This is a genomic window from Enterococcus sp. DIV0421, from assembly GCF_051713745.1.
Lineage (GTDB): Bacteria > Bacillota > Bacilli > Lactobacillales > Enterococcaceae > Enterococcus_D > Enterococcus_D casseliflavus.
In genome coordinates, this window is the sequence record NZ_JBIOQM010000001.1 from 288,358 (window position 1) to 346,028 (window position 57,671).

Consider the following 57,671-nt stretch of genomic DNA (forward strand, 5'->3'; position numbering starts at 1 on the left):
CATAAAGATTAAAAGGAGAGTCAACTTGAGTATCTTCATACGTGACTAGCTCTTTGTGCTCACCTAACGCGTATAGAATCGAAATATCCGATTGCAGCGGCATATCAATCGCTAAACGATTGAAGAATACCTGTGCGATATTTTTACGATCTTCTAGCTTACTGCCCTCTTTTTCAACAAGTGATGCCAAAGTAAGGACTTCTTGAACCGTCATTTCTTTTTGAGCGATTTGATCGAAATATTTTGACAAGACTGAATTTGATTTATCCACCATTTGGGTAACGACTTCTTCTAGGGTATTTCCCGTATAGTAGTCGTAAGTTGCTGGGAACAAGTATCCTTCTAGTCGGTAACGCACACCTTGCGCATCGCCGGCACTTGCTAAAAGCTCAGGATAGGTTTCTTTCATTTTTTCAAAGAACTCATCGCTTTCCATCAAAGCTAAGAAATCGTCTTTCGAGATATTCGTTGCTTCCGCTAGAGCATCACCGATTTGATCAACATCAAATCCTTCTGGAATCGTCACTTTTGCATCAGAGGTGACCGAGCCTTCGCCATTTTGCAGCATCTTTGAGATTTGATCCAATGTCATACTAGGAGAAAAATGATAATTTCCTGCTTGAAATCCAGTTAAATTATTGAATTTCGTATAATAGTTAAAAATCATCCCACTTTTAATGATATTGTCTTCTTCCAATATTTCTCCAATTGCTTTGTTGGATGATCCACTAGGAATCTCAACCGCCACCGTTTCGGTATCTTCTGGATTCAACGGCTGCAATCCTGATGCTACATAACGATACATTGAAAATCCTAAAACACCGCCGATGACGAGTAGAGCAAGAACTACGATCAAAACGATCCGATTGACAATCCGATCTTCTTTTTTGCGTTGCTGCTTGCGCAATTGCGTTTCCCCACCTTCAGCTATGGGCACTTCTTCTTCTGCTGCCCTACGACTTGTAGCAGCTTGCTTTGCTTGTTTATTTTTGGTCTTTCCACTTGCAGTTCGCGAACCCACCTCTTCTTGAGGTTGTTGAATAGGACGCTCGTTCAAACCATCGCTTTCTTGGGTTTGATCTGATTGAGGTTGCTTTAAAGCTCCTAATACTTCGTCTTTAAAGGACTTATCCTCTGGATGTTGTTTACTCAAAACAACTCCTCCTAACTTTCGTAATACTGGCTTGTACCATTATACACGAAAGTTAGGAGGAGTGGAATCAATTTTACCGTTGGATTTAATAAACTTTACGATATCACTGAATCTCTTTTCGATAAACAACTTATTCCCATTTGTGTTTGATCATTAATACCTTTTAAAATTTATTATTTCACTCAAATCACCATGAAACTTTGTAATTAAACACATTTTTTAAATGTTATATGAACCAAAAACGTTGTCTCCATCTTATGATCTATTTTGATTCAAGAAAGAAAACAATTACGATTGTTCGTTCTAAAGCTAGTAAAACTTATTCTTTATCCTCCGAAGAAAAGACTATACTACTCGAATCCATCATACTAGATTCTTCAGAGATACTTGGACTAGTTTCTGGTATTGCTTCTGATGAATCTTTTGTTTCTTTTACACTGTCTTTAGATGTAGTAGTTGTTTCCTCAGTCTGTGGCTGTTCACTTACAGATGGAACAGCTTTTAATCCAATGAAGTTTCGAATATCAGCCCATGCAGTCATACTACCATCTACTGTTTGGAATTGATAGTATTCACCACTTGCCGTCTTCGCATAGTTAATTAGCTTCACATCTTTATTCACATAGGCGCTCGTATTACCGATTCGTGTTGCTCCATACGTATTCCATGGGCCTGCATAAATACCATCATACTTGGTTGCTTGGACTTTACTATATTGATTCATTGCTTTTTGTTCGATGATCGTATCGTACATCTTGAAGTTTCGAATATCAGCCCATGCAGTCATACTACCATCTACTGTTTGGAATTGATAATATTCACCACTTGCCGTCTTCGCATAGTTAATTAGCTTCACATCTTTATTCACATAGGCGCTCGTATTACCGATTCGTATTGCTCCATACGTATTCCATGGGCCTGCATAAATACCATCATACTTGGTTGCTTGTACTTTACTATATTGATTCATTGCTTTTTGTTCGATGATCGTATCGTACATCTTGAAGTTTCGAATATCAGCCCATGCAGTCATACTACCATCTACTGTTTGGAATTGATAATATTCACCACTTGCCGTCTTCGCATAGTTAATTAGCTTCACATCTTTATTCACGTAGGCGCTCGTATTACCGATTCGTGTTGCTCCATACGTATTCCATGGGCCTGCATAAATACCATCATACTTGGTTGCTTGGACTTTGCTATATTGGTCCAAAGTCTTACTAGAAAGAATTTTGTCATATAAAGTAAGGGTTCTATAATCAACCCAGCCAACAATCGTCCCATTTGAGTCTTTAAATTTATAGTACTTATCTGTCGCAGTCGATGCTTCTTCAATCACTGTTAATTTTTGACCATTATAATTTGATAGATCGCCAATTTTTGTATAACCAGGCGTATTCCAAGGAACATTATAGATGCCCGAATATTTAAGATCTTTTATTGTAGCATCGCTATCTAATGTTTTACTCGATAATACTTTGCCATATAATTTTATATTCTTTTCAGCTACCCAGCCTAAATAATTAGATCCCTCTTTAACTAAATAATATTTACTGTTGCCTGGCATAGTAACTTCTCGAATTGCATTTAATTTTTTATTAGCATAATTGCTAATATTCCCAGTTATTTTAGAATCAATATTACCTTGAGGTTCAGAAAAAATGTACCCGGTACCAGTCACTAAAGCATCGTTATTTATATTTTCTATCTTCGTAGCAACAGACCCACCAATCTTGTTATATATATAAACAACTAATTCATAGAAATCATACATTGAATAATTATTTGCACTAAAGTATCCCACAGGATCAGTATGATCCGTTCCTCCTAAAAACCTAGTAACTGCATCGTGACTCCAAATAGTTCCTTTCCCATCACTATGAGCATTATCTGGAAACAAATTATATTTTTTTAACATATATGCTGTATAAAAAGCGTCGTTATATACAGATCGATCAAAATTTGAACTAGAAACTCGCACCAATTCTATTTGAATAAATTTGGGATTAGCTTGTCGACCGGCCCCCCAACTGTAATAGTCTGTAGGATGGATTTCAATAATATTATTATGATCAACAAAAGCATGCACAAAAGCATTTTGCCAATTTCTTTTCATATATGCAATCTCATTTTGGATTGTAGAGTTTGAATTTGCAGTTTCATGTATGACAACCCCAGTAGGCAAAGCATATCCATCTTGATAGTTCATCTTATCAAAATTACCAGAATAGTCTTTTTGAATTTTAAGAAATGGGTAGTTTTTACTAATAATCTGCGAGTTTCTCTGACTCCTTAATAATGCAGTGATTTCATCATTAAGAATATTTGAGTCAAATATATCATCCGCATGAGCATTAGTAGGGAGCATTAGTATAGCTACGAACATACATACTTTTAGTAATTTTATAAGTACTTTTTTCATAATACCTCCTTGAATAATTAAAACTAAATTTGATAATCCTATTAGATGCTTACTTTTTAAATTGTACCATAAAACAAATCAAGGCTATAGATTCTAAATAATTTATTTTATATAAATTCATCTGCAATCTATGACTGTCTGGGATTTTATTTCTAAATTCCTTTCAAATTGGTAATTTAATGAACACTCTTTCAAACAACTCTACATAAAAAAAACCTAAGACAGAAAAACTCTATTCTGTCTCAGGTTAAATTCAGTAGTTATACATACCATACTACTTAGTATATGCTGTTACATAGTTAGTTATACCAATCAGTGATTTATGAGTGTTATTCTATTCAATCAATGCATAGAAGCGATTTAATGCGTCTTGATTGTATTGATCCACATTTAATGATGAAGGAATTTTTTCTCCAGCCAAATAGCGATTCATACCGCCCACTAGCCCCTCAACACTATTGTCCACTATCATTCCATTTTGATCTTCCAAAACAGAAATATTTCCTGGAATATCCGTTGCAACAACTGGAATTTGAAGTGCTAGACATTCTAGCAAAGTCATTGGTTGTCCTTCGTGATTTGAAGGAAAGACGAATAAATCACACTTATCTAGTATCTCCATTGCATGTACGGTTTGCCCTACAAAAATAACATTTTTTTCTAAGCCCAATACATATGCTGTGGTCTTAAGTTTTTTCTCTTCTTTTCCAGAACCAATAATATAAAGCTGGTGCTGATCATTTGATTGCATCATAATTTCTTTAAAAGCAAACAATAGTTTTTCTTGATCTTTTTCAGGAGATAACCGACCAATTGTCACAAAGTTTTTGGCATTCTTAGTAGGAGCAGTCACTCCTACTAACATATTTCTTCCAAACTCACTAGCTTCTTCAATAATTAACTTTTCTTCCCCTAGAACCTCTTTGATTGATAGTTGGGGATTATTTCGATGATTGAAAAGGTATTCCTTATCCAATAAATTTGGAACATAAACAAATTTGTCATTTGAAACAAATTTCGAAAGATTTTTTTTGTTCTGTTCCATTGTAAGTTTACCAACGGATGCAATATAATCAAAGTATTTATAGAATTCGAAAATAGTGGTTAAATTTTTCTTATGAACGTATCGACCTTCTACAACTTTATCAAACTCTGCCTGCATGTCATTATGCTGATAAATAATTTTTCTTTTCGCTTTAGAAAATGCCATCATATATGACCAGAACGGAGCGTATCCGCCAAAATCAATAGCTCTATCAACTTGAGTATTCCCCAAAAGCCGTTTCCATTCTCTAGCTACAAATATCTGATGTGTTTTGATATCTTCTACAGAAGAACGGTTAAATAATCTATTATACTTAATCCACTCTGAATAAGTAAGACTTAACCCATTATTTCTATAGACAACATGTGCTTTCTCCGATAATCTACCAATATTTGCCTCAAATTCTTGGTTAACCTTGTTTTTATCAACAATGATTAGATTGTACTTATCATAATCAAAATTTTTGCTTAGATTAATTAAAGAAGAGGTAATCCCATTATTTAATAGCCCTCCGCCATATACAACAACATTCGGTTTGTGATTATCAAAAGAGCGAACATTAACAGCATTATTTCCGTTCATTATAAAGTTTATATACTTCTCTGTTACGTGACCGTCCTCGTGAGAAATATATTTTTCCTTAAAAATAGTTACATTCGGATTAGCATGAAATTTTTCATTATCTGCCGACAAAATAGAATCCACTAATTTTTTCGTTGTAGTACAAATTTCTCCAGGCATTTCATTTAAATCGAAATATAGACCTCTTGAGTGCTCATATTCTTCTTTATCATACATATAAAACAAAATTGGTTTATCTGTAACCAAGTAATCAAAGAAAATACTACTGTAATCAGTAATCAAAATATCTACAAAGTGAAGTAATTCATTGGCATCGATCCAATCTGGTACTAGAAAGATATCATCTAAGGGAATCTCTTTTATAAATTGATAAACTAAAGGATGTACTTTAACAATAAACTGTTTATTACTTCCAGAAATCCCCTGAGAGATCGCGTTCAATCGTTCAACCATATCCGTCGTTGTATCTTGTACTCGACCAGTAATTCCTCTCCAAGTCGGCGCATATAAAACTAACTCTTTATTTAGATCAATGTTATTTTTTTCTAGAAAATTTTTAACAACTTCACTGTTGCTGAAAATACTATCTATTCTGGGATACCCATTTTCTAACACTTTTCCTTTGTAAATGCCATCGATATCATAGGAGTAAACCATTTTTTCTGTAGTAAACGTATTTGGGGATAGTAAAAAATCACTTTGCAAAAAATTTCTTTGAACATTGTAGTTCTGAGCAACATTACCAGCCATTTCTTTTCCTAATGTTTTTAAGGGAGTTCCATGCCAAGTATTTACATATACTTGACCTTCGTTTTTGATGTAATAAGGAGGCAAAGTAACATTACTGTAGATATATTTTGCTACCGTTAAATAGTAATAGTAATCCTTCGTATAAGGTGTTACAAATTTGACATTTTTAAACTTACTGTAATATTTTACGTATTCATTATCTGTGACATCGTTCAAAGACCACACATGAATTAAATGATCATACTCATTACTATTTACTAAATATTTAAATATTGCAAATGGATTATCATTCATTGCTTTTCCATGAAAAGACTCATAAAAAACAATATTGCTTTTCACCTTGTTTCTATTGTAATTTTTAGTGAACTGAGTTCTTCTCGAGAATTCTTCATTTAGCATATTCCTACTGAAGTTTTTAAGTATGCCTTTAAAATCCATTTTTTTTCTCCTTTGTACCAAATACTTTTTCTTGAAGATGATGAAGTGGTGTAGAAAATAAATGCATCACCACATTTATTACAGGTAATAAAACGATATAGATGACAATTCCCGTAAGGAATATAAGTATAGAAATGAAAAATCCATACAACACAATATTTTTACCCGAATCAAATTGACTGCCTTTCACAAGTATAGGCCACAAATACTCAGTGCTAAACCATTGGCTACTCTGGATCAAATAAACTCCAAAAGAAGCTCTTGCGACAAATGAATATATCTTTCGTGGTCTAATTTGTAATTTTAGGAAAAATACAAAGATAAGCACTGCAAATATCAATAAATACGGGCTAGAATCACGTGTATAAAAAATTGTCTCATTCCATCCCAAAGCATTAAAAACATTTCCAAAAAAACTATCCTTGTTTGCAAAAATAATCTGCTAACTAATATTAATTCCAATCCCTATAAGCAACATCAAAATATTCATTGTAAATAAAGGAAACATTTTAATTTTCTTAATATTTTTCTCGTTCAATTTTATATAAGCACCGATGGCATATAAAAAAAGAAACCAGACTGGATGAGAGAAATTTAATCCTTTATTATAATAAATAAACGTATATGGACTAAAAATAATAAAAGAAAATATCAAAACTTGTTTTATTTTTTTTATATCCGTACTTACCATTAATTTGTTTATAGCGGGAATACAAAAATACATTAATGTATAAGAGGTAACAAACCAATACTTCCCAAAAACAACTGGGAATAGTCTGAAAATAAACTCTTTCCATTCAAAATGAAAGCCAATATCTGTATTAAAAACTAAAAAGAAATAGATAATTAGCGAAATCAACGTTGTTTCTACCCAAACTTGAAATAAGCTTCTAATTTTAGGAATGGAAGAAATTAGAAAATATCCAGTAATCATTACAAAAATATTTACTCCAAGTTTTCCTCCGATTAATAAGGTCTGAGCTGCTAATTTGTTCAACTGAAAACCCGAGGAAAAATTCCATCCTGACCACAACGCGTAGTGGTGGATTATGATAGCCAGAATTGCTAATATTTTCAACACATCAAAACTTCCTACACGTTGGCTAGTTTTCTGCATTTTCGGACACCCTTTCTGAGAATCGTCCCTTTACAGTAGCCAGCCCTAAAATCCCGATAAATAAATTAGGCAATGCATATCTAATATCTTGCGCAGGAATTGCAACAAAAATTGTACCCATTACTAATACATACGGCATAAAAGCAATTATTAGTTTTGTTTTATTTTGGATAATAAGCATAACCATTGAAAAGAGAAACAAAATAAAGTAAAGGGCAGGCATTAATAAAACATAAAGTCTGCTTTCTAAAATCCAATTTTGTATGGCTAGCAACTGATCCCTTACAACGTTGTCACTTCTAGTAAGTTCATCTAAATTCAAACCTTTGTAATCCGGATCAATTTCCTCTCTCTGTTCTCTAGTCATAAAGAAAAAGGGACCTTGTTGACCGCTTAACTGGTTTCTAAAGAGTGGGCGTAAATTATCCAGTTCTAATGAAAAGTTTGCGTGCCATAAAATTTCGGTTTGCTTCATATATGCTTCTAATGTTAAGCCAGGATTTCTAATTATGAGACCAAGAACTGTTTCTAAAAATTTTTTAGGATCATCCTTTATTACTTGCTTTTTAAATCGTTCTTTAAACTTTATATTATCAACATTATTCGGTTGGTATAGGTTCTTCCAATCCTCTTTTGGCATCAATGTTTCCAAATATGTCATTTCCTCTTTAGATATAGTCCCGTCATTCTTGATAATAGCAGCGGAAATTTGAACAAAAATTCCTAAAGATTCAGTTGAATCACTTCTAATAACGTTGAAGTGATTATAAATAGGACCCGTAATAACTTGATAGCTAAAAACAACTAATCCGATTACGACGAATAATTTAATAAATTTTTTTCTAAATAAAAACACTGCAAATACTAATGTAGATACAAGCAATGCCGGCCATCCATTATGTCTAAAAAAAACAAATCCTAATAAAGTAAAATACAGCAGGACTAGATTTGAGAATTTATTTAGCCATTTTCCTTGGCTTATAATGATTCTTACCAAGTATAAGGTAACTAATAAAAGTGTATAAGTAAATAGAGAGTCTTTAACTATATATATACTAGCTAACGGAAAGATCGGTATAGCTATAAAAAAGATACAAGATATCGTCGCAAATTTACTTCCTACAAACTCTCTAATAAAATCACAAAAATATGCCATAATCAAACTATAAATAACAATTTGGAATACTATAAATCCTATTGGATATTTTCCTAACGAAGTAGCCATAATAACAAATGTGTGCCCCACTGGATGCCAATCATTCCATGGTACATTACTTGTCTGGATTTGATCCCATTGATTGATAGAATCCGGGAAAAATATTCCTGGATAATATGCATATAAATAAATACTTGACATAAGAAAAAAAGCTAAAGTATATACCCAAAAGGATGTGACTTTTCTTTTAGAACTTTCTTGGGGAGGAATTAATAAATAATCTTGTAAAGCGGAAAAAAAGCAAAGAAAATAAGCAAATGTACCCAATAAATAGATTCCTTGCATACTAAATATTAGATTAAATGTTGTCAATATTTCTGAAGGTATTAAACTAATTCCCATGATCGTTGCAAATAGAAAAGATATAAAAAAATTGGTCAACCGACTATAGGGTCTTTTTTTTACACTGTCACTTAAAAAAAACAATAGAATAAAATTAATTACAGACATTCCGATTATTACTTTTATATCTTGGAAAAGCATCATGCTGAATAATACCGATGCTGTCAGCCAGAAGAAATATTTAATATAGGTACTGTTTAGCAATTATTTCCCTTCCCTCTTTAACTCAAATAACAGACGATAGACATCCATTTCGTATTGAGCTCTTGACTTTCTAGCCACTGTATCTAAGATTAGTCCACAAACAAATGCTAACATAGCCATTAAAACAAGTCCGACAGCTAGCACTGCAGATGGTAATTTATCGATTAACCCTGTTCTATAAAATTCACTTAAAACTGGAATTCCCGCAATTAAGCCAAAAATTAAGAAGATTAACGCCCACCAAGAAAAGAAAATTAATGGTTTATAGTCTTTAAATAGATTGAATATTGTTTTCAAAACCTTAAATCCATCAGTAAAAGTGTTTAGTTTGGATTCACTACCTTCTGGTCGATCACGATATTCAATAGGAACTTCTACTAAATTAAAACGTTTATCTAAAGAATGAATGCTTAACTCTGTTTCAATCTCAAAACCTGGGCTTAAAACAGGAAAGCTTTTAACAAATAACTTGTTGAATCCTCGATACCCTGTCATAATATCTTGATAGTTTGCTTTATACAATCCATTAATTAAACTTCTAACCAAGCTATTGCCTAACCCATGAAAAGCACGTTTATTTTCTTCTGCATAAGTCCCATTTGATAATCGGTCACCAATCGTCATATCTGCGCGCTTTTCTTGAAGTGGCGCTAATAGTTTAAAAACTTCTTCAGCTGGATAAGTATCGTCCCCATCTGCCATGATGTAATAATCTGCATCAATGTCTCGGAACATAGATCGGACTACATTCCCTTTTCCTTGCTTAAATTCTTTTCGAACAATTGCTCCTGCGGCTTTAGCTATTTCAAAAGTATTATCGCTTGAATTATTATCATAAACATAAATGTCAGCCTCTGGTAAAACATTTTTAAAGTCTTTAATAACTTTCTCAATGGTTTTTTCTTCATTGTAACATGGTAATAATATTGCTATTTTCTCTTTCATTAACTATTCCACCTTATCATCAATTGTTTTATTATATTTTTTTCGGTATCAATCGCATCCCACGAAAGTAGATTCTGAAGTATTTTCTGGTTATATAATTTTTCATTATGATTCTTTATTTCACAGGCAAGTTCCTCTTCTGTATATGATTGTCCTATTAAGCCCGTTAATTTTTCTAAATCAAAATACCAACCTATACTATTCTCATAATCTAAAGCATCTTCTTGTAAAATAATGATTTTTTTATCTACGTGAGCAAAATCAAACATAGCAGATGAATAATCTGTAATCAATATATCAGCTATTAAGTATAATTCCTGTATATCAGATATTTCATTAAAGAAACAATGAATACGTGGATCTAAATTATTGTAATAATTGATTAACTCTGATTCTAAAGGATGCAATTTTACAATTAGTTCATATTCATTTGGCAACTGATTCAAAACTTTTATAAAATCAAGTTGACTGATAGCATCTCTTTTTTGTTTTCTCCAAGTTGGACAATACAAAATATATTTTTTCCCTAACTCGAAATTATAATTAAAATACTTCCCTAACAGCTTATTTTTTAATGCCGTATTATCTTTATTTTTTATCAAAAAAGCATTTCTTGGTGCGCCACTTTTTAAAATTTTTAATTGTTTGTTTTTTTCTAATTGAAAAGCACTTTCAAATAATTTTAAATTCCGTGGAGAAGAAGTAATCAAGTAATTCCATTTTTTCATTCTTGGGATAAATGCGGATACTTCAGTTTCTCTTTGACGAAAATCAACTAAATCTGCAACCATTTTTTTTAGAGGAACACCATGCCAAGTTTCTAAAAAAATCTGGCCCTCTACTTTGCCTGCTTTATCCAACGAATTCCCATTCAATATCACTAACTTTGATTTTCTAAACTTTGTGACATATTGTTTTCCGCCTAGACGCACCGGTATCATTCCGTAAGAATATATTTCCATGTCAACTAATTCATTCACTGAGCTAACGTAAAACGTGTATTCAGGAAAATTTTTCTTTAACGCTATGGCAAGATATTTCGGATCACCTGCGAAAGATTTGCCATGAAAAGATTCTACAAAAACAAAATCATCCCTCAGATTTCCCTTTAACAGTATATCACTTGTAGGAGTTGCCTCTGTTTTTCTCATCAATCTCTTTAACATTTCTTTAGTTTTCACAGAAGAAACAATAGGTCCGATAACCCTCATCTCTTTTAATCTAAGATAAATCTTAAGAGCAAATGTATCTTTACTTAGATTATTCTGATCATAAATCATTTGATATAGATTATCTGCTTTACCTTCGAAACGTTGCTTATTTACTAGCGGCGCGGATAGAATTGTTTCTTCATATTTCTTGCCATAATCTTCCAAGGGGCTCAAGTCTTCAACCAAAGGGATGTCGTGTTTAAACAAATGCAGCTTTTCAGAGTAATTCTCGTTTACATAATGAATAATCTCTTGTGCATCTTTTATAATGTTCTTCTCTAACCAACAAAAACTTTTGAAGTCACGATAAATATCCTTTAGTGAATTGTCGTCTCCTTTATATAAAACGATTGGACGGCCATCTATAAATGCTTCAATAATAGAATAACCAAGAGTTTCATAACGAGCTGTTGACAAATAGATTCCATATTCAGGCACTTTATGATTCAAGAAAACATTCTCACTTAAATGATACAATTCAATTAAGTTTTTATATAAAATTTCACCGGTTCCAGTTCCATTAATATATAATTTATAATGATTTTTGCCTGCTCTGTGAACTAGATAATCCATTAACTTAATACTATAAGCTATATCTTTCTGTGATTCATCAAATCTTGAATATACTAAAAAATTGACTTCCGAATTTATTTTTTTCAAAGAAACATCTTTATTTTGTACCTTATTTGCCAAATGACGAATACTTACTGGAAAAACAACAATATTATTATCTTTAAATTTATCCTTTAATGTTTGTTTGATCTTTTCTGTTGCTACTCGATATGTATCAATAGCATCCGGTGCAAAATCGGTTTCTGGATCAATTAAACTCAGAGGTGTGTGGACTTCTCCAATCACTTTTACTTGAGGGAATTTTTCCTTAATTATTTTTGCAAAGACAAAAAGGCTTTCTCGAGTGATGATATACGTATCTGCTTCCTGACTCTCTGAGAAATCTTTTAACTGATAAAATTGAATTTTGTCTGGATTAATAAATAATTTTTTTATTTTTTTCACTTTCAGGCTAGAAAAAGGTAATAAATTGAAATAGATAATTTCTTTATTATCTGCTAAAAATTCATTGATTAGATTTGTATTACTTCGAGTTGTTCCTCCTGTACCAAATAAATCATAACCAACTATTCCTATTTTTCTTGTCATAACTTAATCGTCTCCTCTAACCTTCCACCACAAACTTTTCACCACAAAGATAGGCAACTGAATAATCCGACCAATCCGTTTCGGATTACTTAACGAACGATAAAGCCACTCTAAATGTAAGTTTATAATCATTTTTGGCGCTCGTTTTACTCGTCCGCTTAAAACATCGAAACTCCCTCCTACATCTTGTAGGACAGTAACATTTAAGCGAGATGTGTTACGAGCCAACCATTGCTCTTGACGTGGAAATCCCAATGCTACAAAGAGAAAGTCTGGCTTTGCTCTATTTATCATTTCAACTACTTCCACTTCTGATAAAGAAGTGTAACCATCTATTCCACCAGTAATTGTCAAGTTAGGATATAATTCACGAGTATTTTCTATGGCATCAAATAAAACTTCGGGTTTCGCTCCATAAAAAAAAACTCTTTTTTGATGATTATCAGCATATTCTAAAAATTTCACCATTAAATCAAATCCAGCTACGCGTTCTTTAATTTTACCACCAGTTAGTTGGGAAACTAGCACTATTCCTATTCCATCGGGAATACGATGTGTACTTTGTTTGATAAATTCTACTATGTCAGGATATTTTTTTGCGTCAACAGCTATTTGTGGATTTATGCTAATCGCCGTCATTTTCTTTCCATTCTCAAAATATAAAGGCAATTCTGCCAAAATAGTTTGATAAGTAACCTGATCAACAGGTAATCCCATGATTACTTCAGTATTCATATTGTGCGTTCACCCACTCTACTAGTTGTTCTATGGCATTCCCTTTAACATATGTGTTCCATTCTTGGTTGAATTGGTTTAAATCACTTGTTCCCTTTTGTATGATTCTGACAAGTTCATCTTGTGTTTTAGCTATGCTCTTTTGTTTTTTGAAACAATCTTGGATACCAACAGTTTTATCATATAAATCATAATCATAACAAAAATAGCAAATCATACCACTCGGGTTGCTTAAACTATACTCAAAAGGTATTGAAGAATAATCAGTCACTAAACAGTCGATTATCGGAAATAAATCTTGGATTTTGTAGCCTTCAAAATTCGTTATGATTCCTTCAATTTTTTTTAAATGTTGTAACTGCTCTAAATCATGGGGATGAAGTTGCACAAGAATGTTCCACTCAGGTAACTCTGTTAGTAATCTGTTAAAATCAATAAAAAAATCTCCTCGTTCTTCCCTGTAGGTTGGTGCGTAGAGGAGCAATTTTTTTCCTCCAAAAATTTTTTTCATTTCTTTTATTTTTTCATCATCACGTTTAAAATACTGATCCGTTGGTGGATAGCCAAAGGGTAAAAAAGTCAATTCACGTTGATAGCTTCTCTCAAAAATTGACGCCATCTTAGGTGAACTTACCACATAGTGGGTATATCGACGATAAACATCCTTATAACGTTTTTGATCGGCCTGGGTTGCTTTTTTAGCATAGTGAGCTTCTAAACCGAATTTTTTAATTGCTCCATTGGCATGCCATAGTTGAACTATTTTTGTTTTGGGTAAAAAGTCAATCCCACCTAATATAGCAAAATAGTTATCGCACAATATAACTCTTGCGCTTTTCAATAAAGGAACAATATGTCTAAATAAAATCAGTTGTGAATCGATACAGTAAATTGGACATCCTTTTTCTTGATAAGTTCTTGCTAAATCAGTTGCGTTCTTTGTATAACAAATTGTCAGTCGTTTTTGATATTTCTGAAACAACTTCTCAATTATATAATTGCTTGTACTAGGAAAACTAAGTAAATAAACAATTTGCTGATGCTGTTTCTTATTTTTTTTAGCAAATCGCTTAATTGTGAATAAATAACTTTGCTTAATTTTCGCAAGAAGCCATGATTTCATCACAGTGTCCCTTTCTTTTTTACGCTACCTTTCATTTTACCCGATATTCATCTAAAAGAAAATAATTGTAATAAAACCGTTATATTGTTACCAATAATGAAACATAAATGAAACTTCAAAATAAAAAAAATAACAGATGGTTGAATAGTTACCAACCATCTGCATTTCCCTAAGGATAAATCCGATTCAACAGCCGTGGAAACGGAATGGATTCTCTTACGTGCTCGATTCCTGATAACCAGGTAACGGTCCGTTCTAATCCAAGACCAAAGCCGGTGTGAGGAACTGAGCCGTACTTGCGTAGATCTAAATACCATGAATATTCATTTTCGTCCAAGCCGTGGGCGCGGATTTGTTCTAGCAGGTATTCATGATCGATGGCACGTTCAGAACCGCCTATGATCTCGCCATAGCCTTCTGGTGCGATCATATCGGCACAGATCACGACATCTTCTCTCGTTGGATGTGGCTTCATATAGAAAGGTTTGATGGCTTTTGGATAGTTTAAGATAAAGACGGGCTGATCGAATGAATTGGCAATAAAGGTCTCATGTGGTGAGCCAAAGTCATCGCCCCATTGAATATCATCAAAGCCGTTCTTTTGTAATAATGCCACTGCATCATCGTAAGAGATTCGTGGGAATGGTAATTTGGTGTATTTTTTCAAGACTTCACGGTCACGGCCTAAGACGTCTAATGCATAGTCACAGTTATCGAGCACATTTTGCACTAAGAATGCCACGTACTGCTCTTGGACTTCCAAGCTTTCTTCTTGGTGCATAAAGGCCATTTCTGGTTCAATCATCCAAAATTCAATCAAGTGACGACGTGTCTTTGATTTTTCGGCACGGAAAGTTGGTCCAAAAGAAAAGACTTTGCCAAACGCCATAGCGGCAGCTTCCATGTACAATTGACCAGACTGAGACAAATATGCTTTTTGATCGAAATAGTTGGTTTCAAATAAATCGGTCGTTCCTTCTGGTGCTGATCCAGTTAGGATCGGTGGATCGATTTTGATGAAGCCATTCTTGTTGAAAAATTCATACGTTGCCCGAATGATTTCGTTTCGGATTTGCATGATGGCGTGTTGTTTTGAGGAACGCAACCATAAATGACGATGGTCCATCAAGAAATCTGTTCCGTGTTCTTTTGGTGTGATTGGGTAATCATGGCTTTCCCCAACAACCTCTAAACCAGAGATACCAATTTCATAGCCGAATTTTGAGCGGCTGTCTTCTCTGATTTCCCCAGTGACCAGTACGGCAGTTTCCTGATTTAGATTTTTCGCTAATTGGAAAACTTCTTCCCCTACTTCACTTTTTACAACGATTCCTTGAAAATACGCTGTTCCGTCACGAAGTTGTAAAAAGGCGATCTTGCCGCTAGAACGTTTGTTAGCAACCCATGCTCCGATTTGAACGGTTTCGCCAACATGTTTTTTTGCATCTAAAATTTGAATAGATTCCACTTGATTCTCTCCTATCTAATTAATAAAGGCACCATAGAGCATTTTAAGCTTTTTGGCGTTTCTTTTCAACAAAATCATGGATTCGTTTGGTAGCTTCCGCTAACGTGTCCCAATCAGTTGCATAGCTGATGCGTAAATAATCTGGTGTACCAAAACCAGCACCAGTCACTACTGCCACGTGGGCTTCCATCAGCAAGGCCTCCACGAAGGCATCAATGGTTTGATAGCCGCACATCGTCATGGCTTCTTTGACATTTGGGAACAAGTAAAACGCGCCTTGGGGTTTCGTCACCTGAAAACCAGGAATAGCGGCAATTAGCGGATATAGTTTGTTCAAGCGCTCTTCGAAGGCCTGACGCATCACTTCGATCGATTCTTGATTCCCAGTCAGTGCCTCAACTGCTGCGTATTGGCTAGCAGCCGGCGGGTTGCTAGTAGCTTGGGAAGCGATATCGATCATCGCTTTGATGATTTTTGCATCGCCGACAGCAAATCCGATCCGCCACCCAGTCATAGAATAGGTTTTAGAAACGCCATTGATCACGATGGTTTGTTTGCGTATCTCTTCTGATAAGCTTGCGATAGATGTAAAGGTATTGCCGTTATAAACCAAACGGCCATAGATATCATCGGCAATGATCCAAATATTATTTTCCACTGCCCAGTTGCCGATTGCCGTTAACGCTTCTTTTGAGTAAATCGCCCCTGTAGGGTTGGCAGGCGAGTTTAAAATAATGGCTTTCGTTTTCTCTGTACGAGCAGCTTCTAATTGAGCCACAGAAACTTTAAAATCGGCTTCTTGCTTGGCTTCAACAAACACAGGTGTCCCTTGCGCTAAACGGACTTGTTCCGCATAGCTGACCCAATAAGGCACTGGAATGAGTACTTCATCCTCTTCATCAAGGAGCGCTTGAAACAGCGTATAAAGGGCAAACTTCGCGCCATCTGTCACGATCACTTGGTTTGAATCATAGTCAGCACCATAAAACTCTTTCATATAAGCAAGAATCGCCTGTTTTAACTCAGGAATCCCCGCAGTTGCTGTGTAAAAACTAGCCTTGCCGCTCTCAATCGCTGCGATCGCTGCTTGGCGAATGTTTTTCGGGGTAATAAAGTCGGGTTCACCGACAGTTAGACTTAATACGTCTACACCTTGGTCCGCTAACGCTTTTGCCTTAGCAGATGCCGCTAACGTTGCGGAGGGTTCCAATTTTTCTGCTCTTTTTGAAAGTACCATGTTTATCATCCTTTCTACGATCCAAAATTCATTCTATCATAAGCGTCTTCCTATAGTTCAGTGATCGCTTTGATTTCTTCGCCATCTTTGAAACCAATCAAATAATAGTTCAAACGACCCTCGCCATCTTTCGTCATGACTTCCCAAGTTGGCTCGCCTTCAAAAATACCCAATGCGGCCTTTTGGATTTCCTGACCTTGATGATTGTCGCGAACAAATGCCTTAGCTTGTGCTTCCGTCAGCCCATCCGCTTGATTAAAAACAGAAACCTTCTCACCGCTTTTTGGGATGATCACAACGATCTCATTGTTATTCGTATCCTTTCCAACAATGCTAAAGGAGGTTTCCTCACGGGTAAACCAATAAAATTGTTCGACCTCTGCTAAATCGGTGTATCTTTCTGCTATTTCGATTGCTTCGTTTCTTGCTTGTCGCATTGGACGAGAAGAACGGAGATAGAAAATAGAAGCGAAGAGAATAACGACCAGTAAGACTGTGATCGCACTCAGCAAAATAACCACACGCCGATGTTCTTTGTCTTTTGTTTTCACACTTCGTACTCCAATCTTAAATAAAATCCATTATATCAGATGTTCAACTCATTTTTCAAAATCGGCTGCTGCTTTTTCCTCTTGCGCAAAAAAATGTTGGATGTCTTCGGCGATCTCGGTTGGACTTGCTTCAATCAGAGGTAAGTTTTTGGGTAAGCCTTTGACCATTCGTTTGCCATACTTTGTCGATAGCAAGCGTCGATCAAGGACGACCATCACGCCGATATCCTCCTCGGAACGGATCAAGCGCCCCAATGCTTGGCGCAGCCGTAAAATCGCTTTAGGTAAGGCATCTTCTTTAAAAGAATCAATGCCTTCTGCTTCCAAAAAGGCGTGCCGTGCTTGGACCATGGGTTGTTTAGGGTTCTCAAAAGGCAATCGGGTCACCACAGCGATCTTCAGTGCCTGTCCTGGCAAATCGCCCCCTTCCCAAAAACTGCTAGTCCCTAATAAGATACCATTTTCCGCTAATAAAAATTTCTTTAAGATTTTCTCACGGGTTCCGCCAGTCCCTTGAGCAACGATTTCTCTGCCATAATGCAGGGCTTTTTTATTCAATCGATCATAGACATTTTTCAAAGTTTCGTGCGCCGTAAACAACACAAGCGCTGGTTGCGGATTGTCAAACAAAATCGGGACCAACGCTTCGACTAAATAATCCGCGTATTCGGCAGCTGATGCTTGTTGGATCGAGAGACCTTTTTTGATTACATACAGTCGCGTTTGCTTGCTGTAATCATAAAAGGCAGGAATCGTTTTGACTGGCACATCCGTCAAGCCGATCTGATGGGCAAAATATTCTTTGTTGCCTGGGATCTTCAATGTCCCCCCTAGATAAATGATGTGCTGATAGCGTTGGTACCATGTGCTCTCCACGATCGAATGTCCTTCTAGATCAGCTAACTCAATCACAGCATTTCCTGACTGGGGATGCTTTTTCAGCCAATGAACGTAACGAGGATGCCACCAAGTCAACCACGCGGTCACTGTTTGTTCCTGTGCGTCCATTTGACTAAAGAAATCAAATAAACGGGCAATCACGATCCGTTGTCTTGCATACCACCGATCATTGGTCAACTCGAATCGCTGACGCAGCTGCTGTTGAATCTCATTGATTTCCTGATAATAGAGACTCAATTTTTGATGTAGCTTGTCCTGCTCTAATGACCCATCATAGAGGTCATGATGCTGAACGACTTGTAATTCTGGGGCATCGATCAATAAGGTGCGAAAATACTGTTCTTGTGTTTCGACCAAAACCGACAATGCATTTCGATACAACGAGAACATCCGTTGCAAAAAATCGTCCTCGGTAATGACCTGGGCAATTTCTTCCAATAGTCCTTCTTCATTCAGCTGTAAAAACTGCCGCTTGAAATGAGCAGAGTCAAAGACATGTTGACTAAAGCCTTCTGCTTGCTGCGGCAACTGTTGGGCCTCATCGATCAACAAATAATCACTCGTTGGCAACAGTGGCTGCGCCCGTCGGTTTTCCTGCATTAAAAAGGCATGATTGACGATCAAAACATTGCTTTGCGCCATCCGCCGATATAAATGTCGGACAAAATCTTGTTCATAGAAGGGTTGATCTTTGGCTAAAAAGTCGACCCCGCGATGGCGAATGTCGGTAAATAAAGGATGATCAAGACGAACTAAATTCAATTCATCAAAGTCACCTGTTTCTGTTTTGGTCAGCCAGACTAAGATCCCCATCTGATATTGGGCGTATTGCTTTTGTTCTACCGGTTGATCCAGCGTCGCTTTAAAGCGCTGCAAATCAATGTAATGACGATGGCTTTTGACCAAGACCGCTTGCAAAGGCTGCTGCAGTACTTGGTTCACCAATGGAATGTCTTTGCTAATGATCTGATTTTGTAAAAGAATCGATGAGGTGCTAACGATCAATGGATTTTCTGGCGTCGCTAAATAAGCGGCTGGAAACAAGTAACCGATGGTTTTTCCCATCCCCGTTTCTGCTTCAATAATCAAATTTTTCTCTGGTTGGGTGTAATGCGTATACACCGCATTCATCAAACGTGCTTGTTGTTTCCGATAGATCAAGTGCTCGCCAAAGCGCTGTTCTTTTTCCGTTTTTACTTTCGGATACGTTTCTTGAAAATGCGTGGCTTCAAAAAGCGGAACAGTTTTTTTTCGCAGGACGACGCCGTCGATCACTTCGAAATCTTCCGCCAACTCTGGTCCTTTTTCTTTCAAAATTCCGTGAATATACTCACTCGTTTGCATCCCCATCTGACCGCTTAAAAGCGCAATCTGTTTAAGAGTCGTCCGTGGTAGCTGTCGCATGATTGCTTCAATGTATAAAAATAAAGCTGCGGTCACTTCTGCATCACTATCGGCTTGATGCGGGTTGTCATGACGAAAGCCGATGCTGTCTGCCAGATCACCTAAGCGAAAGCTGCTTTCTGTCGGCAAAAACACTTGCGCCAATTCCACCGTATCGATCCCTGGAATCGATAAAGGCGGCAGACCGCAACGAACAAATTCATTGCTTAAAAAATGATAGTCAAAATAAATGTTATGCGCCACGAAAATCGTATTGCTGAGTAAGTTGTAGATCGTGTCAGCTATGTCTTCGAAATAAGGCGCTTTGCTTACTTGCTGGTTTGTGATGTGTGTCAATCGTTGAATTTGCTTAGAAATTCTGCGGTCAGGGTTGATATCTGCGGCAAAACGATTAATGATCTTGCCATCTTGGACTAAGACGCAGCCAAATTGAATAATTCGATCAATCGTCGAATCGGTTCCTGTTGTTTCAAGATCCACCACAGCGTATATGGGTTTCATTGTATTCCTCCTTGCACACTGTCTGCATTATACTACAAAATCAATGGCGATTACATCTGTTTTCCCATCGGATACGAGGGTTCGCAGGAAGAAGAACCTTACTATCTAGTATCCGTATTTATCAGCCAAAGGAATTTGTCACTCGTCGCTGATCGCTTTTTTCGACAAAAAAAGAGATCTTTTTTATAATTTACTATAAGGAGGCGAAAAAAATGAATGATTTCAAAAACAAACGAGTGATTGTAACGGGGGCTGCTTCAGGGATTGGAAAAGCGGTGGCAGAACAATTTCTAGCCCAGGGTGCTCTTGTTGGGTTAATTGATCGCAACGAGGAGGAGCTGCAGGAGTTTCTTGCTGACTATGACGCACAAACCCACTATCGTGCCGTTGACGTCACTGAAGCAGAGAAGCTGCAAGAAGCGATGAGTGTTCTTGTGGAAGAACTAGGTGGTCTCGATGTACTTCACGTCAATGCCGGCATCAACGGTACTTGGACACCGATCGAAGAATTGACGGTGGCGGAATGGGACCAGACGATCAACACAAATTTACACAGTACCTTTATTACCGTCAAAGCTGCGATCCCATTTATGAAAGCAAACGGCGGCAGCATTGTCATTACGAGTTCAGTCAATGGAAACCGCATCTTCAGCAATTTTGGTGCGACTGCTTACAGTACATCTAAGGCAGGTCAAGTCGCCTTTACAAAAATGGCTGCGCTGGAACTTTCTGGTTATAATATTCGGGTCAATGCCATCTGCCCTGGGGCGATCGCAACGAATATCGATGCCAGCACAGAAATTGAAGAAGAGGTTGCTCGCGTTGAGATCCCCGTCAAATATCCAGAACGTTCTCGACCATTAAAACAAGAAACAGGCGTGCCAGAACAAGTCGCCAACCTTGTACTTTTTCTATCTTCAGAGGCTGCGGGCAATATTTCTGGAACGGAAGTCTATATTGATGGAGCGGAATCTTTGCTTTAATACAACAAAAAAACGAAAAATCAAACCTGCTCCCCTCACTTGTTTCAAGTAAAACCTGTGAGATGGATCATTTCTTGATTTTTCGTTTTTTCTTTTTGTTTATTTTTCCACCAAAGCTGCGATTTCTTCTAGAAAAGCAGTCTTGCCATAAAAATCTGCATTCAATAACTCGGGAAAAATGGCTTCAAAGAAATAAGTCACACATGGACGATGCTGAAACGCTTTGACCGTCAAAATCGCTTCACGAAACATTTCTTTGAACACTTTGTCGGGGTTGCTTTTTGAGATCTCTTCAAAAGACTCATACAAAAGATCGATCTTATCCGCAATTGCCAAAAGCTGTCCTTCAAGGCTGTTGTCTTTGCCATCCGCCAAGCGTCTGCGATACGTCGCTTGAAAGCTTTGGGGGATTTCTTCTTCTATGAAAGCATCGGTCATTTTTTCTTCAACGGTTGATAACATCGCCCGCAATTCTTTGTTTGCATATTTGACTGGCGTTTTGATGTCGCCAATGAAACGTTCCGTGTAATCATGGTTCAAGGCTTTTTCATAAAGAATTTGCCAATCGACTTGATTTCCCGCTTGTTCTTCGATATCGGCTAAGGTCTGGGCGATCATGGTTACTCGAAACGAATGAGCGGCCACGCTGTGCTCGGTAAACTTAAAAAATCCAGGTGCTCGTTGGATTTTTTCTAAATTAGCCAATCCAAGAATAAATTCATTCAATCCCATCAGTTTGCCTCCTTTTTTTTCTAAGAGTATAACAACTACTTTCTCCGCAAGCAAATATCACGCGCACAAAAAAAAAGAGCAGCTAAGCTGCTCTTAAAAGGCATTCACAAATTACGCTTTGTTAACGTTAGTCGCTTGAGGGCCACGTTGTCCGTCTTCGATATCGAAAGTCACTGCTTGACCTTCTTCTAAAGTTTTGAAGCCTTCGCCTTGGATAGCTGAGAAATGAACGAATACATCGTTACCGTTTTCTGCAGTGATGAATCCAAAACCTTTGTCTGAGTTAAACCATTTAACTGTACCTGTTTCCATAATAAAAATCCTCCTTGTGTTTATACACATATTTTGCAATTACTTGTATAAGGTGAAAATGTGGAAGATGTTTAAGATGAAACAAGCTACCATAATTTACCGTAACAAAAACTACACTTTGTATTATAGCACATTATCTTCTTTATGACTAATAGAAAATCAAAAAAAATGAAAACGCCTTTATTTTTTTATGATTCGCAAAAAGACTGCTGCACTAAAGATCCGCAACAGTCTTTTCTTTTTTGGAAACGATTTATTTACGAAGGACGCAACTGCGTTTAGTAGCGCAAAATCGCAGTCAAACTTTTTTCTCCTGGGGCATCTTTTTGTTCCAAAATAGATACCTCGCCGCCATTTTCTAAAACATCGATTGCCAGCGTATTTAACACTTGGCGACGATCGTATTCCGTGTCAGGATCTTCTCCAAACCCATCGGCGAGATTGGAAGTCGCTACAAACAGATTGGCGATCCTGCCTTCTTTAGCTGCAGGTACGATATCAACCAATTGGTCAATAAATTTCCGATCCAACAGCTTGCCGTATTCCCCAACTTCTTTTTGTGTCAACTCCGCAATCAGCTTTTGCGTACACGTTTGGATCTCTTTCAAAGATAACGATGCTGGTGAAGAGGAAATGCTTGGTTCTGCTTTGAAAAAGTTCGTTTTTGCCACTTTTTTAAACAGCGTTTGATTTTCTGGTAAAGCAAAAAGATACATTGGTAAATGCTCTTCGTTTGAAAAATCATTTTTAAAAAATGCATCAACTGCTTGGTAGTAGTTGACGTGATCGATCTCGACTTCTTCATCTTTGGCACTAAAGCCGTGATAAGCGACGCCTTCTCCTCCTGAGTTAGGGCCACCTTGGGCACTGTAATTAAAGTTGCCGCCGCCAGTGATTTCTTCCCCCAGCGCTTTTTCGATCGTTGTCGGTGCCTCTTCTGGCAACTCGACTTCACGCACTTGATTGTTTTCAACTTGAAAGACTTGCATTGAATCGCGATTCAACGCTAAGAGATAAAATGGGTAATTAAATTGTGCGTTTTTGATGACAGCTAATACATACGGGGTTTCCCCTACGTAATATTGATCATCCACACGAATACTTAACCGATGAACTAGTACATCTTCTGGTGTGATAATCACCGCCACACTCGTTGTACTGTTACGCCAAAATGATTGATCTGCAAGCAGTTCATCAATTTTCGTTTGAAAAAGATCCCAAGAATGTTCTGGGTATTTCTTTTCAAAGCGGCGCTTCGCATCTTTGGCAAAGTTCTTAAATTTGATTTGATCCTTTTCGACATTCTGGTGGCCGACATGCGTATTGAGCATGATCGTGACAAATGGTCCTTTGATTCCGTCAGATATTACCCGCGATAAAAAACTTTTTCCAAATTTTCCCATTCCACATTACCTCCTGCTTAATCAAATACAAATAAAGTGTACCATGCTTATTTTCTTCCATAAAGTAAAACGATTGCACGCGTTTATTTCCTCATTCGTTTTTCTGATTACTCACTATACTGGCTATTTTTCAGCGGATCAGCCAAAGTATTTCTGGTGGCCCATAGAAAGCCTCGTTTAGTCCAAGTCTGAATGGTGGGCTCTTCTAGCTCTTTTAGACTGTGTCCAATGGATTGAAAAAAGACTCTGCCCTTGCCCCATTTTTTGATCCACATCATTGGCAGTATGACTTCTTGGTTAGCTGCATTCGGATGATCTTTAGCGGCAAATGTTGAGGTAGCTAACACAGTGACGGCTGGATCAACCAGACAATAGTATTGCTCCGTCGTCAACTGAGGGATCGATTGCGTATTTGCCGTAATATAGTGATCTGTCGTAAGATCGATGCTATAGGTCGTTTCCAATCCACCAGGATGTGCCAAAAAACAGCCGCCAGTCAGAAACAACCAGCCTTTACTGGCTTGAAAAGCCGAGGCAAAGCCGCCATGAACGCCTGCTAATCCTAACCCTTCTGCTACAGCCTGAGTGACATTTTGCAGCGGCTCATCAGGCAATTCTCCTCGCGTCCAATTCATGATCAACAGATCCAGCCTTTTTAATTCTTCTTTATGATAGAGAGGTTCAAAATCTGAGGCGAGTATCATCTGATATCCTTCTGACTCCAGCAGTGTTTGGTAAAACTGACTGGTTTCTTTTGGGGCGTGTCCTTCCCAACCTCCGTAAATGATCAATGCTTGTTTCATTTTGTGTTTCCTCCTTTCTTTCTAACTTAGCGAAAAAAATGCAAAAAGCGAAGCAGAACGATTCTCCGTTTTCCTTCGCTAGTAATTTTTTCTGATTTAACGGTTGATTGAACGCCCGACACGATTGATCGTATGGCGCATGCCTCTAATTGCAACTGATGTTTCGAAAATATTTTCGGTCGGTGCCATGCCGCCATAGCCAGCATCACCGATATGCTGCAGATCGACCCCACAAGTTTTGTTGATAATGGCTAATTGTCGCAACGTTTCTGGACGCGCGCTCTCTTGACTCGTTCCGATCGCTGACATCGTCAATAAGTCATATTGTTTGGCAATTTGAACAGCTTCGATCAGATCTTTTTCTAGAAAGCCTTGAATCGAACCAACGGAAGGCAGTAACAAAATATCTGCTCCAGCTTCAGCGTAAGAAATGATGGCGTCTCGATCAACCACAGGTTCATCTGAGCCGGCACTGTGCATTTTTCCAGCGATGATCAACCCAGAGAAATGTTCTTTTGCCAATTTTACTGCTTTAGCGATTTCTCGGTTGGTCACACCCGTTCCAGGATTGCCTGTAAAGCAAAGAAAGTCCACCCCGAGTTCTTGGGCTTTTTTGATGGTGTCAACCGAACTTGTACGGCCTTGACTGATGCTGATCTTTTCACTCATCATTTCCGTCGTAGCTGGGATCGGCTCAAGATTGATGCCGACAGGTCGTCCAATCAGTTGTTTTAGTTGAGGAATCGGATTTTCAATGGGCTGTGTAGGATCAAGCAGCTGCTCCAATGTGATACCAGGCATCCCAAAAATAGCTGGACGATAACAATCAAAGCCATTCAACAAAATCAAGTCAGCCCCAAAAGCTGCCGCGACTTCTGCGTTGGTGATGTCGCCAGCTTGCGGCATGGTTTGAACCACCGTTTCACAGATTATCACTCGTCCTTCGCTCGCTTTAATGGATTGTTTCAATTCTTGCGCCGACATTTCTTTGATTTCACTATAGTTTGCACTTATCAATCGTTTGACCATGTTTTTCTTCCTTTCTTTTCCTTCTCATCTTGCGAGAAACACGAATAACAGGTAAAATATAGCTATTGTGTTCCCTTAGTTAAATGGATATAACAAGTCCCTCCTAAGGATTAGTTGCTGGTTCGATTCCGGCAGGGAACGTTTTTTGAAGAAAAAGATTCCTTATTTTTAAGGAATCTTTTTTTGTTGGAAAGCAAATACCTCTGCCTCGATTTGCTTAGAAATAATCTTCCAGAATCGGCTTTCCGTCTGGTAAGTTTTCCTGAATCATCACTGCAGCTTCCTTCTCCGTTTCCATTTGCTGGAAAAAGACCAAGGAATCAAGGGATTGTGCCTGCAAAAACAGTTGCACAAAGCGCTGAATCGACAAGGTTGCTTTTGGCAGCTTGGTGGCGGTCGTTTTCGTGACATGATGCTGAGCGTTTTCGATCGTCACTTCATAACACCCATTATTCCATGGGGCATATTCGTCCCCTTGAATTTCTATGGCAAAACGACCAGCTTTTTTCAACGTAAATGGATAGCTTTTTAGAAACCCTTCCACATCGACGACTCGTGCCATCATGTCCGGGCGCACTTGGTAGTGAGCCAATGGTTTGGCTGCATTTACTTGCAGGACTTCCCCATCAAACCCTGGTCGATAATGGATCTGCGCTACTGAATCTGCATGGGAAACGATAAACCGATTGAATCCTTGATACGCGTCAGCGGTCAAATAGCCCCACTCTTGAATATCAAAGCGTCCTCCTTCAACAAAGTAGATCAAATACCCTTCAGGAACGCCCGCTTCATTGCGATAAATCGCAAACGTATACGGTCTGCGCAAAACAAACTTGATTTCTTCCCACCAGGCTTGGCGAATCAGCCCACCTTTTTGATGACGAGGCAATTGATGATAAATCTCGTGAATGATCGGCTGTGCTTCCTCCCAATTCATGCGTTGAATCCTTCCGTTCACTTTCTTCCCATCGGGCCATTGATGCGCATCAACTTCATAAACGGTGCGTTCAAAGGTATATTCATACCCATATCTGCGATAAAACGCAAAGGAGAAAGGTGCCAGATAGGACAGAACGATTTTTTGTTCATAGCAATCTTTAATGATTTGTTTCATGATCCGATCGATTCGACCTTGGCTGCGATACTCTGGATAAGAAGCCACAAAACCGATCCCTGCCATTGGATAGGTCGTTCCATGAAAATTCACATCAAAAATAGTTGCCATGATTTGGCTCGCTAGTTTTCCATCCTTGTCGTAGGAACCATAATTCCATGAATTCTCCGCAAGCTTGCGATAGCGCTTGATATTTGTTTCATTCAACTCCCACTGAAAGGCATAAGAAACCAATTCCAGTACTTCTTGCGAACCGAATTCGGTCATTTTTTTGACATCTGTCATTCCTTCATCTCCTCTACTTGAAAACACGCAAGAAACGCAAAAAAGGCGTCAGTCGACCCCTTAATATGCTTCTTCCATCATACTCAACATTTTTTTAAATTGCTTGCGTTTGAAATATCCTAGAATGGTGCCTAAGAGCATGTCATTCAATTGTTGGATCATTCCTTCAGAAGTCATTTTTTCTTCATAGTGCAAGGTGCAATGCGCGTCATCTATCGCTTCAATTTGATAGTGTACACGGAAGGTATTTTTTTTCGTCGCCGTTTGGAACGCATAGGCTTGGTTTTTCTTGACTGTTTCAATCGTTATGTTGGCATTGCTATCTTTATAAAATTGTTTTAGATAACTATAGCCTTCTAATTGGTCTTCTGTCAACGTTTGATCTGTCGCTTGTTTAATATCATGTAAAACGGAATCGATGATCGTTTTATATAAAAAGTCAGCGGGTACATTCATTTTTTTAGTGATTTCCATCTTGCGCCTCCTTGTCTTTCTTGTTGCGTTTGTGTCCAATTGAAGCCATGATTCCTCCAATAGCCATTAGAATGACTGACGTGATGAGATTCACCCAGTGGTATTCACCTGACTGCGCATTGGCGCTGTATATAAATAACATACTACCGATACTTATAAAAAACAATCCATTTTTAAACATGATATCACCTCACTATTGACTAACGACGTTGAAGTATAGTACTCGGCCCCAATCGGTATTTTTGATTGCGTCCTTGGCAAGCTTCACTGCTTTTTCTTTGTCATCTGCCGTTGTTTCAAAAATCAACTGAATCCCTTTTTTTTCTTTGAAGGTATACTTGATCTCATCTTCTGACAAAGACTCAAGTAATGCTTTGATGTTGTCTTGCTGCATTGCGGAATTTACGATAATCATTTTTTCTCCTCCTAAAAAAGATAGCTAGATGGGTGAAATCACCCATCTAGAACGTTTGCTTCGTTTGATTAGTTCTCTTGGTCTGCTGGATTGATTTTGTTGGCAGCAATAATAAATGGTGCCCAGATCAGTAAAGCTACAGCCAAATTAATGATCGTCAAGATGATTGCACGCCAGTCCCCACCGGTAGCCAAGAAGCCACTTAGGATCGTTGGCATTACCCAGATCACATTTACCACAACTGGTGCAACTAAGCCTAATGTTGTTGCAAAGTAAGCAATTGTCGCTGTAACTAATGGTGCAACAATAAATGGAATGATAAACAATGGGTTCAACACGATCGGTAGACCAAACATTACTGGTTCATTGATGTTAAACAAACCAGGTCCAATCCCTAGTTTACCAACTGTCTTGTAGTCGGCACGTTTAGAAAATAGCAAGATTGCGATCAAGAGCATTAAAGTCACACCTGCTCCACCAGGCCAAACAAACGCTTCGAACGAACCTGCTACCCATTTATAAGGAACTGCTTCCCCTAATTGGTAAGCATTGGTATTTTCAACCATAGCCACACCGTAAATCGATTGTAAAACGGGTCCCATGATATTTGTACCATGTAAGCCAAAGAACCACAAAACATGGACAAGCAATACAATGATAAATACGGCAAAGTATCCTTGAGAAAGACCCAATAATGGTTTTTGGATCGATTCGGAGATCCAGTCAATAATGGGCATACCAACGAAACGTTCAAATAGGTAGTAAATCAAGCCTGATGCATATAGCCCGGCGATCCCTGGGATAATTGCTGCGAAAGCACGAGAAACTGCTGGTGGCACTGAATCTGGCATTTTGATAATAATATTTTTTTGCATCAATTTTGCAAAGATAATAACTGAAACGAAACCAAAGATGATTGCGGTGAACAATCCTGAGCCGCCCATATAAGCACTAAATGGGAAATAGCCCCAGCCAGCAGCACTGATCGTTGAACCATCTGCTGCAAATCCTGATGTAGCACTTGTGCTGTTGATCAAATCTACTACGTTGGTTGGTAGTGCTTCTTCTAATGCTAAAGAAAGAGAAGCTGATTGTGGAATACCCATAATAAATGCTGCTAAAGAAACCAACGCACCTGATAGTGCATCAACATTGTAAGCCTTTGCTAAATTATAGCCAAAAGATGCTGAGAAGATAACCGCCATGATTGCTAAGGTACCTGTCCAAACTAATCCGTTGACGGCGATCACTGGTGTGAAAAATTTGGTGATTGCATTGTCCGCACCTAGATAAGTGTTTGGAAAATCACGCATGAAGGCGTTCAATAATACTGCAATTGCCCCAGCCATCGTTGCTGGCATCATTCCGATAAAGGCATCCCGCAAAGCAACCAAATGCTTTTGCGCACCAATTTTAGCTGCAACTGGGAGAATGTGTCTCTCCATCCAACTTGTTAATCCATCCATTCTTAATTCCTCCTATAAGTTCTATTCGTCAAAGAAGATTTTTTGATTCATCGACAATAACTACTTCTATCCGTTCAAAGATTATTCGTTATTTAGACGTCGATAGACATCAATGATTTCTTTCGCTAAATCGGTAAATGCGATTGACGTCATTAGGTGATCTTGTGAATGCACTGTCAACAATGTCACGGTCATATGATTGCCTTGCGCTTCTTGTGTCAATAATCCTGTTTGCGAATGATGCGCTTCCACAAGAGATGCTTCAGCATCTTTGATTTTTTGGTCAGCTAATTCGAAGTCCCCTTCTTTTGCTGCCGCGATTGCTTCCATTGCGTCACTTTTTGCATTACCACCATACATGATCAATCCCATAATGGCTTCCAAATTTTGCTCATCCATCTTTAAAAATCCTCCTTACACTTCGATCCTAAAAATCTTAGTTCATTAATGTTTCTGCTTGTTGCAATACTTTTTCGCCGTTCATCATGCCATAGTCTGCCATGTTGATCACGTCCAAAGGAATGCCTTTTGGTGCTAGCTTTTGTTCAAATTGTGATTTCATGAATCGTACTTGTGGTCCTAATAATAGAACATCGACTGGTTTCGACTCCAAATGTTGGTCGGCTTCTGAAGCTGAAACAGCAAAGATATCTGCTTCCATTCCTTTTGCTTCGGCTGCTTTTTGCATTTTCGTCACCAATAGACTGGTACTCATTCCTGCTGAACAAACAAGCATAATCGTTTTTTTCGCCATCGCGTATCTGCTCCTTTCTGTTGTAAGTTACACTTTACTATAAAGCAAAAAGCGTGCCAAAAAAAAAATAAGTCCAGACCTTTATATATCAATGGTCTGAACCAATTTTTCTTTTGCACACTCACGGATTTATCATTACACACTAATATTGTGTGCGGATTCATCATAACTTTTTATTTCATTTTCTAAGAACATTTGTGTTAAATAGGCGATCTCATCTTCAGAGATTTTGATTTGATAGTTTTTCTCTATCTGCAATAAATGAGTTCGCAACACATCTGTTTCGATACGATAGCGTTTTTGGAAGGCCGCCAAATTGGGGAAGGTACGGGAATGTTCCTTCTTCAATAAACTTTCCACTAGAAAGGCTAAATGAATCACTAAGCCCGCATCAACGGTAGGTTCAACAATCACATGCAATTGATTTTGAATTTGATGAACGATTCGCTGCAGACTTTCGATCAGATGATAGACGGACCCCACATGCGTTAAGGTATTTTCTAATGAACGTACGATTTTTTCAATCGGCACTTCATCTGAAACGATCCGCTTCAGCACATTCAACCGATTGTCATCAAAGACATCATAGGCGGAAAAGAACGGGATATTTTGATAATCGATCTCGACGGTGCCCGCAATGGCTTTGATCTCATATTCTTCTAGCAAGCCATCAATATGTTTCTTGAAGGTTTCTTTTTCAATAAATTGCATTTGAATGATCTCGACTTTTGATTGATCGACGACGGGATAAATTCGTTGATAAAGTTTGGCAGCGACACCTTCTCCAGTAAAGCAAGTGACGATGACTGCTTTTTTATTCCCCTTCGCTTCGCGAACTGTGCGGAACTGTTCTTGCACGATGGTTTCAAAAGAACGCTGAATGTTTTGATAAATGTCTTCTAAACTTCGGCCACTTTCCGCCATTCGCAAAGCCTCTAAGACGATCATCGTACTGACCATCGAGATGGCTTTCGTACGAATCCCGGTCTCTTCAGAAATCAAATTCGCAAATGAATTGAGGGAACCCATATCAGTTAAAAGCAATAAGCCGTTGCTCATCTTTTCCTTATTGTCAGTGACATAGTTCAATAGCTGTTCATACATTTGACCGACTTCCATATCTAAAGACATATTCATCGCTTTGCCGTGGTCAGTTTCAAGCAGCTCTTGTGCCGTTTCCAACATACTGCTAGCAGTCGCCTTGCCGTGCATCAAGACAATAATCTCGACTTTTTCAAGGGGCAGCTGCGAGGGTTGTTTGACTTGAATCGCTAAAAACATACTGATAAAGCCGATCTCATCGAAGGGGATCTCGACATGGCGTTCTTCTTCGATAATGGTCGATAGATCCATTGCCACCTGGAACTCGGATTTCAAGTTTTTTCTGACTGTATTCAAATCTGGATGAACGATCATATGTCCTTCCTTGACACGTTCCAGTGTACTTTGCAGATGTAGTGCAAAGGCAAAGCGGGCTTTTTCACTATAGGTTCGAGACAATCTTTGCCCAGCTAGATCATAAAGAACATTTGTCAGTTTCCAAATGTCTTCTGGAATCAGTTCTTTATGAACGGGATTTTGGATCAATTCTTCGACATACTTTTCAAAGTACGCATCGACATCTTTAGAGATCAAATTTTCTAGATCGACATTGGCTACGCCCGTTTCAATCAACGAGCTGACTTTTTCTTCGATCTCGTTATACACTTGCATATTCCGTTGTGGATCACGAGACCAGACGACATCTGGGTCGCCAGGTTCAAAACTTAGAAAGTCGCCTTTGCCATCTAAAAACCGATCCAAGCGTTCCGACATTTCTTTGATCTTCAACAAGCCTTTTTGAACTTGCAAGGAGCAGTCGCCTTTTCGTATCAGCAAGTGTTTTTTTCCATAGGTTCGATAATGCAAAAATGCTTTGGCACAGACGAGTTTAAGGTCGCGCTTGATTTGACCAATATTGCCTTCTGCATCATAGAGCATAAAGGCCAATATCGCATCTCGTTCGACATCGATTCGTTGGTTCAGACGGGTCGCCTCTTGCTTGATAAACAACGAAATGATTTCATACCGTTCATCTAAGGAACGACTTTCCACATTTGGCAAAGTAATAGCCATGGGAATTCGCCGATTGAAGGTCGTTAAAAAGGTTTCTGATGATTCCGTGGTGGCACCGATGATCTGCACGGCGGCTTCATGAACTTGATTACTTTCCCCTAATGGACGATAGATCCCTTTATCAATGAAGGTAAAGAGCATTTCTTGGCCTTCTGGCGGCAGTCGATGGATCTCATCTAAGAACAGGATGCCGCCATCGGCTTTTGCCATCAACCCTGGACTATCTTCTGCGGCACCAGTGTAGGCGCCTTTTTTGATGCCAAAGATGTGACCAAACAACAATTGCGGATTTTGTGCATAGTCCGCACAGTTAAAGGACACGAACGGGGCATCTTTTTCTAACATATTTGATTCAACCGCAAAGTGATACATACATTCGGCAAATAAGGATTTACCGGTACCTGTCTCACCAAAAATAATGGTATGGAGTCCTCTAGGCGGATATAAGATCGCCGCTTTGGCTTGCTGGATACTTACTTTCAAGGAAGCTTGGACTCCAACCAGACTTTCAAAACTAACTTCAGAGGAAACATCCACATGGACTGTTTCTTCTAAAGGCTCATAAACAACCGGACGGCCGGAACGTTTGCCGATTTTCTTTTCTTTATAAAGCTCACTGAGATAACGGCTTGCATTGCTGCGATCGATTTGTAAGATTTTAGCGACATCAACTGCGGTCAACCCTTGCTTATGCAGTTCGATCGTTTGAAAAATCTCTTCTTTTCGCGAATTCATTCGATAGCCTCCTCATTTTTTTACACACTAATAATAAACAACGTTAATGGTAACACAAAAAGACGCTCAATGGCGTCTTTTTCCTTTGTCTTTTTGCTTTTTCGTCTTTTTCTTGCTCTTTTTGACAGGAGTGTGTAATTTTTCAGGCGTTTTCTTGGAAATTTTCTGCACACTTGCTGTTTTCGTTTCTTTCTTGCTTTCTTTTTCGACAACAGGAGCTTCTGTGTGTAACTGTCCCCCATGCAGATAAACTTCTTTGAGTTCTATGGACAACTGATTCGCGATTTTTTTCAAATCCTTCAAGGAATGGTCTTGAACGATCGTGACGACGGTTCCTTCTTTGCCCATTCTCCCAACGCGTCCTGCCCGGTGTAAATAGGATTCTTTTTCTAAAGGGACTTCTGTATTGATCACGTAAGGCAGATCCACGACATCTAAGCCGCGAGAGGCAACATCGGTCGTCAATAGTTCCACTAGTTTTCCTTGACGAAAGCTCTCTAATGCACCTTTTCGTGCAAGTTTGTTTTGATCAGATGCCAGAGATGCCACCGGCAAGCCATGAAACAATAGCTTTTCTTCCGCATTCCCCATAGTGCTTAATTCATTGAAGAAAACCAAAGCTTGAAAGTTTGGTAAATGAGCAAAGCGTCTTAAAGCATCCACGATTCGTCGTTGCGGATAGTTCAAATAGTAATGATGGATGACGCCTTTGCTCTGATCTTCTTGGGTAACATCAATGATCAGCGGCTCTTTTGACACGAATGGTCGAATCTCATCGATCACTTCGTTCGCGGTTGCTGAAAAGAAACTACGCTGGATTTGTTTTGGTAATGTTTGATTGATCTTGGCTGCCAGGGTGAAGGCACCCTCTTTCAATAATTGGTCAACCTCATCCAATACCAACGATTGCAGCTGCTGGGTCTTGATTTTTTTGGCTTTGATCAACTCTAACACACGGCCTGGGGTACCGATCAAGACCTCGGGTTTGTCTTTTAGTTTTTCCACTTGGCGTTTTGTACTTGCGCCGCCAATTAGCGGCAGAACGGTCAAACCAATGGCTTGGGCCCATTCCCGTGCTACTTCTGTGACTTGCATCGCTAATTCTTGTGAAGAAGTCAAAATCAACAGCTGATTGCCTTGCTTTTTTTCAACCTTCGTTAACAATGGCAAGAGATACGCCAACGTTTTACCTGAACCGGTCGGTGAGATTCCTATGACAGACGCGCCGTCTTTTAAAGGACCAAAGGTTTTTTCTTGGATCAAGGACGGTGCGTGATATCCTGCCGCTTGCCATTTTTCCTGCCAGACGTCTGGCAATTGTGTCAATTCAAATACTGTCATAAATGTTCCATTCCTTATTTTTTATCTGCATCAAAAATGATGTCGGCCTGCTTACGCATCAAAGAGACGGTTTCATTGACACTGCGGGCAAGTTCCACCCATTCCTCATAGCGTTGTCCTTGTTTAGGATCATCTTTGTTTTCAATGATGTCTGCAAAGTCTTGCGCTTCTTCGATCATCGGATTGTCTAAAGCAGCGACTGCTAATGGATGCGTTTGTTTTGTTTGGCGTTCATAAAATGCTGCTTCTTCAATAGCATTGACGGCATTCAAATCTAATGTCCCGTCTTCAAAATAAATTTCTGAACGCAACTCTGAATCAGCGATTTTGCCTGTTTGGATCGTGACATCAAAATCAGCATAGCGCAACACTGCGGTTCCGATACCATCTACACCAGTCGGTAATTTACGGGCAAAATAATGAACATCTTGCGGTTTACCAAACCAAGCGACCGCCGCATATACTGGATACACACCCAAGTCGGCTAAAGCTCCGCCAGAAAAATGTGGAGAAAAGATATTTGGTTCCTCCCCAGCTAGTACAGCGTCATAACGAGACGAGTATTTCATATAAGAAAAGTTCGCCCCAAGAATGGCACCGCGTGTCGGTAAGAATTCGGCTACGGTTGAAAAACTCGCTTCATGAATGTTGCGAGCTGCTTCAAAGAATAAAACCTGTTGTTGGTTTGCTAGGTCAATGATCTCCGCCATTTCCTCTGGTGTCGAAAAGGCTGGCTTTTCCACTATGACATTTTTTCCTGCCAAAATACCTTGCTTGGCTTGTTCAAAGTGCAAACTGTTCGGAGAAGCGATATAGACCGTGTCCATATGAGCTAAGCCAAAAAAAGTGGCCAAATCGGTCGCATATTCGATATCCCCGTATTTTTCCCCAAAGCGTTGCGCTGTGGCCAATTTTCTTGAGTATACGGCTACCAATTGATACCGTTTGGTTTCGTGGGCTGCTTGTACAAATTGATCGGTGATCCAATTTGTGCCGATAATCCCTAAATGAATCATGTGTTTTCCTTCTTTCTTCTATAGATTGGGGTCGTCAAATTCGACGTTCAAATCAAAAGGGATCGGTTCTTTGACCGCGATCATCCCTTGGTTTACCTGGCAATTATAAGCAAACACTTCGACACCTTTGCTTTGCGCTTCAGCGATCTTATCGGCCAGATCCGGCTGCATCTGTCGATGGATCGTGGCGATTTGCACCACTTCAAATTGGATCATGAACAAAACCGTCGCATAATAGCCTGCTTCTTTGGCATGGATCAATTCATTGACGTGTTTCAAGCCGCGAATCGTTGGCGCATCTGGGAAAGCGCCGATTTGCTTGTTTTCAAGTGTCATCCCTTTAATTTCTATAAATCCTTTTTCTTGTTCGTCTGTTTCAAAATAAAGATCAAACTTAGACATCCCATAGACGACTTCACGCCGCAAGAGGGCAATTTTCCCTTTGATATTCGGCAACTGGATCGTGCCATCCAAAAGGCCTTCATAGGCTAACCGATTGGGTACTTGACTATCAATATTGATCCATTGGTCTTCTTTCTTGACTGAGATCAAATCGTAATTGGTTTTACGTTTCGGATTGTCCCAATATTGGAGGGTCACGAGTGTCCCTTTGTGCAATAGTTCTTTTCCTCGTCCCGTATTTTTCACATGGACGATCACTTCTTGCCCATCGACTAGACATCGGGCAATGAATCGGTTGTCTCGAACGAGAAACGTGGCTAAGAGGGTATTCGGATAATTCATTTTCTCACCTGCTCTTTTGAATCATAGCATATTTTGATAAAAACTTCTAAACTTCAAACTAAAGTACCATGCTTTTTTACCTTCTCATGGTATACTTATGGCAATTATTTTCTAGTGTGCAGAAGCGGGCATCTTGTTCACAAGGTGCAACTAGATGAATCGTAAGTGATAGGACGTGTATAAATGAAGAAAAGGTCTCTATTGATTGGTTTATCTCTAGCAACGGGCGTGGTCAGCTCCTTGCTGTTGCGAAAGGAAAAACAAAAAAATGAAAACCGCCAAAATTTCATTGGAAATTGGCGTTTTACTTCAAAGACAAAAGAAGATGTCATTTTAGAAATTGCCAATGATTATTCATTGACCATCGAAGGCAAACCGTTGCCTGTTTCCATTGTTGAACTGACTCCGATGCGATTAGTGTTACTGGACACATTTGGCTATCATTTAGTCCTGGAACAAAAAGGCTCCGTTATTACTTTATATGATGAAGCAGAAGATTGCCACTATTCTTTGACAAAAATCGCCTAAGGGACATGAGAAGATCGAGTTCACGTTTTCTTCACATTTTCTTCGGTCAATTCTCAGACTTTTTATCAGCATTTCCTGGCAATCCATGCTATCATTAACTTAACAAGTGGTTGAACAAGGTGTTCCGTTGAGTGATGTTTGATCGTTCATAGATTAAGGTGTAGGTTCGATTCCTACCTTCCACATTTATTTTAAACAGAAAGAAGGGATTTTTATGTTAACGACCTTTATTTCACTCTTTTCCATCTTTGCTTTAGCTGCGTTACTAGCTGGGACATTCTTTTTAGCAAAATTGGCCATGCAACAAGAAACGAGAGCAGTGAAAGTTCCCGTCAGAGCCCAAAACCAAAACCCGAGAATCCATTCCAATCGTCGCTAAGTGAAATCGTTTGACCCGATGTCAATTCAGAAAAACTTGTCTTCTTTATTAAATAGGAAGGCAAGTTTTTTTTGCTGTCTTTTGCCCTTAGGTCTTCTAGGTTGAAATGGTTTAACAACGCCCATTCCCCCTTTGAGCGGTCTTCTCGCAATTAAATGCTAAGTTTTCTCTTAGAGTATTGCAACAGCGGATACTCTTTGTTAAAATTTTTGCTTAGATACAACTTAAAAGGAGCTACTACATATATGCAGAAAATAACCAAGTTCGGGTATTCCTTCGTTGCTGCTTTGGCAATCCTCTTTGCTGCTGTCGGCATCCCCCTCGTTTCATATGCTGATGATACAGCAATGAGCATCGAAGAGATCCAAGATTTTTCGATTGACGCCAAAGCCGCTTACTCCATTGATTTTGACACAGGGAAAGTGTTGTATGATCAAGATGGCGAGACAGCCATGGGTATTGCCTCCATCACCAAGATCATCAGCCTCTACCTTGTCGCTGAGCAAGTAGAACAAGGAACGATCGCTTGGGATGATCCTGTGCCGATTTCCGATTATGCCGCTAATCTCAGCGTGTCCCCTAACTTATCAAATGTCCCTTTGCATCAAGACGTTACCTATACAGTAAAAGATCTGTATGATGCCAGTTATATCCAATCTGCAAATGCTGCAATCGTCGCGCTCGCGGAGCTGATTGCTGGGTCTGAAAGTGCCTTTGTGGATTTAATGCAAGAAAAAGTGCAATCATGGGGCATCACCGATGCAAAGATCGTCAATGCTTCTGGCTTAAACAATGCTTATCTTGGGGAAAATATTTACCCAGGATCAACTTCAACTGATGAAAACGAACTATCCGCAAAAGATGTGGCATTGATTGCCCGTCATTTGTTACAAGACTTTCCAGATGTTTTGGAAGTAACCAGCCTTTCAACAAAACAATTTGGTGAAGGTTCCTATTCGCCTGTCGAGATGGTCAATTGGAACTGGATGCTTCCAGGTTTTACGAATACGAAAGATGGTGTCGACGGTCTGAAGACTGGTACGACAGATATGGCAGGCGCCTGCTTTGTCGGAACCGCCGTTAAAGATGGGCAACGAATCATCACCGTGGTGCTAAACGTCAATGGTCATGCAGAAAATCCTAGTGTTCGTTTTATTGAAACAGGCCGTTTGATGGATTACTCGTTTGACGCTTGGGAACAAGTAGAGATTTTACCAGAAAATGCGCAACTAGAAGATACCCAGACGGTTGCAGTCAAAGATGGGAAAGAATTGAGTGTGCCCGTTGCCTTAAATCAAGGTTTGACCTTATGGGTACGTGGAGATATGGATGCCACCGCCTTTGAAACAACCATTGACTTTAATGAGCATTATCGTGATTCTGCCCTGCAAGCGCCATTGACTGAGGGCACAGAAGTCGGTACCGTAAGTGCTTCGATTCCAGCTGATACGCTTGGTTATATTGATGATTCCGATCATGACGAGACTGCAGGATTGATCACAACACAAACGGTGGAAAAAGCCAACATCTTTGTTCGTGCTTGGCGCGGCGTGTCCAACTTTTTCAGTAATCTTTTTTAACCTAAACGAAAAAATCTGTCCGAAGCAAAGACTGCTTCTCGGACAGATTTTTTTTATTCTACTGTTTCCACCGTTGCTGTTGCCAATGGCTCCACAGGGAAAAACAATTCAACTTCCCCTTCCTTAAAAAGAGGAAGATACCTTTCTTGGATGGCTGCTGACAACTGGACGTTGTTTTCTGGTAAAACTTCCATCAGCATTTTTTCAGTCATCATCGTTAAGTTTTTTTCATCTGTTTTTACAACGAGATAGGTCATTGCGGGCATTTCCCAACGGACCCAACCGACAGGAGGAAAATTTTCTGTCTGGACTTGAACGCCTGCCAAGTAGCGACCGGTTTCTTGCCAAGGCTCTAACCAATTGGTGCCATCACTCATCAAGCCCCAAAATTCCAGTTCTTCTGCCTTTTGATCACTTACGAGAAATTCGATCTCTTCAAAATCCTTTGTTGCAAGTTCCCAAAGCGCTGGTACCCAAGAAGCACCTTCTTCTGCTAACCCCTTGCCCTCTTTTCCAATCACATAAAAAGCGGGTCGTTCGACGCGAATCACTTCACCTAATTGCATGTTCCTTCCTCCTTCTTTCCTTCATTTTAGCGAATTGCAAGAAATTCAGCAACTTTGACCTTAGCAACAAGCAATTTCTGCCATTTTTCGGTATACTAAGTGTATCGTTAAAGGAGTGAAAAACATGGATCTTACGCAATTGCTGATTTTTGCCATCAGCTATGTGTCGGGCGTGATCGTCGTTCAAAAATGGCGCAAGAAAAAAGATGATCCGGATATTTTCTTTTTTGAATGTTGTTGGACGATTCTAGCCCTGCTAATTTATTTAGCTGTCTCAGAATTACGGACAGGTAGTTTCTTTATTTTGATACCCGTCGCCTTCGCCGGCCTTTTTTTATTTTCTTATCGGCGCAACAAGCACCAACTTGTAAATGGCTTGCTTTTTAATTTGTTCGTGCTGGCTTTTGGCGGCTACTTAGTCATTAATTTATACCGAACCCAAGACATACTCGTAGGTGGTCTACTCGCTGTTTTACTGGCAATCTTCGTTGCTGTACTATTATTCGGTTTGGCAACACTCGTGGTCTTTCTTTACTGGAATTCCATTATCGTACTACGAAGAGAATCGCGATCGATCGCCAATTTGTTAACCCTGATCTTAGCGGTGGTTTTGACCGTTTTACTATTTTCAGATACCCTTTTGCACTTTTTCCCAGATTGGATCCGAACCTTATTCGGCATTGTTCCCCTAAGTCTTTTGTATCTGTTTGTAGTCTTTTTGAACTTTTTATCCATTTCAGTCATTTATCAGTTCAACCATCCTCGCTATAATCAGGATTTTATCATCGTCTTAGGTGCAGGCCTTTTGAATGGCACCACGGTCTCCCCTTTATTGGCAAAACGCATCAATACAGCGATCTCGTTCTACGAATCGCAATTTAAAGCGAAAAAAACCGCGCCTCGATTACTGATGTCAGGCGGACAAGGAAGCGATGAGCAGCTGCCGGAAGCTGTTGCTATGAAAGAATATGCGATTGCCCAAGGCGTACCAGAAGGTGAGATTTTAGTGGAAACAAATTCCACGACTACTTATGAAAACATGAAATTTTCGAAAGAAATCATGGATTCGCTTAAGCCAAACGGCTACAAAGCAATCTTTGCCTCAAACAATTACCATATTTTTCGTGCTGGTCTCTATGCAGATCAAGCCCAACTTAAAGCGGATGGTATCGGAGCACCTACTGCCTTTTACTATTTACCGAATGCCTTTTTAAGAGAATTTGTGGCAATCCTTTTTATGCATAAAAGACGACATTTAACGGTATTGATCACCTTACTGATTCTCTATGCAGGAGCAGCGATCCTCCAACTTATTTTTGGCTAAACAAACAAAAAAAGTTCTTTGAACCAGTTGGTTCGAAGAACTTTTTTCTTATTGAATCGTGCGATGTTTCTTCCAGAAGCGTTGTTGCCATTTTTCTTTCATGCTGTCTGTAAGGGGTTCTGATGCTTCTTTGATCGCACAATATTTGTCCACCATCGTGACGATATAGCTTTCTTTATAGCGTGGCGGTGCAATCGTTGCTCCCCACATATGTTTCAAGATGATATCTTTTTCTAGATCACTAAGTTCAGTGATTTTTTCGGCATTTTTTACTGCGATTCGTGGATGCATGTACGCATGGGTACCTTCGTCAAACTTTGTAGTACGCCAATCGTAATAAAATAAATCATGAAGGAGTCCTGCACGAGCTGTTGCACGAGCATCGCCGCCCCATTTCTTGGCCAATTTGTAACTATAATAAGAGACGCTGATCGAATGTTCCAAACGTGTGGAGTTCATATGCTGCACAAAGTTGGCTAATTTTTTTACAGCTTCTGTTTCTAACAGGTCAGCCACGTAAGACATATATTCGCTATCTTCTTGCCATTTTTCTGTCATAAATTTTTGTCTGCCACCTTTTTTGATCTGCTTGATTGTTACAAGACAAAGTATAGCACCTATTCCTGCAAGTTTCTAGGTGAGGTGCAATAGATTCAAATAGTTTAACAGTTCCTTAAAAATCTAGCTGACAGCAAAATACATCAAAATACCTGCCGCAATGGCGACGTTCAATGATTCCGCCTGACCATAGATAGGAATATATAGATTTTTATCGGTCAATGCCAACAGTTCCTGATTGACCCCTTGCCCCTCGTTGCCTAAAATGAAGGCAGCCGCTTGTCCTTTAGGAAGCTCGGTATAAGGGACTGCTTCTTTGTTTAACTCGGTGCCATAAATCGCCACACCAGCTGCCTGCAGCTGCTTTAAAAATGGTGGGATCGCTCCTTCTACGATCGGCAGATGATAGTTGCTCCCTTGCATGCTGCGCAAGACTTTGGTACTGTAGAGATCGGCTGTTCCTTCGCCGAGAAAAACCCCGCTGAATCCAGCGGCATCCGCTGTTCGAATCATGGTGCCAACGTTTCCAGGATCTTGCACATTATCTAAAATCAGCCAATTGCCCGTCAGTGTCTGTAAGTCTTGTTCTTGCTTTTCCACCACGGCAAAAATCCCTTGTGGTGTTGGCAAATCAGAAAGCATCGCTGCGATCTCCTCTGTGATCAAATAGCTTTCTTCCTGATAATCATCGAGTTGCCCGTTGGCTTCACTTAACCCTCGCGGGGTCACCAACAATGCTTTGATGGGTACTTGTGCATGCAATGCTTCTTGCACCAAATGCCAGCCATCGATCAAATAGGTATTGGTTTGTGTCCGATGTTTTTTTTGTGTTAGTTTTTTGATTTCCTTGATAAAGGTATTTTTTTTCGATTGAATTTCTTTCATCTTGTCACCTCGATTCATTATAGCATGAGTCAATCGATCTAACTTGTTCTTTTACTGAAAAAACGCTATCATAAAAGCAGAGGAGGGATTGTCCATGAAGAAACTACGAATCCGTGTGCAAGGACGTGTCCAAGGCGTCGGCTTTCGTTATACCACAAAAATGCTTGCCGATCAGTTGGGCGTCACCGGATCTGTAAAAAACGAAGCGGATGGTTCTGTTTCGATTGAAGCAATTGGCGATGACAAAGCCATCGATGCCTTTGTTGCTGGGGTTAAGGATTCTCCTTCACCCGCTGGGAAAGTAAATCAGATCGACATCCAACCAGACGATGCTATCAAAGAGCGTAGGAGTTTTGATGTAGTGTACTATTAACAATTGAATATTTTCTAAGTCGAAAGATTGATTTTTCAATGAATTTCTCTTTGTACATTGAAATAGTCGGTCTTTTTTAGTATAGTTATTTTTGTCTAAATTTATTGTGAAGAGGAAGAATAGAATGTCTAAAATGAATAAATGGCTGCTTTCATCAGGATTATTTGGCCTGTTATTAGCATTATCAGGCTGTGTCAGTACCAATGCTGATGGTACGCCGAAAGAAACAGGAATGATTTATCGCTTTTTGGTGAAACCATTAGGGGATATGATCACGATGCTCGTAGAAAACTTCAACTGGTCTTACGGCTGGGCGATCATCGCCGTAACGATCGTTGTCCGTGTCATTATCTTACCATTAGGGATCCATCAGTCTCGAAAAACGATGGTTCAAAGTGAAAAAATGCAGTTTCTGAAACCTCAAGTGGATATTGCGCAAGCCAATTTGAAAAAAGCGACCACTCGGGAAGAACAAATGCAAGCGCAAGCGGAGATGCAAAAAATTTACTCTGAAAACAACGTCAGTATGTTTGGCGGTATCGGATGTCTCCCTTTGCTGATTCAGATGCCGATCTTCTCTGCTCTTTATTTCACCGCTCGTTACACACAAGGAATCCAAAACTCTGAATTCTTTGGCGTATCTTTAGGCGACCCAAGCATCCTCTTTGTGGCGATTGCTGGTCTTTCCTACTTGGCACAAGGATATATCTCAACCATCGGGATTCCTGAAGAACAGAAAAAAACGATGAAAACCATGTTGATCGTTTCTCCATTGATGATCGTTTTCATGTCCATGAGTGCACCAGCTGGTGTGACACTCTACTGGGTAGTTGGTGGGGTCTTCAGTTGTATCCAAACGTTTATCACGAATGTCATCATGAAACCAAAAATTCGTGCCCAAGTCGAAGCGGAAATGAAAGCAAATCCGCCTAAAACGGTAGTTACGCCTCGTAAAGACGTAACGCCTGAAAAAACAGAAGCTGTCAAAAAAGCGTTGAACACGACAAAGCCTAACGGAAAAGGTCGTAACGCTGGCAAGCAGCAACGGAAGTAATTCTTGACCAAATCGCTCATTGGGCGGTTTGGTTTTTTGTTGTTTTCAAATGGGAATCAGTTGCTTCTTCTATTTCCTTTCGCTATAGTAAATGAGAGGTGAGCGCATGTTTCAAGCATATATCAATATTTTTGTCATTTTCAGTCTCATGTTTATCGGTTATTGGTTGTCTTACAAACAATGGTTTTCTAATCGAACCGCCGATACGTTTTCAAAACTGGTGTTAAATGTCTCATTACCCGCCAATATGTTTTTGACGATCATTGAAAACTTTACGAAAGACGAGTTTCTCTCATTAGTTTCCGGGATGATCATCCCTTTGCTTTCCATGATGATCACTTACTTCGCCGGTTATTTATGGCGCCGTTTCGCGCAAGTTGAAACCAAACACCAAGGGGCATTTTCCGCCATGTTTACCTTTTCCAATACGATCTTCATCGGCTTACCGATCAATTTAGCCATTTTTGGTGAAAAAGCCGTTCCCTATGTGTTGTTGTACTACATCGTAAATACGACATTATTTTGGACCATCGGTATTTTTGAGTTAGCAAAAGATAACCCCGATTTCGGCGAAGCCCGCATTTCCTTTCATCCATTGGTCATGCTAAAAAAGATTTTTTCGCCAGCCTTGATTGGTTTCATTATCGGCTTGATCTGGATGCTGTTCACATTCCCACTGCCCTCCTTTGTTGATGGGCTTGGAAGCTACCTAGCAGATTTAACGACGCCTCTATCAATGTTTATTATCGGGATCATCGTGTACTTTGGCGGGCTCAAGAACTTGCGAATGACCAAAGACATTGCTGGTGTCCTATTTGGTCGCTTCATTCTTTCGCCCCTCGTTGTATGGCTATTAAGCAGGATCATCCCTATTCCTGAACTGATGCTTTCTGTGTTTATTATCCAAGCCTCCATGCCCGTCCAAAACTCTGTCCCGATCCTTGTACGAAACTACCAAGGGGATGAAGAATTTGCAACTTCATGTCTAGGCTATTCCGTCTTACTGTACATGGTGTATCTGCCTGTTTTGCTTTTTTTCTTTTTTTAGCTAGTTAACGAACTTTGTCGAAAAATACTCGTTGCCAAAGGCATTCGCTTCTTTCGGTAACGAGTATTTTTCTTCTCTTTGTATGGTAAAGGTTCGATTGATTCGCTGTCCAAGCGGCAACTCCCTTATGATTTGTCACTATAGACCACGATTTTTCTGATTTTCGCCAGATTGTGGCTGTTTAGGTTACCTTCATAAACAAGACAAAAAAGCCCATCATACAGAAACTAGCTATACTAGATGCTGCGATGATGGGCTTATTTTTTTAAGTGGACAGCCGTTGGCTTACAACATATCGAACAACGACAACTGATTTTCATCTGGTAGATCTTTTAGAACACCGTTATCCGTCATGTATTCAATCAATGTCTTAGAAACTTTCCCGCGATTGGCGAGGTCTTCTTTCGATAAGAAGGGACCATCTTTTCGTGCTTCCACGATTTGTTTCGCTACGTTCAGCCCTAAACTCGGTACTGCTCGGAACGGTGCGATCAATTTTTTCCCGTCGATCACGAAGTTTTCCGCATCCGATTTATACAGATCGATCATCCCAAATTCATAACCGCGCTCTAACATTTCATTGGCTAACTCCAGAACCGTCAACAGATTCTTTTCTTTCGTTGACGCATCCAATCCTTTGTCAGTGATTTCTTGCATCCGTTCTTTTACGGCGTCTTTTCCTTTTGACATGGCAATCAAATCAAAATCGTCTGCTCGGACAGAGAAATAAGCACAGTAATAGAGAATTGGGAAGTACACTTTAAAGTAAGCCACCCGCAACGCCATCAAAACATACGCCGCCGCATGGGCTTTCGGGAACATGTACTTGATCTTCGAACAAGAATCGATATACCATTCAGGGACATTGTTCTCCCGCATCGCTTGCAAGTAAGTGTCCCGCAAGTCGTCAGGAATCTTGTTCCATTGTCCTTTACGGACCGTCTCCATGATTTTAAAGGCCATCCCGTCATCTAAGCCAGCATGGATCAAATACACCATGATATCATCCCGACAGCCGATTACTTCCGCTAGGCTGGCATCTCCGCGACGGATCAATTCTTCCGCATTGCCCAACCATACATCGGTACCATGGGAAAGACCAGAGATCTGCAGGAGTTCAGCAAAGGTCGATGGATGGGTTTGATCCAGCATCCCCCGCACAAAGCGGGTACCAAATTCCGGGATGCCTAATGTACCGGTTTTCGAATAGATCTGCTCTTCGGTCACACCTAACACATCCGTGCCGCCAAAAATACGCATCACTTCTGGATCATCGGTGGGGATCGTTTTTGGATCGATGCCTGATAGATCCTGCAGCATCCGAATGACCGTCGGATCATCGTGTCCGAGGATATCCAGCTTCAAGATATTGTCATGAATCGAATGGAAATCAAAGTGGGTCGTTTTCCACTCCGCATTTTGATCATCCGCTGGGTATTGGATCGGGGTGAAATCATAGACATCCATATAGTCGGGAATAACAATAATCCCCCCCGGGTGCTGACCAGTCGTCCGTTTGACGCCTGTGGCACCTTTTGCCAGGCGATCGACCTCGGCTGCTCGATAATGAAGATTATGATCGCGCTCAAAGCCTTTTACGAAACCAAAGGCTGTTTTGTCGGCTACGGTACCGATCGTTCCTGCACGATAGACGTATTCTTCACCGAAGAGTACTTTCGTATAGTTATGGGCTTCTGGCTGATATTCTCCTGAGAAGTTCAAATCGATATCGGGTACTTTATCGCCGTGGAAACCAAGGAACGTTTCAAAGGGAATATCGTGGCCATCTTTGTTCAGACGGGTGCCGCATTTTGGACATTTTTTCTCTGGCATATCATAACCAGAACCATACGAACCGTCTTCGTAAAACTCCGAATACTGGCAATCGGGACAATAATAATGAGGAGCTAATGGATTGACCTCAGTGATCCCCGTCATGGTTGCCACGAAACTAGAACCGACTGATCCCCGTGACCCTACTAGATAGCCGTCTTCATTGCTTTTATGAACCAGTTTTTGTGAGATCAAATAGATCACGGAAAAGCCGTTCCCAATGATCGAATCAAGCTCTTTTTTCAAACGTTTTTCCACGATCTCTGGTAATGGATCGCCGTATAACTCTTTGGCACGGTTGTAACTTAAGTCGGTGATCTCTTGTTCTGATCCGGGAATCTTTGGTGTATACAGATCATCTTTTACCGGAATGACTTTTTCACAAAGATCGGCGATTTTATTCGGGTTCGTCACTACAATTTCTTTCGCTACTTCTGGACCTAAAAACTGAAAAGCGGTCAGCATCTCATCGGTTGTTCGGAAATGTACATCCGGTAAACTATGTCGATTCAAGGGATTGGCGCCCCCCATCGAATTGATCAAGACCTTACGATAAATGGCATCTTCTTCGTTCAGGTAATGGGCATTCCCAGTAGCCACAACGATTTTCCCTAACTCTTCCCCCATCTTTACCAGATTCCGAATGATGTCTTCTAGGTCTTTTTCGCTTTTCACGAGCTCCGTTTCCAGAAGATGGGCATAAACTGCTTTGGGCATGACTTCGATATAGTCATAAAACTTGGCAAGTTCTCGTGCTGCATCGACCCCTTTTTGCATCATTGCGACAAAGACTTCTCCTTTATCACAAGCGGTTCCGACTAACAATCCTTCCCGCAATTTCACCAATTCTGAGCGCGGGATCCGCGGAACTTTATCATGGAAGTACTTCACATTCGACATCGAGATTAGCTTGAATAAATTCTTCAATCCCGCCTGTGTTCGGGCTAAAATCGTGGCATGGAAAGGCCGAGCTGCTTTATAGGAGTTCTCACCCCCCACGTGTCGGTTCAACTCTTCGTGCAGTAGCATGTCATGTTTTTCCATCGCTTCTTTGACAAAGATCCATGCTAAATGACCGGTTGCCTCGGCATCGTAGATCGCTCGGTGATGTTGTTCTAAGCTGACGCCGAATTTTTTGGAAAGGACACCTAAACCGAATCGCTTAAACTCTGGATACAAATAACGAGCGAGTTCCAATGTATCAATGACCGGATTTTCCGCTTCTGGAATACCGTATTTTCGATAACTGGTATTTAAGAAGCCCATATCAAATGACGCATTGTGGGCAACTAAAATGGCTCCTTCAGAAAACTCACGAAACAAACGTAAGACTTCTTCTTCTGATTTTGACCCGCGAACCATTTCATCGGTGATTCCCGTCAGTTCTACGGTCGTTCGCGATAACGGATGACCGGGATCGATAAATTCATCAAAGGATGCCTCCACGTTGCCTTTATGCATCCGCACAGCAGCCAACTCAATAATGGTGTCGTATACTGCAGACAACCCAGTGGTCTCCACGTCAAACACGATATAAGTAGCATCGGTCAGTGGAACAGGCTGAGGATTGTAGGCAACCGCTACGCCGTCATCCACGATATTGGCTTCCACACCGTAAAGAATTTTAACACCAGCCTTTTCTCCTGCATGATGGGCATCAGGAAACCCTTGTGCGCCACCATGATCGGTGATCGCAATCGCCTTATGGCCCCATTTGCCTGCTTGAGCGACAAAATCCGCCACGTTGTTGGTGGCATCCATCGTACTCATATTGGAATGCAGGTGGAGTTCGACCCGTTTCTCGCCTTCAGGTGCATAGTCTTTGCGGGCTTCGTGTTTGACTTCCAGCAAATCTTGCGCATTCATAACGAGATCTCGCATGAAGGTATCTTCTTGGACGCTACCGCGTACTTTGACCCAACTACCTTTGGCGATGGCATCAAAAACTTGTTCATCTTTTTCATTGTTGGAGAATTTTTTCACACTAAACGATGACGTATAGTCGGTGATTTTCAAAATCAAAATCTTCCGTTTTGAACGCAATTCGCGGACTTCTTTATCAAAGACATACCCTTGGATCGTAACTCGGCGTTCTTCCTCGATGATATTGATCATCGGTGTCACAGGTTCATCGGCAGGAATATTACGTCCCAAGGCGATTGGTCCGTCAAATTCGACTGTTTTGACTTCTTTTTTGCGTTGCTCGTGCGCCATTAAGTTCTCAGCAGCTTGTTGTTGGAACGCTGCTGTTTGCTCTTCCTTGCGTGCTTCAAGTTCTTTTAAGGCCGCCTCCGCTTGCTCTTGGTCTAGCTGCGGCAAGATCCGAAATTTTTGAAAGCCGAAGGTACTATAATTTTCCTCAATGATCGGCAAGTACTGCTGCTGCAAAATCGTGATGACCGCATCATTGTTGACTGGCAAAATCACTTTGTTCTCTTGCAGCACAGGCATTTGGTTTTTGATCACTTGATGAACCAGTGGTCGATCACAATTTTGATTGGCTAACGCTAATGGCCAATATTCTTGAATGAATTGCTCATCAAAGGAACCATCTTGAGCTTCAATGATGATACGAACTTCCGCAATCTCTTTAAACGCCAATTCAATATGTTGTTTAAAGGACTGATACACCATCACCGGTAATAAACGTTCAAATTGGAAATAAAACGTCCACGCTTTTGATTGTCGATGCACGGTCACTTGTTTGATTTGGGCAGTCTGCATCAACGGATGCTGCCGAAGATTTGGGGCAGCTGCAATTTGGTCTAATAATATCTCAAAGGTCTCTCTTTCTTTTGACAATTGAAGATCCTCCTTTTCTCAGTACTCACTAGTATACCTCTTTTTGCCCTCATTTTCATTAAAAAATCGAGAAAGGATTTCCTCTCTCGATCTGTTATTCATTCTTGTTCGTTCCTGTTTATTCCTGATTGGCTAACAAAATCGTCAAGGTCGAAGCGACTTCTTCTTTTCTCACTTCAGCGGTCGCACCAGTATGCTTGATTTTGATCTCCACGATGCCTTCTACGGCTTTTTTACCGATAGTCAAGCGAATCGGACAGCCAATCAAATCGGCATCTGCAAATTTGACCCCTGCACGTTCATTGCGGTCATCTACCAGCACTTGATAGCCGACTTGGTTCATCATTTCTTCTACTTCTTCACTTAAGGCATTTTGATAGCTATCTTCAATCGACGTTTGAATGATATGCACATCAAATGGGGCAATTTCTTGGGGCCAATCGATCCCAAATTCATTGCCGTATTGTTCGACGATCGTTGAAAGCAGCCGAGAAACCCCCAGCCCATAACAGCCCATGATGATTGGCTGCTCATCGCCGTTTTCATCGACAACCGTCGCTTCTTGCGCCTCACTGTACTTGGTTCCTAACTTGAAGATATGCCCAACTTCGATTCCTCGCGTAAAGGTTAAGGTTCCTTTTCCATCTGGGGAAGGATCACCTTCTTGAACCAAGCGAAAATCGGCAAAGGCTAATGGTTGAAAATCACGCCCCACATTCGCATTGAGATAATAGCTTTGTTTTTCTGCCGCTGGAACGATCAGATTCGCCATATCTTGGACATGCTGATCGGCGTACAACTGGATCGAATCAGCAAGCGCAATGGGACTGCGCAGCTGCGTCTCACTCGTCAGATAAGACTCCGCTTCCTCAACAGTCAGCACCTTCACTTGATCAGCGGCTAAGTAATGCTTGACCTTTGTTTCATTGAGGCTGTGATCGCCTCGTAATAACACCATAATGACTTGCTCGTCAACGAGTAATAAAGATACTTGAACGATTTTTTGCAAGTCTGTTTCGTATGCCTGCGCCAGCTCCTCTAACGTTAAAGGCTCATCCTGAACAACTTTTTGTAATTCTAAATAGGTCTCGTGAGATTTTTTGGCGATGTATTGACTGGTTGCTAATTTCCAATTGGCGACATAATCGCTTTCGGTCGAGTAGCAGATCAGCTCTTCGCCGATCCCCGACAATGCCAAAAATTCTTTCGAATCTCTGCCACCCATCAAGCCATTGTCCCCGACCACTGCCCGATACTCGATCCCACAGCGTTTCAATATTGCATGATAAGCCATTTCGTAACGATTATAGGTTTGATCTAAGCTGGCTTCATCGGCATGAAAGGAATAGCCATCTTGCATGATAAATTCGCGGCTGCGGATCAATCCAAAGCGCGGCCGCTGTTCGTCCCGATATTTCGTTTGGATCTGATACAAGCTCAATGGCAGCCGTTTATAAGACGTGATCTCGTTTTTGATCAATGTCGTAAACGGCTCTTCATGAGTAGGTCCTAAAACGATCTCTCGTTCGTTTCGATCTGTTAATCGATACAAGGATTCACCATACAATGAGGCACGTCCTGACTCCTTCCATGGCTCATACGGAAGCAAAGAAGGCATCGCCATCTCTACGGCATCGATTTGTGCCAATTCTTCACGGATGACCCGCTTGATCTTTTCTAACACCCTTTGTGCTAGCGGCAAGTAAACATAAATGCCTGCCGCCACTTGTCGAATATACCCTGCCCTAACTAACAGTTGATGACTTAACGTCTCCGCATCGCTGGGGGTTTCCCGCAATGTCGGAATCAAACATTTTGACTGTTTCATTTTTTTCTCCTTTGCTACAAAAAATCATGTTCACCCGATCAACAATTGATTTGCTTGTGCGTCTTATTTTTAAAAGAAGAAACGTTGGATATCATTCCAGGTAACGAGAACCATCAGCAGCATCAAAAACCCAAACCCAATCAGAGTAATGATGCCTTCTTTTTCTTGGCTGATTGGCTTGCCTCGCAAACCTTCTAAAATATTTAAAACCAGCTTACCGCCATCCAATCCAGGAATCGGTAATAAATTAAAGATCCCCAAGTTGATAGAAATCATCGCCATCATCGCGATCACCGTTGTTACCCCTTGCGATGCAGCTTGAGAAGACAGTTGGAAAATCGCTACCGGTCCACCCAATTTATTGATATCTGGTTGGGCAATCAAGTTGCCGACTGCTCTAAAAATCACCAGTGAATTGTCAATGGTCGTTTGCAAGCCGCCCAGTAAGATATCTCCGATCCCAGTTTTTAAGGAAGCGGTGATCCCTAAGAAACCAATCGTGGTCTCCCCTGATTCTTGACTCGCAGGAGTTGCCGTCAAATCAAGTGTTTCTGATCCTCGTTTGACTGCTAGAGCAATCTGAGTATCTGGGTACTTTTGGATCTCAGTCGTTAATTCTGACCAGTTAGAAACATCGACACCTTCGACAGCTAAGATTTCATCGCCATTTTGCAGCCCTGCTTCAGCTGCCGGTGTTCCTGCTTCGATTCCTGTCACGATGGTTGCATCTTGATTCGCAACACCACCTTGTGCAAACACCAACCCAGTGAATAAGACCAAGGATAAAATAAAGTTGTTCATCGGTCCAGCAAAATTCGTCAGCATTCGCTGCCAAAGCTTTGCGGACTGGAATTGAACGTCTTTAGGTGCGATCCGAACTTCAACGCCATCTTCATGGATGATCGTTGCATCATGATCCACAGCGTACGTAATCGCTTCTTGTTCATTGCCATTGATGAACCCTGTGATCGTCAACTTCTCCTCCAAGTCAAAGTCGGTCACTTCCATAGGGATCGCTTGCGGCAATTGGATCTTTTTGCTCGTATTGATTTTGATAACTTTGCCAGTTGCATCTTGAACCAAGGAGACTGGCATACCTGGTGTTAATTCTGTTTCATCTTCACCCCAGCCCGCCATTTGGACATACCCGCCTAATGGCAGCATCCGAATCGTGTAGGTCGTCCCATCTTTCGCTTGATGCGCGAACAATTTAGGCCCCATACCGATGGCAAACTCTCTTACTAAAATACCTGCCCGTTTTGCAAAGAAGTAGTGTCCAAACTCGTGAATCACTACCACTACGGAAAAGATAATGATAAATACAAGTATCGTTTTCATGCTCGTTCCTCTCTTTCACAGCATCCCTCTCATTCAGGGCAGCCTTTCCTTATTTTATCACACCGATTCCCGTTGAGGAACTCACATTCCCGTTGTAACAAGAATTTAAAAAAAGAAGCGCAAGCCAAGCCTGCACTTCTAAATAATTTCTAAAAAACACCGAATAAATACATGATTGGAAACACAAACAGCATGCTATCGAAGCGATCCAAGATCCCGCCATGTCCTGGCAAAAGATTGCCTGAATCCTTCACGCCATAATGACGTTTAATTGCCGATTCCACTAAATCCCCGAATTGACCAGCGATCGAAAAGAGGACCGTCAATAAGATCATGATGGCACTACCATGTCCAAAATAATCTTTCCCTGGAAATGCTAGCAGATACAGACCGGCTACGACCACCGCAGCAGCAATCCCGCCTAGGGCCCCTTCGATCGTTTTATTAGGGGAAATCTCTGGCCATAATTTTCGTTGTCCGTAACGCCGTCCCACCATGTAAGCCCCAATATCCGTTGCCCACACGATAAACAGACCGAAAACTAAAACGACTAAGCCATCTGTTGCTGAACGTGCCGTCAAGAAACGTTCAAACCCGACACCCGTATATAAGCTGACGATCACTGGAAAACCAGCTTCATCGATAGTATACGTATTTTTAGAAATAACCGCGATCCCTAGTAATAAAAGGACGATTACATAATACAAGGCACTTTTATCTGTGCCCTCTGGCAAAAAGAAAAACCAGCGTTCTTGAGGTAAAACTAAAATCACCGCACCGATGATTGAAAGAATTCCTTCAAAACTGAAAACAGCTAGTCCTTTCATCCGAAATAATTCATAAACACCAATCCCTGCCATCGCTGCTGCCAGCAATTCGACGGCAATGCCGCCAACGTAAATAATTGGCAGGAAAAAGGCTAATGCGACGACCGCAGTGATTACACGTTGTCTCACTCTTCTTCCTCCTTCGTTTTCAAACCGCCAAAACGCCGGTTTCGTTGTTGAAAGCTCCCGATCGCATCTTCTAGTAAAGCAGCATCGAAATCAGGCCAGAGCGCTTTCGTAAAGAATAATTCGCTGTAAGCAATCTGCCATAACAAGAAGTTGCTGATACGTTCTTCGCCACTCGTGCGAATCACCAATTCAGGATCACGTAACGCGTTTGGCAAAAAACCAGTCATCAAATGTGTCGCCAGCATGTCTTCCGTGAGCTTGGGCAGGGCTTCCTCCGAAGCTGCAAGCTCTTCATAAAGGGCTTGGACCGCAGTCAAAATTTCTGCGCGGCTGCCGTAATTTAAAGCAAAATTCAAGATCATCCCAGTATTATCTTTGGTTTGGTCAATCGCTCGCTTGACCGCTTCTTGTGTGTGTTCGGGTAAAGATTCCGTGAACCCCATCACTTTGACTTGAACATTTTCTTTGATCAGCTCAGGAACAAACGTGTCGAAAAAGTCGACGGGCAGTTGCATCAAAAAGTCCACTTCTTCGTTTGGCCGTTTCCAATTCTCTGTTGAAAACGCATAAAGAGTCAATACTTTCACACCAAGGTGTGAAGCATGTTTCGTGATCTTTTTTACCGTCTCCATGCCTTCTTTGTGACCAGCTACTCTTGGCAAGCGCCGGTTTTGCGCCCATCTGCCATTGCCATCCATAATGATCGCGATGTGTTGGGGAATCGGCAGTGATGGATCAAATTCATGTTCAGCCGCTTCTTTGATATATTTGTCTTTTTGTGGAAAAAAACGCAGCATCGTATTCGCTCCTCTTCCAATTCTTGAAATTCATCTTTTACATTATAACAATAATCAGATTTCTTGCCTATGAAAACCAAGAAAAGATTTCCATATTAAGAAAAAACAAAAAAACAGTCGTGATATTCAAGTACATACGGCACTTTCGACCATAAAAAAAGAGCCGCTGAAGCGACTCTTCGTCATTCCTTTTAAACCTCAAGTAGCTCTTGCTCTTTTTCAGCTGCGATCGCATCGATTTCTTTGATGCTGTTATCTGTAGCAGTTTGCACTTCTTTTTCAGATTCACGCAAATCATCTTCTGTGATATCGCCAGCTTTTTCTTGTTTCTTGTAAGCTTCCATCGCATCACGGCGAATGTTACGGACCGCGATTTTCGCATTTTCAGCTTCTTTTTTCACGTCTTTGGCTAATTCTTTACGACGTTCTTCCGTTAATTGAGGAATCACCAAACGAATGACTGTTCCGTCATTGGCAGGCGTGATACCAATATCACTTTGCATGATAGCTTTTTCTACTTCTTGGATCATTGTTTTGTCAAAAGGTGTGATCATCAAAATTCTTGCTTCTGGAATCGTAATTGAAGCCATTTGGTTCAAGGGTGTTGGTACACCATAGTAAGTAACCATTACGCGGTCTAAGATGCTCGCATTCGCGCGGCCAGCACGGATTTGTCCTAATTCCCGCTGCAAGTTTTCTGCTGCTTTTTTCATTTTGTCTTTTGCTTCTGTTAAAATTTTGTCAGCCATGTTATTTCCCCCTTACTGTCGTTCCAATATGTTCACCTAAAATGGCGCGGCGAATGTTTCCATGCTCATTCAAGTTGAATACGACTAATGGAATATCGTTGTCCATACTTAATGAACTTGCGGTTGAATCCATTACTTGCAATCCTTTAGAAATGACTTCTAAATGGGTCAATTCTTCAAATTTCACAGCACTTTGGTCCGTTTTAGGATCTGCTGAGTAGACGCCATCAACATTGTTTTTCGCCATCAAAATGACATCAGCGTTGATTTCAGCTGCCCGTAAGGCTGCGGTCGTATCAGTTGAGAAATAAGGGTTGCCGGTTCCGCCTGCAAAAATGACGACCCGCCCTTTTTCTAAGTGACGTTCTGCTCTGCGACGAATATAAGGCTCTGCGATTTGACGCATTTCGATCGAAGTTTGGACACGCGTTGGTACACCAGCGTTTTCTAGTGTGTCTTGTAATGCTAAAGCATTCATCACAGTCGCTAACATGCCCATGTAATCAGCTTGTGCTCTTTCCATCCCCATTTGCGCGCCGATTTGTCCACGCCAAATGTTTCCGCCGCCGACCACGATCGCCATCTGTACGCCTAATTCGTGGACTTCCTTGATCTCTTTAACGATCTCTTGGATCGTCGGTGGTTTGATCCCAAAGCCTTCGTCACCCGCTAATGCTTCACCACTTAATTTTAATACAACACGTTGATATTTTGGTTTGCCCATCATGATTCCTCCGTACATTCTCCAATTCTATTGTAGCATATTGGTGCTCTTTCGTTGAAAATTATCTACACTATTTCTTCAAAAACCGTTTTTGCTTAAAAAAAGGGAGCGCACTTCCATGCGTTCCCATCTGTTCGAGGAACAGAATTATTTTTTCACTTGGCTCATTACTTCTTCAACGAAGTTGTCTTCGCGTTTTTCGATACCTTCGCCGACTTCAAAGCGGACAAAAGATTTCACAGTTGCGCCTTTTGATGCAACATATTTTTCAACTGTCATATCTGGGTCTTTAACGAATGGTTGGTCAACCAAAGCGATTTCTGCTTTAAATTTCTTCAAGCGTCCTTCAACCATTTTTTCAACGATGTTCGCTGGTTTGCCTTCGTTCAATGCTTGTTCTGTCAAGACTTGTTTTTCATGATCCAATTCTTCTTGAGAGATTTGTGCTTCGTTCACGTAGCGAGGGTTGATCGCTGCAACGTGCATTGCAACATCTTTCGCAACTGATTCGTCAGTTGTTCCTTCAAGAACAGTCAATACAGCAATACGTCCGCCCATGTGTAGGTAACCGCCGAAAGCAGCATTGTCATCTTTTTCAACAACTTCAAAACGACGGAAGCTGATTTTTTCTCCGATTACTTGTGTTGCTTCGATTAACGCAGCATCCATTGTGCCTTTAGAAGTTTCTAATTTTAAAGCAGCATCCATATCAGCTGGTTTGTTTGCTGCGATTACTTCAGCGATTTCTTTTACTAAGTCTTGGAACATTTCGTTTTTAGAAACGAAGTCAGTTTCTGAGTTCACTTCAACGATTGCTGCTGTGTTGCCGTTGATCGCCACAGATGCTAAACCTTCAGCAGCAATACGGTCGTTTTTCTTCGCAGCTTTTGCCATACCTTTTTCACGTAATAAGTCTACGGCTTTTTCGATGTCGCCTTCTACTTCAACTAATGCACGTTTTGCGTCCATCATTCCTACACCAGTCATATCGCGTAATTCTTTTACTAATTTAGCTGTTACTTCTGCCATTTTTTGTTTCCTCCTAAATGTTTTTAAACAAGATTGCTTGTCTTTAAAAAAAGCTGTTTCAAAGGAGAGTGAGGCTTGGCGCCTAGCCTTTGAAACAGCTCCATCATTTATTATTCAGCTGATGCGTTGTCGCCTTCGACAACATCAACGATTTCTTCGATTGAAGTTGCGTTTTCTGTTGATTCAGCAGCAAAATCTTCTTCTGCTACTTGGTCTTCGCCTTGGTTACCTTCGATGAAAGCATCTGCCATTTTCGCAGTGATCAATTTAACGGCACGAATAGCGTCATCATTTGATGGGATAACAACATCGATTTCGTCTGGATCACAGTTTGTATCGACCATCGCTACGATCGGGATATTTAATTTGCGTGCTTCTTGGATCGCGATACGTTCTTTACGTGGGTCAACAACGTACATTACATCTGGAATTCTTGGCATATCAGCGATACCGCCTAAGAATTTTTCAAGACGTTCGCGCTCTTTGTTCAAGCCAACGACTTCTTTTTTAGGAAGAACAGCAAATGTGCCATCTTCTTCCATTTTGTTGATTTGTTTCAAACGAGCAACACGTTTTTGGATTGTTTCCCAGTTTGTCAAAGTTCCACCTAACCAACGATGGTTAACATAGTATTGACCTGAACGGATTGCTTCTTCTTTGATTGCTTCTTGTGCTTGTTTTTTAGTACCTACGAACAATGCAACGCCGCCTTCTTCAGCAACATTTTTCATGTAGTCGTAAGCTGCGTCTACTAATTTCACTGTTTTTTGCAAATCAATGATGTAGATGCCGTTTCTTTCTGTGAAGATATATTTCTTCATTTTTGGGTTCCAGCGACGAGTTTGGTGACCAAAGTGTACGCCGGCTTCTAGTAATTGTTTCATTGAGATTACTGCCATGTTGTGTTTCCTCCAATTTGGTTTTTTTGTTTTCCTCTCTTGCTCTTTTACTCCTTGAAGAACTGAATCGATCAGCACCGCTTCGCAGATGGAACAAGATGTGGGATTGACGTGAAAAACTCACGCCTTAAACAGTATACAGTAGCTAAAAAAGAAATGCAACTGATTCAAATGAAAAACTACGATTCGTGG

The 57,671-nt window shown here is 40.3% G+C and carries 49 protein-coding genes and 1 tRNA gene (1 of these 50 running past the window's edge); 9 read left to right on the forward strand and 41 right to left on the reverse strand.

What is annotated here, in order from left to right:
* The 13 genes from mltG to IGI96_RS01345 all read right to left on the reverse strand — a co-directional run.
* On the reverse strand, nt 1-1,153 hold the 5' portion of the coding sequence (gene mltG / locus IGI96_RS01285) for an endolytic transglycosylase MltG (RefSeq protein ID WP_086338066.1). Its footprint begins 191 nt before the window's first position; the window shows 1,153 of its 1,344 coding nt (coding positions 1-1,153); it begins with the start codon at nt 1,151-1,153; the stop codon falls past the left edge of the window.
* Between the two features lie 319 nt (nt 1,154-1,472).
* Nucleotides 1,473-3,578 (reverse strand): GW domain-containing glycosaminoglycan-binding protein, encoded by a 2,106-nt coding sequence (locus IGI96_RS01290; protein ID WP_438784792.1) that lies wholly within the window; start codon nt 3,576-3,578, stop codon nt 1,473-1,475.
* Nucleotides 3,579-3,912: 334 nt separating this feature from the next.
* Complete coding sequence (locus IGI96_RS01295; RefSeq protein ID WP_270288425.1) at nt 3,913-6,393, reverse strand: glycosyltransferase; 2,481 nt, start codon at nt 6,391-6,393, stop codon at nt 3,913-3,915.
* A 442-nt stretch (nt 6,394-6,835) separates the two neighbouring features.
* The gene (locus tag IGI96_RS01300) at nt 6,836-7,510 is read right to left on the reverse strand and encodes an acyltransferase family protein (protein ID WP_438784793.1); all 675 of its coding nucleotides are present in this window, start codon (nt 7,508-7,510) and stop codon (nt 6,836-6,838) included.
* The gene (locus IGI96_RS01305; protein ID WP_086338064.1) at nt 7,497-9,272 is read right to left on the reverse strand and encodes a DUF6020 family protein; all 1,776 of its coding nucleotides are present in this window, start codon (nt 9,270-9,272) and stop codon (nt 7,497-7,499) included. Before IGI96_RS01305 ends, IGI96_RS01300 begins: the two co-directional genes overlap by 14 nt.
* Complete coding sequence (locus IGI96_RS01310) at nt 9,273-10,217, reverse strand: glycosyltransferase family 2 protein (RefSeq protein ID WP_086338063.1); 945 nt, start codon at nt 10,215-10,217, stop codon at nt 9,273-9,275.
* Nucleotides 10,217-12,589 (reverse strand): CDP-glycerol glycerophosphotransferase family protein, encoded by a 2,373-nt coding sequence (locus IGI96_RS01315; RefSeq protein ID WP_086338062.1) that lies wholly within the window; start codon nt 12,587-12,589, stop codon nt 10,217-10,219. Before IGI96_RS01315 ends, IGI96_RS01310 begins: the two co-directional genes overlap by 1 nt.
* 3 nt (nt 12,590-12,592) lie before the next feature.
* The gene (locus tag IGI96_RS01320) at nt 12,593-13,324 is read right to left on the reverse strand and encodes a WecB/TagA/CpsF family glycosyltransferase (protein WP_176323947.1); all 732 of its coding nucleotides are present in this window, start codon (nt 13,322-13,324) and stop codon (nt 12,593-12,595) included.
* Complete coding sequence (locus IGI96_RS01325) at nt 13,314-14,447, reverse strand: CDP-glycerol glycerophosphotransferase family protein (protein ID WP_086338061.1); 1,134 nt, start codon at nt 14,445-14,447, stop codon at nt 13,314-13,316. Before IGI96_RS01325 ends, IGI96_RS01320 begins: the two co-directional genes overlap by 11 nt.
* A 169-nt stretch (nt 14,448-14,616) precedes the next feature.
* On the reverse strand, nt 14,617-15,915 hold the full coding sequence (asnS, locus tag IGI96_RS01330; protein ID WP_005229504.1) for an asparagine--tRNA ligase: 1,299 nt from the start codon (nt 15,913-15,915) through the stop codon (nt 14,617-14,619).
* A 43-nt stretch (nt 15,916-15,958) separates the two neighbouring features.
* Nucleotides 15,959-17,152, reverse strand: coding sequence for a pyridoxal phosphate-dependent aminotransferase (locus tag IGI96_RS01335; protein WP_005229502.1), 1,194 nt, complete (start codon nt 17,150-17,152; stop codon nt 15,959-15,961).
* Nucleotides 17,153-17,202: 50 nt separating this feature from the next.
* Nucleotides 17,203-17,703, reverse strand: a complete 501-nt coding sequence (locus IGI96_RS01340; protein WP_015510034.1) for a cell wall elongation regulator TseB-like domain-containing protein — start codon at nt 17,701-17,703, stop codon at nt 17,203-17,205.
* A gap of 48 nt (nt 17,704-17,751) precedes the next feature.
* Nucleotides 17,752-20,508 carry a helicase C-terminal domain-containing protein gene (locus IGI96_RS01345; protein WP_438784794.1) on the reverse strand — a complete coding sequence of 919 codons (2,757 nt, stop codon included), beginning with the start codon at nt 20,506-20,508 and terminating at the stop codon, nt 17,752-17,754.
* 212 nt (nt 20,509-20,720) lie between these two features.
* Between IGI96_RS01345 and IGI96_RS01350 the strand changes: the two genes are divergently transcribed.
* The gene (locus tag IGI96_RS01350; RefSeq protein WP_438784795.1) at nt 20,721-21,491 is read left to right on the forward strand and encodes an SDR family oxidoreductase; all 771 of its coding nucleotides are present in this window, start codon (nt 20,721-20,723) and stop codon (nt 21,489-21,491) included.
* A gap of 99 nt (nt 21,492-21,590) precedes the next feature.
* Here IGI96_RS01350 and IGI96_RS01355 read toward each other — a convergent pair whose 3' ends face one another.
* From IGI96_RS01355 to IGI96_RS01375, 5 genes are all read right to left on the reverse strand, one after another.
* Nucleotides 21,591-22,223, reverse strand: a complete 633-nt coding sequence (locus IGI96_RS01355) for an HD domain-containing protein (RefSeq protein ID WP_086338058.1) — start codon at nt 22,221-22,223, stop codon at nt 21,591-21,593.
* Between the two features lie 111 nt (nt 22,224-22,334).
* On the reverse strand, nt 22,335-22,535 hold the full coding sequence (locus IGI96_RS01360) for a cold-shock protein (protein ID WP_003126918.1): 201 nt from the start codon (nt 22,533-22,535) through the stop codon (nt 22,335-22,337).
* Between the two features lie 278 nt (nt 22,536-22,813).
* Nucleotides 22,814-23,938: a baeRF6 domain-containing protein gene (locus IGI96_RS01365; protein ID WP_086338057.1), complete on the reverse strand. Its 1,125-nt coding sequence runs from the start codon at nt 23,936-23,938 to the stop codon at nt 22,814-22,816.
* Between the two features lie 107 nt (nt 23,939-24,045).
* On the reverse strand, nt 24,046-24,741 hold the full coding sequence (locus IGI96_RS01370; RefSeq protein WP_086338056.1) for a ThuA domain-containing protein: 696 nt from the start codon (nt 24,739-24,741) through the stop codon (nt 24,046-24,048).
* A 96-nt stretch (nt 24,742-24,837) separates the two neighbouring features.
* Nucleotides 24,838-25,770, reverse strand: coding sequence for a DUF7916 family protein (locus IGI96_RS01375; RefSeq protein WP_005229489.1), 933 nt, complete (start codon nt 25,768-25,770; stop codon nt 24,838-24,840).
* 69 nt (nt 25,771-25,839) lie between these two features.
* Here IGI96_RS01375 and IGI96_RS01380 point away from each other — a divergent pair.
* A tRNA-Arg gene (locus IGI96_RS01380) sits at nt 25,840-25,911 on the forward strand.
* Between the two features lie 76 nt (nt 25,912-25,987).
* Here IGI96_RS01380 and IGI96_RS01385 read toward each other — a convergent pair.
* From IGI96_RS01385 to sfsA, 11 genes are all read right to left on the reverse strand, one after another.
* Nucleotides 25,988-27,169, reverse strand: a complete 1,182-nt coding sequence (locus IGI96_RS01385) for a GNAT family N-acetyltransferase (protein ID WP_086338055.1) — start codon at nt 27,167-27,169, stop codon at nt 25,988-25,990.
* A gap of 60 nt (nt 27,170-27,229) precedes the next feature.
* Nucleotides 27,230-27,643 carry a DUF3284 domain-containing protein gene (locus IGI96_RS01390; RefSeq protein ID WP_005229481.1) on the reverse strand — a complete coding sequence of 138 codons (414 nt, stop codon included), beginning with the start codon at nt 27,641-27,643 and terminating at the stop codon, nt 27,230-27,232.
* The gene (locus IGI96_RS01395; protein WP_005236946.1) at nt 27,630-27,824 is read right to left on the reverse strand and encodes a hypothetical protein; all 195 of its coding nucleotides are present in this window, start codon (nt 27,822-27,824) and stop codon (nt 27,630-27,632) included. Before IGI96_RS01395 ends, IGI96_RS01390 begins: the two co-directional genes overlap by 14 nt.
* A gap of 12 nt (nt 27,825-27,836) precedes the next feature.
* Nucleotides 27,837-28,058: a hypothetical protein gene (locus tag IGI96_RS01400; protein ID WP_005231914.1), complete on the reverse strand. Its 222-nt coding sequence runs from the start codon at nt 28,056-28,058 to the stop codon at nt 27,837-27,839.
* A 68-nt stretch (nt 28,059-28,126) separates the two neighbouring features.
* Nucleotides 28,127-29,524, reverse strand: coding sequence for a PTS sugar transporter subunit IIC (locus tag IGI96_RS01405; RefSeq protein WP_081116262.1), 1,398 nt, complete (start codon nt 29,522-29,524; stop codon nt 28,127-28,129).
* Between the two features lie 81 nt (nt 29,525-29,605).
* A complete protein-coding gene (locus IGI96_RS01410; protein WP_005229473.1) occupies nt 29,606-29,923 on the reverse strand; it encodes a PTS lactose/cellobiose transporter subunit IIA in 318 nt (105 codons plus the stop codon).
* Nucleotides 29,924-29,960: 37 nt separating this feature from the next.
* Nucleotides 29,961-30,278, reverse strand: coding sequence for a PTS sugar transporter subunit IIB (locus IGI96_RS01415; protein WP_005229471.1), 318 nt, complete (start codon nt 30,276-30,278; stop codon nt 29,961-29,963).
* A gap of 135 nt (nt 30,279-30,413) precedes the next feature.
* Complete coding sequence (locus IGI96_RS01420) at nt 30,414-33,128, reverse strand: sigma 54-interacting transcriptional regulator (protein ID WP_010749333.1); 2,715 nt, start codon at nt 33,126-33,128, stop codon at nt 30,414-30,416.
* A gap of 66 nt (nt 33,129-33,194) precedes the next feature.
* Nucleotides 33,195-34,469 (reverse strand): DEAD/DEAH box helicase, encoded by a 1,275-nt coding sequence (locus IGI96_RS01425; protein ID WP_086338054.1) that lies wholly within the window; start codon nt 34,467-34,469, stop codon nt 33,195-33,197.
* Between the two features lie 14 nt (nt 34,470-34,483).
* Nucleotides 34,484-35,485 (reverse strand): Gfo/Idh/MocA family protein, encoded by a 1,002-nt coding sequence (locus tag IGI96_RS01430; protein WP_081116266.1) that lies wholly within the window; start codon nt 35,483-35,485, stop codon nt 34,484-34,486.
* Between the two features lie 18 nt (nt 35,486-35,503).
* Nucleotides 35,504-36,229 carry a DNA/RNA nuclease SfsA gene (sfsA, locus tag IGI96_RS01435; RefSeq protein ID WP_086338053.1) on the reverse strand — a complete coding sequence of 242 codons (726 nt, stop codon included), beginning with the start codon at nt 36,227-36,229 and terminating at the stop codon, nt 35,504-35,506.
* A 183-nt stretch (nt 36,230-36,412) separates the two neighbouring features.
* Here sfsA and IGI96_RS01440 point away from each other — a divergent pair, with 183 nt between their 5' ends.
* The 3 genes from IGI96_RS01440 to IGI96_RS01450 all read left to right on the forward strand — a co-directional run bounded on the left by IGI96_RS01440 (nt 36,413) and on the right by IGI96_RS01450 (nt 38,716).
* Nucleotides 36,413-36,757: a DUF4828 domain-containing protein gene (locus tag IGI96_RS01440; RefSeq protein ID WP_016610747.1), complete on the forward strand. Its 345-nt coding sequence runs from the start codon at nt 36,413-36,415 to the stop codon at nt 36,755-36,757.
* A gap of 214 nt (nt 36,758-36,971) precedes the next feature.
* Entirely contained in the window at nt 36,972-37,136 is a 165-nt protein-coding gene (locus IGI96_RS01445) for a hypothetical protein (protein WP_005229460.1), read from the forward strand.
* A gap of 245 nt (nt 37,137-37,381) precedes the next feature.
* Nucleotides 37,382-38,716, forward strand: a complete 1,335-nt coding sequence (locus IGI96_RS01450) for a serine hydrolase (protein WP_010749328.1) — start codon at nt 37,382-37,384, stop codon at nt 38,714-38,716.
* Nucleotides 38,717-38,769: 53 nt separating this feature from the next.
* Here IGI96_RS01450 and IGI96_RS01455 read toward each other — a convergent pair whose 3' ends face one another.
* Nucleotides 38,770-39,282, reverse strand: a complete 513-nt coding sequence (locus IGI96_RS01455; RefSeq protein WP_086338052.1) for a GyrI-like domain-containing protein — start codon at nt 39,280-39,282, stop codon at nt 38,770-38,772.
* A 124-nt stretch (nt 39,283-39,406) separates the two neighbouring features.
* Here IGI96_RS01455 and IGI96_RS01460 point away from each other — a divergent pair, with 124 nt between their 5' ends.
* Entirely contained in the window at nt 39,407-40,606 is a 1,200-nt protein-coding gene (locus tag IGI96_RS01460; RefSeq protein WP_086338051.1) for a YdcF family protein, read from the forward strand.
* Nucleotides 40,607-40,654: 48 nt separating this feature from the next.
* Here IGI96_RS01460 and IGI96_RS01465 read toward each other — a convergent pair whose 3' ends face one another.
* A complete protein-coding gene (locus IGI96_RS01465) occupies nt 40,655-41,164 on the reverse strand; it encodes an HD domain-containing protein (protein ID WP_005229452.1) in 510 nt (169 codons plus the stop codon).
* A gap of 123 nt (nt 41,165-41,287) precedes the next feature.
* The gene (locus IGI96_RS01470) at nt 41,288-42,049 is read right to left on the reverse strand and encodes a TrmH family RNA methyltransferase (protein WP_010749325.1); all 762 of its coding nucleotides are present in this window, start codon (nt 42,047-42,049) and stop codon (nt 41,288-41,290) included.
* Between the two features lie 94 nt (nt 42,050-42,143).
* Between IGI96_RS01470 and IGI96_RS01475 the strand changes: the two genes are divergently transcribed.
* The 3 genes from IGI96_RS01475 (at nt 42,144) to IGI96_RS01485 (ending at nt 44,524) form a co-directional block, all read left to right on the forward strand.
* Nucleotides 42,144-42,422, forward strand: a complete 279-nt coding sequence (locus IGI96_RS01475; protein ID WP_086338050.1) for an acylphosphatase — start codon at nt 42,144-42,146, stop codon at nt 42,420-42,422.
* A 124-nt stretch (nt 42,423-42,546) separates the two neighbouring features.
* Nucleotides 42,547-43,476 (forward strand): membrane protein insertase YidC, encoded by a 930-nt coding sequence (yidC, locus tag IGI96_RS01480; protein ID WP_010749323.1) that lies wholly within the window; start codon nt 42,547-42,549, stop codon nt 43,474-43,476.
* A 106-nt stretch (nt 43,477-43,582) separates the two neighbouring features.
* The gene (locus tag IGI96_RS01485; RefSeq protein ID WP_086338049.1) at nt 43,583-44,524 is read left to right on the forward strand and encodes an AEC family transporter; all 942 of its coding nucleotides are present in this window, start codon (nt 43,583-43,585) and stop codon (nt 44,522-44,524) included.
* Nucleotides 44,525-44,809: 285 nt separating this feature from the next.
* Here IGI96_RS01485 and IGI96_RS01490 read toward each other — a convergent pair whose 3' ends face one another.
* The 9 genes from IGI96_RS01490 to rpsB all read right to left on the reverse strand — a co-directional run bounded on the left by IGI96_RS01490 (nt 44,810) and on the right by rpsB (nt 57,479).
* The gene (locus tag IGI96_RS01490; protein WP_086338048.1) at nt 44,810-49,159 is read right to left on the reverse strand and encodes a PolC-type DNA polymerase III; all 4,350 of its coding nucleotides are present in this window, start codon (nt 49,157-49,159) and stop codon (nt 44,810-44,812) included.
* A 118-nt stretch (nt 49,160-49,277) separates the two neighbouring features.
* On the reverse strand, nt 49,278-50,987 hold the full coding sequence (locus IGI96_RS01495) for a proline--tRNA ligase (protein ID WP_438784796.1): 1,710 nt from the start codon (nt 50,985-50,987) through the stop codon (nt 49,278-49,280).
* A gap of 69 nt (nt 50,988-51,056) precedes the next feature.
* Nucleotides 51,057-52,325 (reverse strand): RIP metalloprotease RseP, encoded by a 1,269-nt coding sequence (gene rseP, locus IGI96_RS01500; protein WP_005229437.1) that lies wholly within the window; start codon nt 52,323-52,325, stop codon nt 51,057-51,059.
* Nucleotides 52,326-52,474: 149 nt separating this feature from the next.
* Nucleotides 52,475-53,281, reverse strand: a complete 807-nt coding sequence (locus tag IGI96_RS01505; protein WP_010749318.1) for a phosphatidate cytidylyltransferase — start codon at nt 53,279-53,281, stop codon at nt 52,475-52,477.
* Entirely contained in the window at nt 53,278-54,078 is an 801-nt protein-coding gene (locus IGI96_RS01510; protein ID WP_015510051.1) for an isoprenyl transferase, read from the reverse strand. Before IGI96_RS01510 ends, IGI96_RS01505 begins: the two co-directional genes overlap by 4 nt.
* A gap of 191 nt (nt 54,079-54,269) precedes the next feature.
* The gene (gene frr / locus IGI96_RS01515) at nt 54,270-54,827 is read right to left on the reverse strand and encodes a ribosome recycling factor (protein WP_005229434.1); all 558 of its coding nucleotides are present in this window, start codon (nt 54,825-54,827) and stop codon (nt 54,270-54,272) included.
* 1 nt (nt 54,828) lies between these two features.
* Complete coding sequence (pyrH, locus tag IGI96_RS01520) at nt 54,829-55,551, reverse strand: UMP kinase (protein WP_005229433.1); 723 nt, start codon at nt 55,549-55,551, stop codon at nt 54,829-54,831.
* A 147-nt stretch (nt 55,552-55,698) separates the two neighbouring features.
* Nucleotides 55,699-56,580: a translation elongation factor Ts gene (gene tsf / locus IGI96_RS01525; RefSeq protein WP_005229432.1), complete on the reverse strand. Its 882-nt coding sequence runs from the start codon at nt 56,578-56,580 to the stop codon at nt 55,699-55,701.
* Nucleotides 56,581-56,690: 110 nt separating this feature from the next.
* Nucleotides 56,691-57,479 carry a 30S ribosomal protein S2 gene (rpsB, locus tag IGI96_RS01530; RefSeq protein WP_005229426.1) on the reverse strand — a complete coding sequence of 263 codons (789 nt, stop codon included), beginning with the start codon at nt 57,477-57,479 and terminating at the stop codon, nt 56,691-56,693.
* Between the last annotated feature and the right edge of the window lie 192 nt (nt 57,480-57,671).

What these genes read in the sequence shown, in the direction of transcription:
- IGI96_RS01320 (WP_176323947.1), bottom strand. Translation starts at nt 13,324, where the DNA reads ATGAATACTGAAGTAATCATGGGATTACCTGTTGATCAGGTTACTTAT.
- IGI96_RS01425 (WP_086338054.1), bottom strand. Translation starts at nt 34,469, where the DNA reads ATGACAGTATTTGAATTGACACAATTGCCAGACGTCTGGCAGGAAAAA.
- pyrH (WP_005229433.1), bottom strand. Translation starts at nt 55,551, where the DNA reads ATGGGCAAACCAAAATATCAACGTGTTGTATTAAAATTAAGTGGTGAA.
- IGI96_RS01510 (WP_015510051.1), bottom strand. Translation starts at nt 54,078, where the DNA reads ATGCTGCGTTTTTTTCCACAAAAAGACAAATATATCAAAGAAGCGGCT.
- IGI96_RS01410 (WP_005229473.1), bottom strand. Translation starts at nt 29,923, where the DNA reads ATGGATGAGCAAAATTTGGAAGCCATTATGGGATTGATCATGTATGGT.
- IGI96_RS01430 (WP_081116266.1), bottom strand. Translation starts at nt 35,485, where the DNA reads ATGATTCATTTAGGGATTATCGGCACAAATTGGATCACCGATCAATTT.
- IGI96_RS01440 (WP_016610747.1), top strand. Translation starts at nt 36,413, where the DNA reads ATGAAGAAAAGGTCTCTATTGATTGGTTTATCTCTAGCAACGGGCGTG.
- IGI96_RS01375 (WP_005229489.1), bottom strand. Translation starts at nt 25,770, where the DNA reads ATGGTCAAACGATTGATAAGTGCAAACTATAGTGAAATCAAAGAAATG.
- IGI96_RS01335 (WP_005229502.1), bottom strand. Translation starts at nt 17,152, where the DNA reads ATGGTACTTTCAAAAAGAGCAGAAAAATTGGAACCCTCCGCAACGTTA.
- IGI96_RS01290 (WP_438784792.1), bottom strand. Translation starts at nt 3,578, where the DNA reads ATGAAAAAAGTACTTATAAAATTACTAAAAGTATGTATGTTCGTAGCT.
- yidC (WP_010749323.1), top strand. Translation starts at nt 42,547, where the DNA reads ATGTCTAAAATGAATAAATGGCTGCTTTCATCAGGATTATTTGGCCTG.
- sfsA (WP_086338053.1), bottom strand. Translation starts at nt 36,229, where the DNA reads ATGAATTATCCGAATACCCTCTTAGCCACGTTTCTCGTTCGAGACAAC.
- IGI96_RS01405 (WP_081116262.1), bottom strand. Translation starts at nt 29,524, where the DNA reads ATGGATGGATTAACAAGTTGGATGGAGAGACACATTCTCCCAGTTGCA.
- IGI96_RS01370 (WP_086338056.1), bottom strand. Translation starts at nt 24,741, where the DNA reads ATGAAACAAGCATTGATCATTTACGGAGGTTGGGAAGGACACGCCCCA.
- IGI96_RS01325 (WP_086338061.1), bottom strand. Translation starts at nt 14,447, where the DNA reads ATGAAATCATGGCTTCTTGCGAAAATTAAGCAAAGTTATTTATTCACA.
- rpsB (WP_005229426.1), bottom strand. Translation starts at nt 57,479, where the DNA reads ATGGCAGTAATCTCAATGAAACAATTACTAGAAGCCGGCGTACACTTT.
- IGI96_RS01460 (WP_086338051.1), top strand. Translation starts at nt 39,407, where the DNA reads ATGGATCTTACGCAATTGCTGATTTTTGCCATCAGCTATGTGTCGGGC.
- frr (WP_005229434.1), bottom strand. Translation starts at nt 54,827, where the DNA reads ATGGCTGACAAAATTTTAACAGAAGCAAAAGACAAAATGAAAAAAGCA.
- IGI96_RS01360 (WP_003126918.1), bottom strand. Translation starts at nt 22,535, where the DNA reads ATGGAAACAGGTACAGTTAAATGGTTTAACTCAGACAAAGGTTTTGGA.
- IGI96_RS01300 (WP_438784793.1), bottom strand. Translation starts at nt 7,510, where the DNA reads ATGCAGAAAACTAGCCAACGTGTAGGAAGTTTTGATGTGTTGAAAATA.
- IGI96_RS01485 (WP_086338049.1), top strand. Translation starts at nt 43,583, where the DNA reads ATGTTTCAAGCATATATCAATATTTTTGTCATTTTCAGTCTCATGTTT.
- IGI96_RS01420 (WP_010749333.1), bottom strand. Translation starts at nt 33,128, where the DNA reads ATGAATTCGCGAAAAGAAGAGATTTTTCAAACGATCGAACTGCATAAG.
- IGI96_RS01475 (WP_086338050.1), top strand. Translation starts at nt 42,144, where the DNA reads ATGAAGAAACTACGAATCCGTGTGCAAGGACGTGTCCAAGGCGTCGGC.
- IGI96_RS01470 (WP_010749325.1), bottom strand. Translation starts at nt 42,049, where the DNA reads ATGAAAGAAATTCAATCGAAAAAAAATACCTTTATCAAGGAAATCAAA.
- IGI96_RS01395 (WP_005236946.1), bottom strand. Translation starts at nt 27,824, where the DNA reads ATGTTTAAAAATGGATTGTTTTTTATAAGTATCGGTAGTATGTTATTT.
- IGI96_RS01365 (WP_086338057.1), bottom strand. Translation starts at nt 23,938, where the DNA reads ATGGGAAAATTTGGAAAAAGTTTTTTATCGCGGGTAATATCTGACGGA.
- IGI96_RS01315 (WP_086338062.1), bottom strand. Translation starts at nt 12,589, where the DNA reads ATGACAAGAAAAATAGGAATAGTTGGTTATGATTTATTTGGTACAGGA.
- IGI96_RS01310 (WP_086338063.1), bottom strand. Translation starts at nt 10,217, where the DNA reads ATGAAAGAGAAAATAGCAATATTATTACCATGTTACAATGAAGAAAAA.
- IGI96_RS01390 (WP_005229481.1), bottom strand. Translation starts at nt 27,643, where the DNA reads ATGGAAATCACTAAAAAAATGAATGTACCCGCTGACTTTTTATATAAA.
- rseP (WP_005229437.1), bottom strand. Translation starts at nt 52,325, where the DNA reads ATGAAAACGATACTTGTATTTATCATTATCTTTTCCGTAGTGGTAGTG.
- IGI96_RS01465 (WP_005229452.1), bottom strand. Translation starts at nt 41,164, where the DNA reads ATGACAGAAAAATGGCAAGAAGATAGCGAATATATGTCTTACGTGGCT.
- IGI96_RS01385 (WP_086338055.1), bottom strand. Translation starts at nt 27,169, where the DNA reads ATGACAGATGTCAAAAAAATGACCGAATTCGGTTCGCAAGAAGTACTG.
- IGI96_RS01445 (WP_005229460.1), top strand. Translation starts at nt 36,972, where the DNA reads ATGTTAACGACCTTTATTTCACTCTTTTCCATCTTTGCTTTAGCTGCG.
- IGI96_RS01455 (WP_086338052.1), bottom strand. Translation starts at nt 39,282, where the DNA reads ATGCAATTAGGTGAAGTGATTCGCGTCGAACGACCCGCTTTTTATGTG.
- IGI96_RS01400 (WP_005231914.1), bottom strand. Translation starts at nt 28,058, where the DNA reads ATGATTATCGTAAATTCCGCAATGCAGCAAGACAACATCAAAGCATTA.
- IGI96_RS01345 (WP_438784794.1), bottom strand. Translation starts at nt 20,508, where the DNA reads ATGAAACCCATATACGCTGTGGTGGATCTTGAAACAACAGGAACCGAT.
- IGI96_RS01295 (WP_270288425.1), bottom strand. Translation starts at nt 6,393, where the DNA reads ATGGATTTTAAAGGCATACTTAAAAACTTCAGTAGGAATATGCTAAAT.
- IGI96_RS01495 (WP_438784796.1), bottom strand. Translation starts at nt 50,987, where the DNA reads ATGAAACAGTCAAAATGTTTGATTCCGACATTGCGGGAAACCCCCAGC.
- tsf (WP_005229432.1), bottom strand. Translation starts at nt 56,580, where the DNA reads ATGGCAGAAGTAACAGCTAAATTAGTAAAAGAATTACGCGATATGACT.
- IGI96_RS01355 (WP_086338058.1), bottom strand. Translation starts at nt 22,223, where the DNA reads ATGGGATTGAATGAATTTATTCTTGGATTGGCTAATTTAGAAAAAATC.
- IGI96_RS01415 (WP_005229471.1), bottom strand. Translation starts at nt 30,278, where the DNA reads ATGGCGAAAAAAACGATTATGCTTGTTTGTTCAGCAGGAATGAGTACC.
- IGI96_RS01350 (WP_438784795.1), top strand. Translation starts at nt 20,721, where the DNA reads ATGAATGATTTCAAAAACAAACGAGTGATTGTAACGGGGGCTGCTTCA.
- IGI96_RS01450 (WP_010749328.1), top strand. Translation starts at nt 37,382, where the DNA reads ATGCAGAAAATAACCAAGTTCGGGTATTCCTTCGTTGCTGCTTTGGCA.